The organism is Chryseolinea soli (genome assembly GCF_003589925.1).
GTDB classification, from domain to species: domain Bacteria; phylum Bacteroidota; class Bacteroidia; order Cytophagales; family Cyclobacteriaceae; genus Chryseolinea; species Chryseolinea soli.
On record NZ_CP032382.1, the window covers coordinates 634,386 to 691,076 of the forward strand.

56 protein-coding genes and 1 riboswitch (2 of these 57 running past the window's edge) are annotated in these 56,691 nt (G+C 52.5%); of the genes, 32 read left to right on the top strand and 24 right to left on the bottom strand.

The genetic code is table 11. The annotated features are described in order from the left end of the window. Positions 1-559, top strand: partial view of a class I SAM-dependent methyltransferase gene (locus D4L85_RS02470; RefSeq protein WP_119752833.1) — the 3' portion only. 131 nt of this gene lie to the left of the window's left edge; only the last 559 of its 690 coding nucleotides appear in the window; its start codon lies beyond the left edge, outside the window; its stop codon occupies positions 557-559. A 50-nt stretch (positions 560-609) separates the two neighbouring features. Here the strand turns inward: D4L85_RS02470 and D4L85_RS02475 are convergent, their stop codons facing one another. From D4L85_RS02475 to D4L85_RS02490, 4 genes are all read right to left on the bottom strand, one after another. Beyond that, positions 610-1,815, bottom strand: coding sequence for an alpha/beta hydrolase family protein (locus D4L85_RS02475; protein ID WP_119752834.1), 1,206 nt, complete (start codon positions 1,813-1,815; stop codon positions 610-612). 166 nt (positions 1,816-1,981) lie between these two features. Then, entirely contained in the window at positions 1,982-4,705 is a 2,724-nt protein-coding gene (locus D4L85_RS02480; protein ID WP_119752835.1) for a glycoside hydrolase family 78 protein, read from the bottom strand. A gap of 153 nt (positions 4,706-4,858) precedes the next feature. After that, the gene (gene nudK / locus D4L85_RS02485) at positions 4,859-5,428 is read right to left on the bottom strand and encodes a GDP-mannose pyrophosphatase NudK (protein ID WP_119752836.1); all 570 of its coding nucleotides are present in this window, start codon (positions 5,426-5,428) and stop codon (positions 4,859-4,861) included. 22 nt (positions 5,429-5,450) lie between these two features. Beyond that, complete coding sequence (locus D4L85_RS02490; RefSeq protein WP_119752837.1) at positions 5,451-6,086, bottom strand: 3'-5' exonuclease; 636 nt, start codon at positions 6,084-6,086, stop codon at positions 5,451-5,453. Between the two features lie 102 nt (positions 6,087-6,188). Between D4L85_RS02490 and D4L85_RS02495 the strand changes: the two genes are divergently transcribed. Further along, complete coding sequence (locus D4L85_RS02495; protein ID WP_119752838.1) at positions 6,189-7,856, top strand: amino acid permease; 1,668 nt, start codon at positions 6,189-6,191, stop codon at positions 7,854-7,856. 15 nt (positions 7,857-7,871) lie between these two features. On the opposite strand, the gene D4L85_RS02500 is transcribed toward D4L85_RS02495, so the two are convergent. The 3 genes from D4L85_RS02500 to D4L85_RS02510 form a co-directional block, all read right to left on the bottom strand. Then, on the bottom strand, positions 7,872-8,996 hold the full coding sequence (locus D4L85_RS02500) for a saccharopine dehydrogenase family protein (protein WP_119752839.1): 1,125 nt from the start codon (positions 8,994-8,996) through the stop codon (positions 7,872-7,874). A 203-nt stretch (positions 8,997-9,199) separates the two neighbouring features. Beyond that, positions 9,200-9,613, bottom strand: coding sequence for a globin family protein (locus tag D4L85_RS02505; RefSeq protein WP_119752840.1), 414 nt, complete (start codon positions 9,611-9,613; stop codon positions 9,200-9,202). Between the two features lie 129 nt (positions 9,614-9,742). Beyond that, complete coding sequence (locus tag D4L85_RS02510) at positions 9,743-11,419, bottom strand: tetratricopeptide repeat protein (RefSeq protein WP_119752841.1); 1,677 nt, start codon at positions 11,417-11,419, stop codon at positions 9,743-9,745. Positions 11,420-11,484: 65 nt separating this feature from the next. On the opposite strand from D4L85_RS02510, the gene D4L85_RS02515 reads away from it, so the two are divergent. The 4 genes from D4L85_RS02515 (at position 11,485) to D4L85_RS02530 (ending at position 14,431) form a co-directional block, all read left to right on the top strand. Then, positions 11,485-11,997, top strand: coding sequence for a DUF4442 domain-containing protein (locus D4L85_RS02515; protein WP_119752842.1), 513 nt, complete (start codon positions 11,485-11,487; stop codon positions 11,995-11,997). 62 nt (positions 11,998-12,059) lie between these two features. Then, positions 12,060-12,539, top strand: a complete 480-nt coding sequence (locus tag D4L85_RS02520; protein WP_119752843.1) for an Mpo1 family 2-hydroxy fatty acid dioxygenase — start codon at positions 12,060-12,062, stop codon at positions 12,537-12,539. After that, the gene (locus tag D4L85_RS02525; RefSeq protein ID WP_119752844.1) at positions 12,540-13,478 is read left to right on the top strand and encodes a GNAT family N-acetyltransferase; all 939 of its coding nucleotides are present in this window, start codon (positions 12,540-12,542) and stop codon (positions 13,476-13,478) included. After that, entirely contained in the window at positions 13,478-14,431 is a 954-nt protein-coding gene (locus D4L85_RS02530) for a glycosyltransferase family 2 protein (protein WP_119752845.1), read from the top strand. Before D4L85_RS02525 ends, D4L85_RS02530 begins: the two co-directional genes overlap by 1 nt. On the opposite strand, the gene D4L85_RS02535 is transcribed toward D4L85_RS02530, so the two are convergent. From D4L85_RS02535 to D4L85_RS02545, 3 genes are read right to left on the bottom strand one after another with little or no spacing between them, the layout of a single operon-like run. Next, positions 14,428-15,234 carry a phytanoyl-CoA dioxygenase family protein gene (locus D4L85_RS02535; protein WP_119752846.1) on the bottom strand — a complete coding sequence of 269 codons (807 nt, stop codon included), beginning with the start codon at positions 15,232-15,234 and terminating at the stop codon, positions 14,428-14,430. The genes D4L85_RS02530 and D4L85_RS02535 overlap by 4 nt on opposite strands. A 32-nt stretch (positions 15,235-15,266) precedes the next feature. After that, positions 15,267-16,184 carry a ribosome small subunit-dependent GTPase A gene (gene rsgA, locus D4L85_RS02540; protein ID WP_119752847.1) on the bottom strand — a complete coding sequence of 306 codons (918 nt, stop codon included), beginning with the start codon at positions 16,182-16,184 and terminating at the stop codon, positions 15,267-15,269. Next, entirely contained in the window at positions 16,181-17,416 is a 1,236-nt protein-coding gene (locus tag D4L85_RS02545) for a 3-deoxy-D-manno-octulosonic acid transferase (RefSeq protein ID WP_119752848.1), read from the bottom strand. Before D4L85_RS02545 ends, rsgA begins: the two co-directional genes overlap by 4 nt. A 125-nt stretch (positions 17,417-17,541) precedes the next feature. On the opposite strand from D4L85_RS02545, the gene D4L85_RS02550 reads away from it, so the two are divergent. Beyond that, positions 17,542-18,570: a DUF6588 family protein gene (locus tag D4L85_RS02550; RefSeq protein ID WP_119752849.1), complete on the top strand. Its 1,029-nt coding sequence runs from the start codon at positions 17,542-17,544 to the stop codon at positions 18,568-18,570. A gap of 6 nt (positions 18,571-18,576) precedes the next feature. Here D4L85_RS02550 and D4L85_RS02555 read toward each other — a convergent pair whose 3' ends face one another. Further along, positions 18,577-19,350: an enoyl-CoA hydratase-related protein gene (locus tag D4L85_RS02555; RefSeq protein ID WP_119752850.1), complete on the bottom strand. Its 774-nt coding sequence runs from the start codon at positions 19,348-19,350 to the stop codon at positions 18,577-18,579. A gap of 212 nt (positions 19,351-19,562) precedes the next feature. Here D4L85_RS02555 and D4L85_RS02560 point away from each other — a divergent pair, with 212 nt between their 5' ends. Beyond that, positions 19,563-20,045, top strand: coding sequence for a low molecular weight protein-tyrosine-phosphatase (locus tag D4L85_RS02560; protein WP_119752851.1), 483 nt, complete (start codon positions 19,563-19,565; stop codon positions 20,043-20,045). Here the strand turns inward: D4L85_RS02560 and D4L85_RS02565 are convergent. Then, a complete protein-coding gene (locus D4L85_RS02565) occupies positions 20,042-20,641 on the bottom strand; it encodes a DUF4202 domain-containing protein (protein ID WP_119752852.1) in 600 nt (199 codons plus the stop codon). The two genes, D4L85_RS02560 and D4L85_RS02565, sit on opposite strands and share 4 nt — an antisense overlap. 225 nt (positions 20,642-20,866) lie before the next feature. Here D4L85_RS02565 and D4L85_RS02570 point away from each other — a divergent pair, with 225 nt between their 5' ends. The 4 genes from D4L85_RS02570 (at position 20,867) to D4L85_RS02585 (ending at position 23,872) form a co-directional block, all read left to right on the top strand. Beyond that, positions 20,867-21,652, top strand: coding sequence for a LiaF transmembrane domain-containing protein (locus tag D4L85_RS02570; RefSeq protein ID WP_160143498.1), 786 nt, complete (start codon positions 20,867-20,869; stop codon positions 21,650-21,652). Positions 21,653-21,730: 78 nt separating this feature from the next. After that, the gene (locus D4L85_RS02575; RefSeq protein WP_160143499.1) at positions 21,731-22,075 is read left to right on the top strand and encodes a DUF4288 domain-containing protein; all 345 of its coding nucleotides are present in this window, start codon (positions 21,731-21,733) and stop codon (positions 22,073-22,075) included. A gap of 13 nt (positions 22,076-22,088) precedes the next feature. Next, the gene (locus D4L85_RS02580; protein WP_228450748.1) at positions 22,089-23,132 is read left to right on the top strand and encodes a sensor histidine kinase; all 1,044 of its coding nucleotides are present in this window, start codon (positions 22,089-22,091) and stop codon (positions 23,130-23,132) included. Further along, positions 23,129-23,872 (top strand): LytR/AlgR family response regulator transcription factor, encoded by a 744-nt coding sequence (locus D4L85_RS02585; protein ID WP_119752855.1) that lies wholly within the window; start codon positions 23,129-23,131, stop codon positions 23,870-23,872. The genes D4L85_RS02580 and D4L85_RS02585 overlap by 4 nt, the downstream gene beginning before the upstream one ends. A 307-nt stretch (positions 23,873-24,179) precedes the next feature. On the opposite strand, the gene D4L85_RS02590 is transcribed toward D4L85_RS02585, so the two are convergent. Beyond that, positions 24,180-25,469, bottom strand: coding sequence for a TCR/Tet family MFS transporter (locus D4L85_RS02590; RefSeq protein WP_119752856.1), 1,290 nt, complete (start codon positions 25,467-25,469; stop codon positions 24,180-24,182). Between the two features lie 360 nt (positions 25,470-25,829). Here D4L85_RS02590 and D4L85_RS02595 point away from each other — a divergent pair, with 360 nt between their 5' ends. The 5 genes from D4L85_RS02595 to D4L85_RS02615 all read left to right on the top strand — a co-directional run bounded on the left by D4L85_RS02595 (position 25,830) and on the right by D4L85_RS02615 (position 28,270). Continuing rightward, positions 25,830-26,033 (top strand): hypothetical protein, encoded by a 204-nt coding sequence (locus D4L85_RS02595; RefSeq protein WP_119752857.1) that lies wholly within the window; start codon positions 25,830-25,832, stop codon positions 26,031-26,033. A gap of 173 nt (positions 26,034-26,206) precedes the next feature. Beyond that, positions 26,207-26,632, top strand: a complete 426-nt coding sequence (locus D4L85_RS02600; RefSeq protein ID WP_119752858.1) for an EVE domain-containing protein — start codon at positions 26,207-26,209, stop codon at positions 26,630-26,632. Beyond that, positions 26,629-27,102: a MarR family winged helix-turn-helix transcriptional regulator gene (locus tag D4L85_RS02605; protein WP_119752859.1), complete on the top strand. Its 474-nt coding sequence runs from the start codon at positions 26,629-26,631 to the stop codon at positions 27,100-27,102. Before D4L85_RS02600 ends, D4L85_RS02605 begins: the two co-directional genes overlap by 4 nt. A 90-nt stretch (positions 27,103-27,192) precedes the next feature. Then, positions 27,193-27,780, top strand: a complete 588-nt coding sequence (locus tag D4L85_RS02610; protein ID WP_228450749.1) for a Crp/Fnr family transcriptional regulator — start codon at positions 27,193-27,195, stop codon at positions 27,778-27,780. A gap of 136 nt (positions 27,781-27,916) precedes the next feature. Further along, on the top strand, positions 27,917-28,270 hold the full coding sequence (locus D4L85_RS02615) for a nuclear transport factor 2 family protein (RefSeq protein WP_119752860.1): 354 nt from the start codon (positions 27,917-27,919) through the stop codon (positions 28,268-28,270). A gap of 48 nt (positions 28,271-28,318) precedes the next feature. Here D4L85_RS02615 and D4L85_RS02620 read toward each other — a convergent pair whose 3' ends face one another. After that, positions 28,319-31,579, bottom strand: a complete 3,261-nt coding sequence (locus D4L85_RS02620) for a PAS domain S-box protein (protein ID WP_119752861.1) — start codon at positions 31,577-31,579, stop codon at positions 28,319-28,321. A gap of 275 nt (positions 31,580-31,854) precedes the next feature. Then, positions 31,855-32,060, top strand: a riboswitch (cobalamin riboswitch). Between the two features lie 172 nt (positions 32,061-32,232). Here D4L85_RS02620 and metE point away from each other — a divergent pair. Both metE and D4L85_RS02630 read left to right on the top strand, forming a co-directional pair. Further along, complete coding sequence (gene metE / locus D4L85_RS02625; RefSeq protein WP_119752862.1) at positions 32,233-34,548, top strand: 5-methyltetrahydropteroyltriglutamate--homocysteine S-methyltransferase; 2,316 nt, start codon at positions 32,233-32,235, stop codon at positions 34,546-34,548. A gap of 49 nt (positions 34,549-34,597) precedes the next feature. Then, the gene (locus D4L85_RS02630) at positions 34,598-34,831 is read left to right on the top strand and encodes a cysteine-rich CWC family protein (RefSeq protein WP_119752863.1); all 234 of its coding nucleotides are present in this window, start codon (positions 34,598-34,600) and stop codon (positions 34,829-34,831) included. A gap of 14 nt (positions 34,832-34,845) precedes the next feature. Here D4L85_RS02630 and D4L85_RS02635 read toward each other — a convergent pair whose 3' ends face one another. Then, a complete protein-coding gene (locus tag D4L85_RS02635) occupies positions 34,846-35,463 on the bottom strand; it encodes a GTP cyclohydrolase (protein ID WP_119752864.1) in 618 nt (205 codons plus the stop codon). A gap of 89 nt (positions 35,464-35,552) precedes the next feature. Between D4L85_RS02635 and D4L85_RS34305 the strand changes: the two genes are divergently transcribed. Continuing rightward, positions 35,553-35,876, top strand: a complete 324-nt coding sequence (locus D4L85_RS34305) for a hypothetical protein (protein ID WP_160143500.1) — start codon at positions 35,553-35,555, stop codon at positions 35,874-35,876. Between the two features lie 256 nt (positions 35,877-36,132). On the opposite strand, the gene arfB is transcribed toward D4L85_RS34305, so the two are convergent. Then, positions 36,133-36,549 carry an alternative ribosome rescue aminoacyl-tRNA hydrolase ArfB gene (arfB, locus tag D4L85_RS02645; RefSeq protein ID WP_119752866.1) on the bottom strand — a complete coding sequence of 139 codons (417 nt, stop codon included), beginning with the start codon at positions 36,547-36,549 and terminating at the stop codon, positions 36,133-36,135. A 137-nt stretch (positions 36,550-36,686) separates the two neighbouring features. Here arfB and D4L85_RS02650 point away from each other — a divergent pair, with 137 nt between their 5' ends. The 8 genes from D4L85_RS02650 (at position 36,687) to D4L85_RS02685 (ending at position 45,216) form a co-directional block, all read left to right on the top strand. Beyond that, on the top strand, positions 36,687-37,187 hold the full coding sequence (locus tag D4L85_RS02650; protein ID WP_119752867.1) for an ExbD/TolR family protein: 501 nt from the start codon (positions 36,687-36,689) through the stop codon (positions 37,185-37,187). A 505-nt stretch (positions 37,188-37,692) separates the two neighbouring features. Then, entirely contained in the window at positions 37,693-38,901 is a 1,209-nt protein-coding gene (locus D4L85_RS02655; RefSeq protein ID WP_119752868.1) for a DegT/DnrJ/EryC1/StrS family aminotransferase, read from the top strand. Next, a complete protein-coding gene (locus D4L85_RS02660; protein ID WP_119752869.1) occupies positions 38,894-39,973 on the top strand; it encodes an iron-containing alcohol dehydrogenase family protein in 1,080 nt (359 codons plus the stop codon). The genes D4L85_RS02655 and D4L85_RS02660 overlap by 8 nt, the downstream gene beginning before the upstream one ends. Before the next feature lie 26 nt (positions 39,974-39,999). Beyond that, a complete protein-coding gene (kdsA, locus tag D4L85_RS02665) occupies positions 40,000-40,851 on the top strand; it encodes a 3-deoxy-8-phosphooctulonate synthase (RefSeq protein ID WP_073136880.1) in 852 nt (283 codons plus the stop codon). Positions 40,852-40,885: 34 nt separating this feature from the next. Continuing rightward, on the top strand, positions 40,886-41,908 hold the full coding sequence (locus D4L85_RS02670; protein WP_119752870.1) for a transaldolase family protein: 1,023 nt from the start codon (positions 40,886-40,888) through the stop codon (positions 41,906-41,908). 94 nt (positions 41,909-42,002) lie between these two features. Then, positions 42,003-42,713, top strand: coding sequence for a phosphatase (locus D4L85_RS02675; RefSeq protein WP_119758626.1), 711 nt, complete (start codon positions 42,003-42,005; stop codon positions 42,711-42,713). A gap of 231 nt (positions 42,714-42,944) precedes the next feature. Then, entirely contained in the window at positions 42,945-44,624 is a 1,680-nt protein-coding gene (locus D4L85_RS02680; RefSeq protein ID WP_119752871.1) for a GMC oxidoreductase, read from the top strand. Positions 44,625-44,637: 13 nt separating this feature from the next. Continuing rightward, the gene (locus D4L85_RS02685; RefSeq protein WP_119752872.1) at positions 44,638-45,216 is read left to right on the top strand and encodes a gluconate 2-dehydrogenase subunit 3 family protein; all 579 of its coding nucleotides are present in this window, start codon (positions 44,638-44,640) and stop codon (positions 45,214-45,216) included. A 55-nt stretch (positions 45,217-45,271) separates the two neighbouring features. Here the strand turns inward: D4L85_RS02685 and D4L85_RS02690 are convergent, their stop codons facing one another. The 4 genes from D4L85_RS02690 to D4L85_RS02705 form a co-directional block, all read right to left on the bottom strand. Next, positions 45,272-47,245: an ABC transporter ATP-binding protein gene (locus D4L85_RS02690; protein ID WP_119752873.1), complete on the bottom strand. Its 1,974-nt coding sequence runs from the start codon at positions 47,243-47,245 to the stop codon at positions 45,272-45,274. Between the two features lie 26 nt (positions 47,246-47,271). Further along, entirely contained in the window at positions 47,272-48,072 is an 801-nt protein-coding gene (locus tag D4L85_RS02695; RefSeq protein ID WP_160143501.1) for a tetratricopeptide repeat protein, read from the bottom strand. A 126-nt stretch (positions 48,073-48,198) separates the two neighbouring features. Next, positions 48,199-49,683 (bottom strand): pyridoxal phosphate-dependent decarboxylase family protein, encoded by a 1,485-nt coding sequence (locus tag D4L85_RS02700; protein WP_228450750.1) that lies wholly within the window; start codon positions 49,681-49,683, stop codon positions 48,199-48,201. Between the two features lie 51 nt (positions 49,684-49,734). Continuing rightward, positions 49,735-50,157 (bottom strand): DoxX family protein, encoded by a 423-nt coding sequence (locus D4L85_RS02705; RefSeq protein WP_119752875.1) that lies wholly within the window; start codon positions 50,155-50,157, stop codon positions 49,735-49,737. An 84-nt stretch (positions 50,158-50,241) separates the two neighbouring features. Between D4L85_RS02705 and pdxR the strand changes: the two genes are divergently transcribed. Further along, entirely contained in the window at positions 50,242-51,738 is a 1,497-nt protein-coding gene (gene pdxR, locus D4L85_RS02710; RefSeq protein ID WP_119752876.1) for a MocR-like pyridoxine biosynthesis transcription factor PdxR, read from the top strand. 178 nt (positions 51,739-51,916) lie between these two features. Here the strand turns inward: pdxR and D4L85_RS02715 are convergent, their stop codons facing one another. Then, a complete protein-coding gene (locus D4L85_RS02715; protein ID WP_119752877.1) occupies positions 51,917-52,327 on the bottom strand; it encodes a VOC family protein in 411 nt (136 codons plus the stop codon). A 96-nt stretch (positions 52,328-52,423) separates the two neighbouring features. Next, positions 52,424-52,879 (bottom strand): helix-turn-helix domain-containing protein, encoded by a 456-nt coding sequence (locus D4L85_RS02720; RefSeq protein ID WP_119752878.1) that lies wholly within the window; start codon positions 52,877-52,879, stop codon positions 52,424-52,426. Positions 52,880-53,062: 183 nt separating this feature from the next. Here D4L85_RS02720 and D4L85_RS02725 point away from each other — a divergent pair, with 183 nt between their 5' ends. Together D4L85_RS02725 and D4L85_RS02730 are read left to right on the top strand one after the other, a co-directional pair. Beyond that, on the top strand, positions 53,063-53,758 hold the full coding sequence (locus D4L85_RS02725; RefSeq protein ID WP_119758628.1) for a 3-keto-disaccharide hydrolase: 696 nt from the start codon (positions 53,063-53,065) through the stop codon (positions 53,756-53,758). A 210-nt stretch (positions 53,759-53,968) separates the two neighbouring features. Then, positions 53,969-54,343, top strand: a complete 375-nt coding sequence (locus tag D4L85_RS02730; protein ID WP_119752879.1) for a helix-turn-helix domain-containing protein — start codon at positions 53,969-53,971, stop codon at positions 54,341-54,343. Positions 54,344-54,367: 24 nt separating this feature from the next. On the opposite strand, the gene D4L85_RS02735 is transcribed toward D4L85_RS02730, so the two are convergent. Next, on the bottom strand, positions 54,368-54,823 hold the full coding sequence (locus D4L85_RS02735) for an SRPBCC family protein (RefSeq protein ID WP_160143502.1): 456 nt from the start codon (positions 54,821-54,823) through the stop codon (positions 54,368-54,370). Between the two features lie 146 nt (positions 54,824-54,969). After that, a complete protein-coding gene (locus tag D4L85_RS02740; RefSeq protein WP_119752881.1) occupies positions 54,970-56,241 on the bottom strand; it encodes an NAD(P)/FAD-dependent oxidoreductase in 1,272 nt (423 codons plus the stop codon). Positions 56,242-56,573: 332 nt separating this feature from the next. On the opposite strand from D4L85_RS02740, the gene pgeF reads away from it, so the two are divergent. Continuing rightward, a protein-coding gene (pgeF, locus tag D4L85_RS02745; RefSeq protein WP_119752882.1) for a peptidoglycan editing factor PgeF crosses the window boundary here: on the top strand, positions 56,574-56,691 show its beginning. The gene runs 656 nt beyond the window's last position; the window shows 118 of its 774 coding nt (coding positions 1-118); the start codon lies at positions 56,574-56,576; its stop codon lies off the right edge, out of view.

The following is a 56,691-nucleotide window of genomic DNA, read 5'->3' on the forward strand; positions in this document are numbered from 1 at the left end:
GACTGAACGCTCTAAAAAACTGAGTTCCGTGGGATGGATGGATATCTGTTGCGGTAGAGCCAGGGCACTCATTCAAACCGCGCAGCATCTAAAAACTCGATTTCCTGATCATCACTTTCACTTGGCAGGTATCGACCTGGTAGATACCTATGACCCGATACCCGCCGACTGTAACTCAATTACACTTTTTACAGGGTCTTTTTTAAGTCTTGATACGAATTTAAAATTTGATCTGGTAACCTGTGTACATGGCCTACACTATATAGGTGATAAGCTAAGCGGCATTCAAAAAGCATGTAGTTTACTAACGCCCGATGGAACATTTATTGCCAATCTGGATCTCCACAATTTCAAAAGTCCGTCGCAGAAAAATTTTTACAAGGACATATCGGCTTGGCTTCGCGACAATGAATTAGATTATAACAACAAGCGACACCTGCTCACTGTAAGAGGACATCGTTCCTTAAATATTCCATTCAGATACGTCGGCGCGGATGATCAGGCTGGCCCCAACTATACAGGTCAGGAGGTAGTTGATTCCCATTATGAACATCAATAAGTTATGGCGCTATTGCGGTTAAATTTGTGGGATGCCACAACCACGTCTTCTCATTGCAACGCCATCAGTCTTGGCACAAGATCCTCGACATACGGTTTTATAGCTGATCCATGATCTCCCTGAAGCGAGATCAAATGAAGTTGTTCTGTGGAAGCCCCGTTGGCGATCAGCTTTTGATAAGTGGATTCAGAATTATTGTACGGCACCGTTGTGTCATCAAGCCCGTGATACACATACATCAGACTCTTAGGATACCATTGATTGACCAGCGAATTTTTATTAAGCAAAGTAACGATATAATTAAAACGCGGTTCGGTGCCAATCCCCGTGAGCAGATCACCCGAAACAAGATCCTTCATTGACGTTGTAAGCTGCGCATCGATTGTACTTGGCGCATGTTCTCCATCGAAAAGACCCGGGATAGCAGAGGCATACGGTTCTTTAAAAAAATCTTTCAGCAGATTGTTCTCTTTATAGTACAATTGATAACTGTTCACCAAGTAGGCCAGGTAATACGGGTCGGCGTATTCGTTCTGCGAAAACAGATATTCCTGAATCCCCTTCAAATCGAATCCTCCCGCTGCAGGAAATGAAGCGACAAGGGTCATGCCCGCGATGGGTTCGGATTCAATGGCCTTGTGTGCGGCCATGGTGGCGTAGCCTCCCTGGGAATAGCCGGCCAGAAACAGTTTTCCGTCAAAGGCAAGTTTCTTTTGGTCGGCCAATTCTTGGGCGGCAACGATCAGGTCTGAAACGGCGCGGGCTGTGGGTTCCTCCACGTAGTAAGGATGAAAAGTATTGCTACTGCTGCCAAAGCCGATCATGTCGGGGATCACCGCCACAAAACCAGCCGAGGATATGGCGCTGTACAACAGCACATCGAAACTCCCCGTCGATTGCACCGAGGGCGCGTCGCTGGCCAACGTAGTGGTTCCATGTTGAAAACTCAGCATGCTGATCGACGCATCGGTTTGCGGCAAAATGATCAGGCCGGAAGCGGTAATGTCTTCCCCTTGAAACGTGGTGTGGTACTTGACTTGGAATACTTCAACGTCGTGTTTGAAAATGGAAGCGTCGATCTTATAACCGGAGACGGTCACCAGGAGTTTAAGTGACGCCGCCGTTGTCGTGCCGGCACTAATGGATTCGATCAGCTTGCCGCTGGAAACATCGACCTTCGGCTGATCGTCATCCGAACAACGCGTTGAGACCAACAGGATGACCAGGAGACAGCCTACTCCCCGGAGTAATTTCATTTGAAGTGACTTTTATTCAAAAGAAACGAAAAAAGCCGGTAACCCAATATATAGCCGACAACGAATAACCGTGGCCTTTGGGTCACGGCCAAGGCAATACATCAACCCCGTCCGCCAGCTGGCGGACGGGGTTATTTCATTCAGTTGTAGCGTGGGAAGATCAGGGCTACTGTTTCATGCCATAGGTGAACGTATACGTTCCCGACCCCAGCGTTAACCGCACACTCGTACCCTCCTTCGTCATGGCCGTAACGGATTTTACTTTGCCGACGTCAACTCCGCCTTCGGTCACCGAAGCATCCGCTGCATCGGGCAGGACGATTTGTGCGGTGGTGTTGGCGGGGATCACGGCCGTGAGCGTAAACACTCCATTCTCGAGCTTCCATGCCGACTTGGCGGGGCCATAGGATGTCTCCAGTTCGGCCGTGGCGTTTTTCAAATTGCCGCCGGGTTGGGGTGCGATGATCAGCTCTTTGTAGCCCGGCGCCGTTTCGCGCAAGCCGGCCACGCGGCGGTACATCCAATCGCCGATGGCGCCATAGGCATAGTGGTTGAACGAGTTCATGCCCGGCGTTTGAAACGTGCTGTCGGTCTTGATGCCATCCCAGCGCTCCCAGATGGTGGTGGCACCCATCTTTACCGGGTACAACCACGAAGGATAGGTCTCCTGGAGCAACAGGCTATACGCCACATCGGTATAACCAAAGCGCGTCAGCACTTCGCAGAGATAGGGCGTTCCCAGGAAACCGGTGGTTAAGTGATTGTCATAGTCTTTCACGTTTTGCGCGAGGCGCTCGGCGGCTTGGGCGCGCAGGTTTTCTGGTAGCATGTCGAAGTTCAGCGCTAACACATAGGCCGTTTGTGTGCCAGCCACAAGGCGTCCGCTGGGGGCCATGTATTCTTTGAGGAAGGCATCTTTGACGCGTTTTAGCCATTCGGTATAGTGCTTCACATCATCTTCCTTGCCCAACACTTTCGCGGTGTTGAGCATGATCTGTGTGGAGTTTGCCCAGAAACATTGTGCGATCAAATATTTGTCGGTCACGGCGGAGCGGCCATCCGTGTCGTCGTTGGGGCGGTAGAAGAGCCAGTCGCCAAAGTGGAAGCCCCGGTTCCAAAGATCATTCCGGCTGCGGGCTTCCATGTAGCCAACCCAGGCCTTCATGCTTTCGTATTGTTGTTCGAGAATGCGCTTGTCGCCATACGCATAATAGACATTCCAAGGAATGATGGTCGCCGCATCGGCCCAACCCGTGGACGCCGAGGCGCTATCGCCCAGCACATTGGGGATCACAAACGGAACGCGTCCGTTCTTCACCTGGTCGGCCGCAACGTCTTTCAGCCACTTATTGAAAAAGGTCGCCACGTTCATGTTGAAGGTTGCCGTGCGCGAGAAAGCTTGCGCGTCGCCCGTCCATCCCAGGCGCTCGTCGCGTTGGGGGCAATCGGTGGGCACGTCTACGAAGTTTCCTTTTTGTCCCCACTGGATGTTGTGTTGAAGTTGGTTGATCAGTGGATTGGAGGAGGTGAAGTTACCCGTGGGCGCCATGTCTGAATACACAGCCACGGCTGTAACCTGGTCGGCCGTGAGTTTGCTGGGAGACGTGATCTTCACATAGCGAAAGCCAAAGAAACTAAAATGAGGTTCGAAGATCTCTTCGCCTCCACCTTTCAGGGTATACACGATCTCAGCCTGGGCTGCGCGATAATTGTCGGTGTAGAAATTTCCTTTCTTATCCAATACCTCGGCATGATGGACAACGATCTTGTCGCCAGCCTTGCCATTCACTTTGAAACGCACCCAACCCACCAGGTTTTGTCCGAAGTCCACAATCTGTTCCCCTTGCACCGTCGCTTGCAATGACTTTGGTTTGAAGGTCTCGTGTTTTTTTACCGGGGGCGCATACGATGCAACCAGGTTGTCGTTCGATACATTGACCGCGCGCACACCATGCCAATCGCTTGCCGCATAACCCGACATCGCCCAATCTTTTTTCTCCAGCCGTGCATCATAAGCTTCGCCGTAGTAGATCCCCGCACGGGTCACCGGACCGGTGGAGCTTTTCCATTGTTCGTTGGAGGTGATGATCTCTTTGCTGCCATCGGAATACGTCGCCTCCAATTGAAACAGGAGGCCTAACGTTTTGCCATAAATATTGCGATTGTTTTCCCAGGCCAGATTGCCTCTGTACCATCCGTCGCTGAGGATAACGCCGGCGGCATTCGCACCATTTGTTACCAGGCTGGTAACATCATAGACCTGGTATTGAAGGCGTTTGTTATAGCTGGTCCAACCTGGGGTGAGGTATTGATCGCCTACGCGTTGACCATTGATGTAGCATTCGTAAAGACCATGCGAGGTGATATACAGCCTAGCCGATTTCACCATTTTCTTGAGCGTAAAATTGTTTCTCAACATCGGCGCCGGGCTGTTCACGGTGTCGCCGGGAAGATCGGATTCGATCCAGCGCGCGGTCCAATCGGAAGATTTCAGCAAACCCATTTCCCAATACTTCACTTCGCTCCACGCGGAGGAGTTCCCTTTATTGTCGGCAACTTTCACCTGCCAGTAGTAACGTTGGCGTGAGGTGAGTGCCGGACCGGCATAGGCCACAAGCACCGATTGATCGGAAGCTACGGGCCCGCTTTGCCAGAGGATTTTTTGTCCTCTCACAAGCGCTTTGTCGTCCGTGCCGACGCGCAGCTCGTAGGATTTTTGCATCGTGCCGCGTTGCCCCGAGACGAGCTTCCATCCAAATCTTGGGACGGCTACGTCGAGGCCGAGCGGATTATTCTGATGTTCGCAAGTGAGGTCGCGAATCGTGAGGGTCTGGGCCTGCAGGCTTAGCGTTGCGGCCAGCAGCAGAAAGAGTAAGGAGATGCTTCGCATGGTGGGTTGTCGGTTATATGCGAACCAAGATAATAATATTCGCGAATCGACCTAACCTGTACTCTCCTGTTGACAGTCAGTAGCCAGTAGTCAGTAGTCAGTACAAAGACCACGAACTCAAGATTATTTCCGTTGCGGTGATGTTGAGTTGAGCTAAACGAGGTTGTTCAGTTTGGCGTATTGGAGGAGCATGATGGTTTTGGCGTCTTTGATTTCGCCGGTGGCGATCATGTTGTAGGCTTTGTCGAAATCCAGTTCGAGTACTTCGATGTTTTCGTCTTCATCTACGCCGCCGCCTTCGGCTACTTTTTGATCGGCCGTGTATTCTCCCACAAAAAAGTAGAGGATCTCTGTCACGGAGCCGGGCGACATGTAGACGTCGAAGATCTTGCGGACGTGGGCTACGCGATAGCCGGTTTCTTCTTCGGTTTCGCGGCGGATGCAGTCTTCGGGATTGTCGAGGTCCAACAAACCGGCGCAGGCTTCGATGAGCATGCCGTCGTCGTTGCCGTTGACAAAGGTGGGCAGACGGAATTGGCGTGTCAGCACCACGGTGTGTTGTGCTTTGTTATAGAGTAGGATGGTGGCGCCGTTTCCACGATCGTAGGCCTCGCGGCTTTGGATGAGCTCGTTGCCGTGTTTATCGGTAAAAGAATAGGTGTATTTGTAGAGCTTGTACCAGTTGGCGGAGAGCGTTTGTTTTTCGAGGATTTTGGCGATCATGCAAAAGCGGTTAAGCTCTTGTTTACGCTTTCACGTGAAAGTAGTTGCGCAGGAGGTGATGATATATTTCCAGGCACACCCAGGCGTCGGTGGCGGCATAGTCGATCTGCTTTTCGGTGAGCGTGGGAGCTTCCCAGTTGGAGGTTTGCGCGCTCTTGGAGATACGGAATCCCAGCAGCAAGCCGGCCAGTTTTTTTACACTTTCCACCTGCAGGCCCGAAGCCTTGGCCATGGTCGACAGTTCTATAAACGATATGGGTTGAAAGCGATTCAGTTTTTGCAGGGCCTTGATGTCGTCGTGGATGGCTACGCCGGCTTTGATGATGTTGGTGTTCTCAAAAATGGACACGATCTCTTCGGGCAAGCCGGTCTGGTGGAGGCGGATGAGGAAGACCTTGCCTGGGATGGCCAGTTGAAGCAGGGCTACCTTGTAGGTCTGGCCGCGCTTGAAGCTGGGGCGTGTTTCGGTGTCGAAGCCCAGCACATCATGCTTCTCGATTTCCTTTTGCATGGCTGAAAGCTTGGAGGGCTCGGTGATGACGCTTACTTTCCCCTCAAAAGCGCGCAAGGGAAGCTGGTTAACCTCCTCCGATGTGATGGTGACCTTGGGTCCCTGGTGACCCGATACATCCGGGTGCTCTTCTTTCGGTAAATGCATCAAAAAATCGTGATAAAACCGGTGCCAAAAAAATACCCGCCATGGGTGCCCTAAGTTAAGTCAAAAAAATCAACTATTTTGAGGCCGCCTAACTCAAATTGAATGTCGAATTCCCTTTTTAGAAAAAAATCTCTAACCTCCATCCTAAACGATACTTCCGGACCCGTTGACGGCCATAGCGCACCGGAATTGAAGAAGATCCTGGGGGTGAGAGACCTCACTTCGATGGGCATTGCGGCGGTCATTGGCGCGGGCATCTTTTCCACCATCGGCCAGGCGGCCTTCGACGGCGGGCCTGGGGTGATCTTCCTCTTCCTCATCACGGCCGTCACCTGCGGGTTCACGGCCCTTTGCTATGCCGAGTTCGCCTCGCGCGTGCCCGTGGCCGGCAGCGCCTACACCTATTCATATGTAACGTTTGGTGAGATCACGGCCTGGGTCATTGGCTGGGCATTGATCTTGGAATATGGCATTGGCAACGTGGTGGTATCCATTTCCTGGAGCAGCTATTTTGTGAACCTGCTGGAAGGCGTGGGAATGCACCTACCCACCTGGCTGGCCACCGATCCGTTCACCGCCGAAACTATGTATGATGCAGCGGTGAAAGCCGGTAGCCCCACCGATGGATTGGCGTGGACTACGGCGCCGTTGTTTGCCGGCTACCGGATCATCTGCAACATCCCCGCGTTTGTGATCATCATCCTCATCACCATCCTCGCGTTTATCGGCATCCGCGAAAGCCGCAGCAGCGCCAATTTTATGGTGGGTCTTAAATTGGTGGTGTTGGCCTTCATCGTCGGCATCGGGATTTTTTATATCGACACAGATAACTGGACACCTTTCCTTCCCAATGGATTTACCGGCGTATTGAAAGGCGTGTCCGCGGTATTCTTTGCTTACATCGGTTTTGATGCCGTGTCGACTACGGCCGAAGAATGTGCCAATCCCCAACGCGATCTGCCGCGGGGCATGATCTACTCGCTCATCATTTGCACGATCATCTACGTGGTGGTGACCCTGGTCATTACCGGCATGGTGAACTACTCGGAATTCGATGCGGTAGCCGATCCGTTGGCTTATGTATTTGAACACATCAACCAAGGCAAGATCGGCTTCTTCATTTCGGTGAGCGCCGTGGTGGCCGCCACCAGCGTGCTCCTGGTTTTCCAAATCGGACAGCCCCGCATCTGGATGAGCATGAGCCGCGACGGGCTGATGCCAAAACGCTTTGGCAATATCCATCCTAAATTTCAAACCCCGGGGTTCTCCACCATCATCACGGGTGTTATTGTAGCGATTCCTTCCCTGTTCGTAGGCAGTGCATTGATGACCGACCTCACCAGCATTGGCACCTTGTTCGCCTTTGCCATTGTGTGTGGCGGCGTTTTGATGTTGCCCCGGCGTGAAAAAACAAATGGATTCAACCTCCCCTACATCAACGGTCAATGGGTGGTGCCTGTACTGTTCATTATTTTTATCTACGGCTTTCGCGAGCGCGTGATGGGCTCGGTGACCAACCTAACCCATGAGGCGCACCAGGAAATCTTGTTCCTTATTTTCATTCTGATCGCTGCCGCGATCACCCTCTTTTCGTTTCTGCGCAAGCTTTCCCTCATCCCCGTGTTGGGGTTGCTGTGCTGCTGCTATCTCATGATCGAGATCCCCGTCTTCAGCTGGAAAGTTTTCTTCGGGTGGATGGCCTTTGGACTGGCGATCTATTTCAGCTACGGCTATTGGAAGAGCAAACTCGCGAACAAAGCGAAGGCCTGATCTTCTCCCCTATGCTTATTGCTGCTGAATGCCGTAGTGCACGCCACGGTCCTTCAGGTAGTTCACCACAAACTGGAAGTTCTCTTCCTTCTCGCCCACATATTCCGGGGGGCAAATGCCCTTGCGATCGAACGTGCCGTTGGCAATGAGGTTCAATGCTGCCGTGCAGGTGTATCCGGTGGTGCGTGCCATCGACAAGGTGTTGGTGGCCTTATCGGTGCGGTCGAGCAAATTATATTGATAGGTCTTCGGTTTTCCGTTCTCCTCGCCCACAATGCGGATGCGCATCACGGTGAACTCCTCCTCGCCGGGTTTTAATTTCCATTTGGGGAAAAGTAATTTCGCCGTCACGTCGATCGGGCGGACTTTCACGCCTTTGATGTCTACGGCTTCATAGGAGAAAAATCCGGATTCGCGCAACACGCGCAGGTATTCGATGCAACCGGGATAGCGCAGCGTTTTCTCGATCATGTTGGGAATACCCGGCATGGTCTTGATCAGCGACCGCAGTCCATCCGAGTTCCATGACTCCAGCGTACCCACGCCGTCAAAATGGATGAGTTCAGGATCCGACAAAGCTTCCTTCACGATCACGGCGCCTTGCTGCACATAGCGGGCCGGCCGGATATATTCTTCAATGACATCGATGGGCGAAAAAACAGCCTTGTATTCATACGGCCATTCCCGCACGACCGGTAGACCTCCCACCAGGCATTCGTAGTCGGTGATCTTCATCCGGTGATAGTGATAACCCAGGATGATGTTTCCCATGCCGGGCGCCACGCCACAGTCTGTGATGACGGTCACGTTTTTCTTTTTTGCCAGTTCATCCAGTTGAAAGGGATCTTCCGGAAAGAAAGAAATGTCGGCGATGTTTTTGCCGGCTTCAATCACCGTGCGCACCGTTTGCAGCCCCATGAATCCGGGAACGGCACCCACCACCAGATCGAACGGCTGCAACGCGGCGGCCAGTTGGCTTAGGTTGGTGAAATCCACTTTTTGGGTTTTAATGCCGTGTTGCGCGACAAAGCCGAGGGCCTCTTCGTTGATGTCGGCCGAGGTAACGTCAAAGGTTTTAGAAAGGTCAATGGCCATGGCCTTTCCAACGAGGCCGGCACCGAGTACAATTACTTTTTTCATGCCTTAGTGAATTGAAATGATGCCGTAAATTAATGCGATTAAGGCAGGAAGCATCAATACGAGGTCGAGGAAGTTAAATTTCTTTTTCATGGGTAAAAAAAAGCCTGTACAGGAAAATTCCCGTGCAGGCTTAGGAGGGTTATTTAGAGAGGTTTTTTTCGAGAGATTCTTTTTTTCAGACAGGCTGACCGTGACGAACCCGGTCAGGCCGCGGCCAACTGTCCTTTGATCATGGCCGCCGACAAGGTGATGTAGACGGTTGTCCAGGCTTCTTGCAATTCATCGTTCCATTTATCGCCGAGGCCCTGCTCGAGCGTCCACAACAGGCATTCGCCCACTACCTTGTAGTGCTGGGGTTGGGCGCCATATTTTCCGTGACGCTGGGCCAGCTGCTTTATTTCATTCATGATGTCGTCCAGCTTTTGAAGCTTGGTCACAATGAGGGTCACCATGTTCATGAGCTTGCGGGCTTGCTCTTTTTGATCGTGTTTAAACATGGACCTCACGGCAGGTGCCACTTCAAAGAGGCGGTTGTAGAAGAGCTCGCCGGCTTCCTGGGAGTTGATCACCACATAGCTCCACGAGTTCTTCACGAGAAGGATTTGTCTTTCGGTCATAATAAATAAGGATGGTTGAAAGGGATTTAGTTTCTGCATCCTTCTACTGGATGACGCTAAAGAAAGTTGGGCTTACCAAAAGAAAAGGTCGTATACAATTGGTTTACAGATCTCACAAGTAATTGATATTCAACTACTTTTAAACGAAGCCACAAAATCTGCCAGGTTCTCTTCGGTGGGAATATTCAGCTTTTTGCGCAACCGGTGTCGCGCCATTTTCACGCTCTCGGGCGAAATGCCCATCAACTCGGCCATCTCCTTCATGCTCAGGTTGAGGCTGATGAGCGAACAAAGTTTCAGGTCGCTCTGGCTTAGGTCGGGGTATTGCTGTTTGAGCCGTTCGAAAAAAGAAGAATGCACTTTTTCGAAATACATCTTGAATTCATCCCAATCCTTCTCCGTTTCCAGGCTGTAGTCGATCACCTTGATGAGTTTGGAGATCTTGGCTTTGGAATTCTTGTCGCTGGTGCTCAGCAGCTCGTGGATGCCCTCTCGAAGATTTTCCATGATGGTGTTCTTCTGCACGAGATTGAGCGTGTAGGTGAGCAGTTCTTTATGGCGAAACTCCAGGTCACGTTGCAGCTGGCCTTCCTGCAGCTTTTTATTTTCCAGTTCCAGCGTGAGTAAGGCTTGTCGCGCGGCATGCACCTGGTCGTTTTTCTTGAGCAGCTCTTTTTTGGTGCGGATCGTGTTGCGTTGATAATAGATGATGATGCCCCCTATAAATAACGCCAACGCCAGGCCCGCATAGGCGATCTTTTGCCGGAACAGGGTCCAGGCGCGTTCTTGTTTCAGGAAGTCGATCTCCTGCTCTTTGCGCTCGGTCTCGATGAGCGCTTTCAATTGCGCATAGCGGATATGGCTTCGCGCGCCGGCGAGGGAGTCCTTCAAGATTTCGCTGCGTTGCAGGTAGTCGAATGCTTTTTCGTAGTCATGGCGGGCCGAATAAATGTCGGTGTGCAATTGATAAGACTCCAGCAACGCCATGCGGTTGTCGGTTTGCTCGGCGATGGGCAGGCCCAGGCTGGCCAGTTGCAAAGCCCGTGCTACGTTGCCTTGCGCCAGATACACGCGGGCTTGATTGTGATAGGCTGCCGGCAACCGGTTCAGGTTGTTTGTCTCGCGAAACAGCGCCAGCGACGATTCGTAGTGTTGCAACGCCTTGCCGTATTCGCCCATTTCATAATAGACAACACCAATATTGTTGAGCAAATTGGCGATGCCCTCGGCGTTGTGACCTTCGCGTTCCAGTTTCAGGGCAAGCTCGAACGCTTCCAGACCCTGGGCATAATTTTTCATGTCCGTTTCCAGGACACCGATCTTGCGAAGCGTGAGCGCGATGCCTTCCGTGTTGCGAAAAGCTCGTTGCATGTCGAGGGCTTTCATGTATTGATCGCGGGCGGCTTTGAAGTCCCCTTCCTGGTGATGGGCCGCGCCCATGTCGGTATAGGTTTGCGCGATGCTGAGCGAATCGTTGAGTGATTGGAACAATTGCAAGGCATGCAGCAAGGTTTCCAGCTCGCGCGTATTCTCTCCCTTTAAACGAAACAGCAGGCTTTGGTTTTTATAGGCCTCCGCCAAACCCCGTGTATAGTGAAGCGAATCGGCCAGCTTCAGGGCGCGTTCTGCATAATAGCGGGTGCGTTCCGGGGCGGTGTTGTAGTGCAACCGGGCCAGGCGGTTTAACAAATTCACCCGCTGCGTGTCGCGGGGCATGTCCTTCAACTTTTGTTCCCATACCTCCACCTGCGCACAGAGCGACATGGCCAGGGCCAGCAGCAGGAACAAAAGAAAGGGCTTCTTCATGATAGAAAGGGTTATTAAAGGAATATATTTTTCAGCTAACTTCCGAGGTCAATTTTTTTTCACCTATGAACATCAGCAAATATCTGGAGCGTGCAAAACGATCTTCGTTTCACCTGTGGGTGCTCAACCAAGGCCTGCTCCGCATGATCCCCTTCAACAAACCCCACGCTTTCACGGTCACGCACCTCGAAGATTATCGCGTGCGGATCAGCATACCGTACAAGCGGAAAAATTTTAATCACATTCGCGGGCTTCATGCCTGCGCGCTGGCCACACTGTCGGAATACGCCACCGGCTTTCTGCTCATTTCACGCCTGGGCTTCGACACCTATCGCGTCATCATGCAGCGCCTGGAGATGGAGTATCACTACCAGGGCAAGATGGATGCGGTGGCCGACTTCGCTTTGACGCCCGAGTGGATCGCCCAGAACATCACCGCCCCTCTCAACGGACAGGAGGCCGTTGTCGTTACCTGCGAAGTAAAAATTCACGATCTGGAGGGAAAACACCTCACCACGGGCAGGATCCACTGGCAAATCAAGAAGTGGGCGAGCGTGAAAACGAAGGTCGTCGCCTAGCCTGCAATCGTTTGAAAAAACCTGGTAATCGCGTAAATTGCCTATAACCAAACCTGAAAGTTATGCGCAAGATCGACCTGCTTTTCAACGAATACGGCGAAAGCCACCAGGATGCCACCAACAAGGCCATTCACTGGATCTGCGTACCCCTGATCTTTTTTAGCGTGGTGGGGCTCATTGCCTCCATCCCTTCCCAGGCCGTGCAGTCGGTGCTGGGACAGGGCAACCCGTATGCGAATTGGGCTGGGGTGAGCCTGGTGCTGGTGCTTCTGTATTATGTGACGCTTTCCATACCTTTGACCATTGGCATGGCCCTGTTTGGGTTGCTGTGCCTGTTCATGATCCGGTTAATTGTGAGCGTCGACATTGCGCCGCTGTGGATGGTGAGCCTGGTCACCTTCTTTGTGGCCTGGGTAGGTCAGTTCTACGGGCACAAGGTGGAAGGCAAAAAGCCCTCCTTTTTGAAAGACATACAATTCCTGCTCATCGGACCGGCGTGGCTCATGCATTTTATTTATAAACGCCTAGGAATACCGTACTAATTGGGAGACTACATTTTTCACAACGGACCGCTACCCGCAAACATCCGCCTCGATTTCGACGAATCGTTATTCAACACCGCACCCTACCGGCTGCTGCAATCGCCGTCGGGCTGGCATTCCTTTTTTGTCATCCACGCAAAAGAAAAAACGGCGGTAGCGGGTATTCATTTTTACGTGGATGAAAATGTTGCACAAAGCCCGTTGCGCGCACCCTTTGGTTCGGTGGACTGTGCAGACGATCTGCCCTCCCAAGTTTTATTTGAATTTCTTCTGTTTGTCGAAGGGGAGATCAAGAAAGCAGGCGTTCAAAAGGTGGTGATCAAACATTCGCCCGCCGCCTATGCGCCCCGCCGCGAAGCCCTGCTTCAAACATTCCTCCTAAACCTTGGCTATCGCGCGGCCAACGCAGAGACGGGTGCGGTCATTCCCGTGGATGGAAAATTTGAAGAACACCTCGACCCTTGGGAAAAGCGGAAACTCAAACAAGCCCTGGCCTCCGCCCTGCAATGCCGCCAGTTGACACCCGACAACCTGGACACGCTCTACCACTTCATACTGGCCAGCCGAAAACAAAAAGGCTATTCACTTTCCATGCCCCTGGAAGAGATCCGACGCGTGGCCGAAAGATTCCCCGAACGCTACCTTTTGTTTGGCGTGTACCAGGACGATCAACTCGTAGCAGCAGGAATTTCCATCGTGGTCAACGATCGCGTGTTGTATAATTTCTATTCGGCTCACGACAGCGCCTATGACCATCTCAGCCCGGTGGTATTCCTGATCGAAGGCCTGTATTCGTATTGTACGCTGTACAACCTCACGCTATTGGACCTGGGAACATCAGCTGTGGAAGGCAAGCCCAATTTCGGTTTGCTGGATTTTAAAATGCGGTTGGGTGGCATCCCCACGCCAAAGCTTACCTTCGAGAAAACTTTCTCCTGATGGAACGGCCATTGGTTTCCATTGTCTGTCTTTGCTACAACCACGCTGCCTATGTGGAAGAAGCCCTGAAGTCGGTCTTCGACCAAACCTACCCGAATGTTCAAATCATTGTTGTAGACGACGCCAGCACCGACAACAGCGTTGACGTGATCCGCCGCACCATCGCCCCACATCCCAACGTCCAACTGCTGGCCCTCCCTCAAAACCTGGGCAACTGCAAAGCCTTCAACCAAGGCCTGCGCCTGGCCACCGGCGAATACATCGTCGATTTTGCCACCGACGATGTGATGCTCCCCGGGCGCGTCGAAAAACAAGTACAACTTTTCTCCCAACTCGATCCGTCCTACGGCGTGATCTTCACCGACGCGAATTATATCGACCCCCGGGGCCAGGTGTTTCGCCAGCACTACGACTATCTTTTCGCCAAAAAATTGCTGACGAATATTCCGCAAGGCGATGTCTATCGCGATGTGCTGAGCACCTATTTCATCGCATCTCCCACGATGCTGGTCCGCAAAAAAGTGTTTGACGAACTGCAGGGCTATGACGAAACACTGGCCTATGAAGATTTTGATTTTTGGGTGCGTTCGGCGCGTCACTATAAATACGCATTCCTCCCCGACCGGCTCACCCACATCCGGCGCAAACACCAGTCGCTTTCTTCGGGATGGTACCGGCGGGGCGATCCGCAATTGCACTCGACCTACCTCGTCTGCCGGAAAGCGCAACACCTGAACCGCGATGCCGGTGACCAACAGGCATTGTTAAAACGGGTACGATACGAGCTGCGGCAATCGGTATTTTCGGAGAACCATAAAGAGGCTAAACTTTTCTACGACCTGCTCGCGGCCCTCGAACCGCCCTCGAAAGGCGACCGGCTCCTGCTGGGGCTGATGAAATCCAAATTACCGCTCGCGCAATTGCGCCTCTTCTATCAACGGTGGCGCTACTAGCGTTTCCACAAACGCATTTCGATGGAGATCCGGGTTTGATCCAGGTTTAGGTTGATGGCCCCGCCATGGATGAGATAGGGCGAAAAGACAAGCACTTCATTCACCCCGGGATCGGGGCGCTTCACCTGGTAGGGACCGCGGATGTCGGTCACCCCCGGCACGTTAAACCGCACGCCATTGATCACCGCTCCTTCGACTGTCTTTTCAATGCGAGACTCCGGCCAACGGTGGCTTCCCGGGACGAGAATGAGCGACGACTGCGCGTTGCTGCCGGCGATCGGGATATAGAGGTTGATGCAATCATCATAATCTTCCAGCCAAACATCGCGGTGCAGGGGATTGTTGTCGGCTTGCTGGGGACGGATCACACGAAAGTGAAAAATGGATTGGCCGTCAAACGGATTTTTTGCTTCTAACGACACCTGGCAAAGTTCCGAGATGCGATCCTCCACCATGCGCACCGGCACCGGGAAATCTTTTGTGGAGAGCAGCTTGGTCCTTTCTATGGCTTTTAAATGCGCGTCAAAATCGCTGACCTGGGTGTGATATTTTTCCAAATCAAAATCATCGTCCAAAGCCAGCCCGCCTTCACGCCAGCTTTTCAGCAACAACATGCGCGTGTTGTAGGTGAACGTAGAATAGGTTGCCGCGTCAAAAAGTGGTTCAATCGAAAAACCTGTGGCGCTCCACGGTGTTGCTGCTGTCAGGTTGACCGCTTCATTCAATAAGACGCGTTCTTCGCCCCAGGCGCGTGGACCGGTGATTTCATAGGAAAGGTCTGTGTTGTTTACGGTGTATTTCATTTTGCCTGCTGTTCTTGAGAAACAATCACGGCTTACCTCCGGTTATCTTGTCCCATCACCATGCTCAGATAATTTTCATAGCGGCTCAACGCGATCTTCCCCGCCCGTATCGCGTCGACCACAGCACATTGCGGTTCGTTCACGTGGATGCAGCGCGCACCGAATTTACACTCCAGCCGAACCTCGCGCATCTCCGGGAAATAATCAGAGATCTCCTGGGCATTCATATCCACCAAACCCCATTCTTTTATGCCGGGGGTATCGATCACATACGTCTTCTCATCGAGCGGGAACATTTCGGCAAACGTGGTGGTGTGGGTTCCTTTGGATGAAAAGTCGGACACGTCGCCGACGGTTTGTTTGATATGCGGGGCGATCTTGTTGAGCAAGGTTGACTTCCCCACGCCGGAGTGGCCGGCGATCAACGTCACTTTATCGCGAAGAATATCCCGGAGCACGTCCTGGTCTTCATGTAATGCCGAGATCGAAAAACAGGCGACACCAATGCCCATATACAATTCCATAAGTTCCTGCACGTTTTGCTTCCCCTCTTCATCCAGCATGTCTTTCTTGTTGAACAAGATCACTTGTGGAATACGAAACGATTCGGCGCTCACCAGGAAGCGGTCGATAAAGCCGAGCGATGTTCTGGGAAACGTCAACGTCACGACCAGCAGTGCCTGGTCCACGTTGGCCGCCAGCACGTGCGAGTGTCCCGTCTTCTTTACGGATTGCCGAAGGATGTGATTTTTGCGTTCGAGAATGGCGGTGATGGAGCCGATGTTGTGTTCCAGGTCCACCGACACGCGGTCGCCCACAGCCACGGGGTTGGTTTCTTTGATGCCCTCCAACCGGATCTTGCCCCGCACCCTGCAGGTGTGTATTTTTCCATCGGGGGCAAGCACCTCGTAGAATGAACCGGTGGAGCGTAGGACCAGGCCTTCCATCATGCCAGTAAAGTTCGGCAATAGTGCATGATCTTTTCCGTAGCGCCCAGGTTTTCTTCCACGTAGAGCCGCGTCACCTCACACGCCAGCAAAAAAGTCTCAGGCGAGTTCAGCATCTCGTATTTGGCTTTCAGGTCCGTATAGTCGCGTACTTCGAACGCACCACCGCGGTTGATCAGGTCCACGGCCTCCTGGTATTTCTCATAGTCTTTGTTCCCAAAGAAGATGGGCACACCGTAGCAGGCGGCCTCCAGGATGTTGTGCAGTCCCTTGCCGTAGGCACCACCAATAAAGGCGAATTCTCCATAGCGATACAATCGCGAAAGCATGCCGATGTTGTCGATGATGAGCACCTGATAGTCTTCCAACGGCTTACCGGCCGCTTGCGAAAAACGAACGGACTTCACCTGTAAGGAGCTTTCCATCGCCGCCATAAAGGTTTCGGTGATCTCGTGCGGGGCGATGATGAACTTGATCCGGTTTTCATTGATGAGGGGTGTGAGCACTTCGAAATCTTCCGGCCAGCAACTTCCCACCACGAAGGTTTTCTGATCGCTTTTGAACTGCCGGGCGACCGGAATTTCACCGCCTTGCTTCACGATGGCATAGACCCGGTCGAACCGCGTGTCGCCCGCCACCGCGCAGGCATCAATACCAATGGATTTCAGCAAGTGCAACGACGTTTCGTTTTGTACAAAGAAGTAAGAGAAGTTCTTTAAGATGCCGCGATAAAATCCGCCGTAAGGCTTAAAGAACATTTGTTCTTCGCGAAAGATCGACGATACGGATAGCAGCGGAATCTGGTGTTGTTTCAACGCCTTGGCATAATGATGCCAGAATTCATACTTTACAAATACGGCCAGCGTTGGCTTTACGATGGAAATGAATCGCTCCGCGTTTGCGGCCGAATCCCAGGGCAGATAACCGATAAAGTCGGCCTGGTCATAATTCTTGCGCACCTCATAGCCCGATGGTGAAAAGAAGGTGAGCAATATTTTTGTTTGCGGATATTCTTTTTTTATCGACTCGATGAGAGGCCGGCCCTGCTCGAATTCGCCCAGCGATGCACAGTGCACCCAAACCACCTTGGCGTGGTTTTGACGAAAGTAGTCGCCGAGTTTGGTAAAGACGTCTTTTCTTCCGGTTACAAATGCCCGGGCTTTGTTATGAAAAAGGGCGGCTATGTTATAGCCGGCGCGCATCACTAAAAGGACGAGATTATACAGTATGATCATGCAGCATCAAAAATAGACAACTTGGGGAGAACCCAGACCATGGCGCGGCCAGAAGACACTTAAATTTCAACCCCAGGGCCCTCACTATCTATAAAATCTTTATTTTTAAATTTAAAAACCATCCTATGAAGTTAATTGCACGCAAGAGCTTTCTTCTCGTACTGTCCATAAGCGTTTCTGTTTCCCTCTATGCCCAAAGCGAAACCGATATCGGCGACTATCTGAAGGCCGGCCCCGAAGATGCGGGCAAGCTCATGGGTGCCTATCTCTCGCCCATGATCACGGCTGCCTCCTATGGCTTCAACGGCGGCTGGTTCACCACTGCCAAAGCACACAAAACCTTGGGCTTCGACTTGGGGGTTTCGGTGAATGGCGTGTTCATTCCCTCTTCCAACAACTACTTCCGGCCCTCCGAGCTGGGACTAAAAACCACGACCCTCGTCTCTCCCACCAGCGGCAACGCCCCGACCCTGGTAGGTCCCAAAGATGCCACGACCTATGCCTCGACCTACGGAGGACAATCCGTCACCTTCAGTGGTCCCAAAGGCTTGGACTTCAAAGATAATTTCAAGATCAGCGGCGCCCTGGCCCCCACCGTTCAATTGGGTATCGGCATCGTGAAGAGCACCGACCTGAAGATCCGGTGGATGCCGGAAGTGAGTGCCGGCGACACCAAAGTGAAATACCTCGGCTTCGGCGTGTTGCACGACATCAAACAACACATCCCCGGGATCAAACATCTCCCCTTTGACCTTTCGGTGATGGTGGGCTACACCAACCTCAAAGGCAAAACCAACATTGCCGGCTATGTGGCTTCGGGCGATGCCACCAAACCACAGGAGCTGCACTACAACATGAACGCCTGGCTGATGCAAGCCTTGATCTCGAAGAAGATCGCGATGGTTACTTTTTATGGTGGATTGGGCTACAACGCCGTGAAGACCACGGCCGATGTGAAAGGCTCCTATGCATTCGTCCCCGTCACCCCGGTTACCCCGGCCAGTGTAGACCCGGTGGCCATGAGTTTCAAGAACAACAGCTTCCGCGCCACGGCCGGCATGCGTCTGAATCTTGGTCCCATCTATCTCTCGGGCGACTATACCTTGCAAAAGTTTAGCACCGTTTCGGTAGGGCTAGGCGTCACGGTTCGCTAAGCGTTTTTATTTTCCTGTGTAGTTCGGTTTCCGTTTTTCGATGAACGCCTTCATGCCCTCTTTTTGGTCGGCAGAGGCAAACGACAAGTAGAAGTTCTTGCGTTCGAACGCCAGGCCTTCATCCAGCAACGTTTCGAACGAACGGTTCACGGCTTCTTTCGCCAACTGCACGGCCACCGGCGACATGCGGGCAATTTCCTGGGCCAATGCCACCGCTTCTTTTAAATACATTTCAACCGGGACGATCTTGTTGATCAGCCCGTGGGCCAGTGCTTCTTCTGCCGGCATAAAGCGCCCGGTCAAAATCAACTCCATGGCTTTGGCTTTGCCTACTGCCCGCGTGAGGCGTTGCGTGCCACCTGCTCCGGGCAGCGTGCCGATCTTGATCTCGGGCTGGCCAAAGGTGGCCGTTTCGGAAGCGACGATCATGTCGCAAGTCATGGCAAATTCACATCCTCCCCCCAGGGCAAAGCCAGACACTGCGGCGATGACCGGCTTCTTCGTTTTCCGGATCTGGTCCCACGTACTAAACTGGTCGATCAGCAACATATCGATGGCCGACATATCGGCCATTTGTTTGATGTCGGCGCCGGCCGCGAAGGCCTGTTCGTTGCCCGTGATGATGATGGTTCTCACGTTCGCGTTGGCATCCAACAACTTCAACGCATCGCGCACTTCTTCCATGAGCTGGCGGTTGAGGGCGTTGAGTTCTTTGGGACGATTGAGTTGAATGAGGGCGACGGCGGGAGCGTATTGCTCGGTGACGATAATGAATTCCATAGCGGGTTGTGTTTCAGACAAAGCTAAAAAGAATCCAGGCCCTAAAAATAGAAAAGCCTCCTCCTGAGCGAGAGGGGCTTTTCAAATCAAAAGGTTACTTAAAAAGTATACTAATGCACCGATTAATAGCGCAGCCGTTTCTTTCGTAACCACCCGGGTGTTTATTTTGGGATGATTTACTGAAATAACCGGTTTTTGTGCTGATTTTGACTATGAATAAAGTAAAAGTACTTTTTGTTTGCCTGGGCAATATTTGCCGCTCGCCCCTGGCGGAAGCCATTTTCAAGGATAAGGTCCGCCGCCGGAACCTGGATCAGCATTTCCTGGTGGAATCGTGTGGCACGGCCAACTATCACATTGGCGATACGCCCGATCCCCGCACCATCGCCAACGCCAAAAAGAACGGCATTGCCATCGACCACCTGGGCCGGCAGTTCACCTCCAAAGACTTCCTGGATTTTGATCACATCTTCGTGATGGACAGCAGCAACCATCAAAATGTGCTGCGCCTCTTGCAGGACCCGGCCCATCGCGACAAGGTGGCGATGATGCGCAACTTTGACCCTACTGCTCCGGGCGAGGATGTGCCGGACCCGTACTACGGGACCGAACGGCAGTTCCAGGAAGTATTCGAGATCCTGGACCGCTCCACCGAAAACCTGCTGACGCACCTGGAGAAAAACCTGCCGGCCTAGAGGCTGTTGGCTACGGCCTGCCCGATGAGGGCGGCCACCCGTTCGGAAACCGGGATCTTCCCCGCGGCTTCGATGGCTTTTGCCGACATTTTGCGCAGCGTCTTTCGCAAGATCTCCACCAGTTTCACGTCGTCGTGTTTGGTGGCAAATTCTTCGAGGTAAAATTCAATAAAGACGAGACAGATCACGTCCTCCAAAGCCTGGATGTCGGGGCGGTGGTGGAAAAGTTGTTCTTTCGCGAGCAATGACTTCACCTTTTGGATGGTCTCGTCGTCATAGCCATAGCTGCGCATGATGCGGTCGGCGATGTTGCTGTGGTGCACTTTGAGTTGGTTGCGCCATTGGAGGTAGCCCTTCCGATCCATCGCATAGGTGTTCCGTGGGATCTCCCACCGCCCGATGTGTTGGCAGCGGGCGGCCAGCACCAGGTATTCGGGCGCATCGGGCAGATAGCTTTTCAACCGTTCGCTCATGCGTTGGGCATACAACAGTTCCTTCGGAATCTGCTGCCCCTGCCACGATTCCAGATGAGGGTCCTTCTGATTGTAGTCATCGAACATGGCGATAACTTTCGTAAAGCGTTCCTCGTTGGTCATACGACGTTTGAAATTTCGATTAAGGTAACGCATTTCGGGTCAATCTGGCAAGTTCACCGCCGGGTTCGCCGACCCCACCCTCCCCGGGCAAAATTGACCTGGAATTTTCACCGACGCCCATCCGTCATTCACCTACCCCCGCCCGGAACCGGCCTTTTTACGATGGCCGCAGGGCCAAATCGTGCCGTTATTTGAATCAGAAATCAAATACAAATGGAAAACAAAATGGAAACTGAAGAAGATAAAAAAGTTACAGACAACCGCCCCGAGTGGGGAGGTCACCGTTCGGGCCGGATTTTCGGTGGCATCGTGGTGATGGTTGTCGGTGGTTTGTTACTGGCCCGCCAGGTCGGTGCCGATATTCCTGAATGGATCTTTACCTGGCCCTCGCTCCTGATCGTCCTGGGCTTGTATGTAGGCGCCCGTCATTCGTTCAAAAGCTTTGGCTGGCTCATTCCGATCGCTATCGGTGCATTCCTGCTCAGCCGCGAGCATATCGACCTTGATGTGTGGCGATTTTTCTGGCCCACCGTGATCATCCTGATCGGTATCGGCATCATGTTCAAGCCCCGCCGTCGCTTCCGCCACCAACGGTGGAACGAGGAGCGTTGGAAAAGAAAGTGGGAACGTCAATATAACTACTACCACGAAGGCAAGCCCGTAGAAGGCGACACCATCGATTCAGTATCCATCTTCGGTGGAACAAAAAAAAACGTGATCAGCAAGGACTTTAAAGGCGGCGAAAGCGTGTGCATGTTCGGCGGCCTGGAACTCAACATGAGTCAAGCCGACATCAACGGCCGCGTGAACCTGGAAGTGGTGCAAGTCTTTGGCGGCACCAAACTGGTGGTACCCCCGCACTGGAAGATCCAAGCCGACGAACTGGTGACCGTGTTCGGCTCTATAGAAGATAAGCGTCATATCCAGCCCGGCATGGTCTATGACGAAACCAAGGTCCTGGTCCTGGAAGGCACGTGTGTGTTCGGTGGTATTGAGATCAGGAGTTTTTAACCGGATTCCTGTCCAATTCCAAACCCCTCGATCGTTATTCCTATGCAAACCATTTTAATCATCCTACAAGTAATCCTTATGAACTGGTACATCACAAAAATCGTCTTCAACATTTCAGCCGAACAAAGCTCGAAAGCACAGTTCGACGAACAACTCCGGCTGGTAGCCGCCGAAACCAAAGAAGAAGCCTTCCTCAAAGCCCGCATGATCGGCCTGCACGAGGAAGACACCTTCTACAACGACAACATGAAAAAGGTGAAGTGGGAATTCATCAATGTGTCGGAAGTTATCTGCCTGAAGAACCTCGAAGATGGCACGGAAGTATATTCCCGCATCCACGAGATGGAAGAAGGCGCTCCGTACATTAACTTTATCCACCAAAAGGCCATCGCGCTCCGTTTGAACGCGATGCCTTTATTCTAAAAGTTCTATACGTATGCACGTTACTGTATCTGTAAAAAAAGTATTCATGGTCGTGTCCACCTGGTGGAGCATGCTGGCCTTGTTCGAGACCTACGCTTTGGTCAGTACCTTCGGCTTTGCATGGAACGTGGCCTTGGCAGATGCAGTGAATTTCAACTTATTGGTAGCCACAGCGGGCTTCATCATGTTCAACTCGCTGAAATTTTACCAGGCCGGTCCCAAAACGGCGATCTATCTCGTCATCTGGAGCATTGCCCTGGCCAGCCTCTGTGCTGTTTTGCATCGCTACCTGATGTCCTCCTACTTTTTTCACGACAACATCCCTTACCAGGAATACCTCGCCGGATCGCACGTGATCCGCGGATTGTTTGCCTGGCTCATGATCGCCCTCATCGGCATGCAGAGCTGGATCTGGTTTTATATGCAGGAACAAAGCGCCAACGAAAAGCGCGAACAGGAAACCCTGAAATTTTCGCGTGAAGCAGAGCTCGCCTCCTTACGGCAACAGCTTCAACCCCACTTCTTATTCAACAGCCTCAATTCCATCAGCGCCCTGGCCGGCTCCAAACCCGAACAAGCCCGCCTGATGATCCAACAACTGAGTGACTTTCTGCGCGGCACGATCAAAAAAGACGACCTGCAGTTTGTCACCCTCGACGAAGAACTCAACCATTTACAACTATATCTGGAGATCGAAAAAGTGCGCTTCGGTCACCGCCTCAAAACCGAGATCGTCCGCGACGAAGAAACCGCCGGCCTCACCCTGCCCTCGTTGCTGTTGCAGCCCGTGGTGGAAAACGCCATTAAATTCGGTTTGTACGACACCGTGGGCGAGATCACCATCCGCATCGAGGCCCAAGCGGCCGATAAACAACTGGTGATCACGGTAGAAAACCCCTTCGACCCCGAAACCTCGCGCCCGCGACAGGGCACCGGCTTCGGGCTCAACTCCGTGCAACGGAGGCTCTACCTGCTCTATGCGCGCCAGGACCTCTTGTCTACAAAAATGACAGGCCCTTTATTCAAAACCGAAATCAAAATTCCTCAACCCGCATGATGAACGTTATACTGATCGACGACGAACCGCTCGCCCGCAGCATCGTGGCCGAATACCTTCGCGATTTCACCGACCTCGCCGTAGTGCAGGAATGCAACGACGGCTTCGAGGGCGTGAAGGCCATCGCCCAGCACAAGCCCGACCTCATCTTTCTCGACATCCAGATGCCCAAGATCAACGGCTTCGAAATGCTGGAACTGATCGAACAACCCCCGGCCGTGATCTTCACCACGGCCTTCGACGAATATGCCATCAAAGCCTTCGAGGCCCACGCCATCGATTATTTGCTGAAACCCTTTAGCAAAGACCGATTTGCAAAAGCCGTTCAAAAGTGGCTGGCTCACCATCAAACATCCGGCACCAAATCAGCCACCAACGCCCTTATTCACGAGGAAGTGCGTCAGCCCGAGGAACGCAATCGCATCGTGGTGAAAGAAGGAAGCAACATCCGCATCATTCCCGTGCACGAGATCGTGTACCTGGAGGCGTATGATGATTATGTGAAAATTTTTACGGCCAAGGAGATGCTGTTGAAGAAGAAGACGATGAGTTTTTATGAGCAGAGTTTGGATACCGATCAGTTCGTGCGGGTGCATCGGTCGTATATTGTTGCCGTCTCACAGATCACGCGGATCGAGCCGTTGGAAAAGGATACGCATTTGGCGTTGTTGAAGAATGGGGCGAAGATTCCGCTGAGTAAGACGGGGTATGTGAAGTTGAAGACGGTGTTGGGACTTTAGTCAGGAGCCAGGAGCCAGAATCCAGGAGCCAGGAGCCGGAAGCTTGTGCTCGGCGTTCAGTAGCCAGTAGTCAGTAGCCAGGAGCCAGAAGCTTGGGCTCGGCATTCAGTAGCCAGTAGTCGGTAGCCAGGAGCAGAATCACAGATGCTCGGCATTCAGTAGTCAGTAGCCGGAATCACAGGTGTTCGGCATTCAGTAGCCAGCCGTTGGCAGCGCGTCTTGTTGGGAACACCACTGTGACACATCTTTTTTTTTGAGTGCAAGCAGAATCAACTGTGCCGAATCTGATTTTTGGTCTGGCAGTATGTTAGGAGCCGGGGGTTAGGATGGAGGAGTCGTCGGGTAGGGAGTGTGAGGTGGGGTCGGGTTTGGGGGTTGGGGGTTGGTGGGGCATGTTTTTTTTGAGGGAGGCGCGTGCCATCAGGGTTGCGGTGATAGTTAATACTGCTCCGAGTAGCATGGGTGCTCCGGGTAAGTAGATGGGGGCGTGGCTGTTGGTGAAATAGGCGAATGTGTTTGACATCAATACCGGACCGATGCAGGCGGTGGCACTCATGAGACTTGTTAAGGCGCCTTGCAGTTCGCCTTGTTCATTGGCGGGAACTTGCGTGGATATAATGCCCTGCAGCGCGGGACCTGCAATGCCTCCCATACAATACACGACGGTGAAGGCGAACATCATCCAGCTTTGCGTGGCAAGGGCAAAGAGCACAAAGCCCAGCGCGTTGAATCCCAGACCGACGTAAACGCTGCGGGCTTGCCCCAGCTTGGGGATGATGATGCGAATAAGTCCTCCCTGCACAACAGCGAATACAAGCCCCACAACGGCTAACGAAATGCCGATCATTCCAGGGCCCCATTTAAATTTTTCGATGGCATAAAAAGACCAATTACTTTGCACGGCGTGAGAGGAAATATAGACGAGGACCAGCGAAGCCACCAATCCGAGGATGACGGGGTAACGTCTCAAATTCAATAGCGAACTTACCGGGTTGGCCCGCGACCATTCGAACTTTCTCCGGTTTTCGGGCTTTAAAGACTCTGGCAAAATAAAAAAGCCATACAGCCAATTCGCCATGGAGAGGCCTGCGGCAACCATGAACGGCATACGGGAACCAAACACGGCGAGCGCCCCACCGAGCATGGGGCCGATGATAAATCCCAATCCAAAAGCTGCCCCGATGATGCCAAAATTCTGAGCGCGTTTTTCCGGAGGGCTCACGTCGGCAATGTAGGCTCCCGCTGTCGTGAAACTTGCTCCCATCATGCCCGCCACAATTCTTCCAATAAAAAGCCAGCCGATGGTCGGTGCGAACGCTAGAAAAGTATAGTCCACCCCGAACCCGAACAACGAGGCCAGCAACACGGGCCTGCGGCCATACCGGTCGCTCAATCCGCCGACGATCGGGGCACACAAAAATTGCATGGAGGCATAAGCGAGATAGAGCCAACCACTGATGGCAGCCGCCTCGCTGTTGGTGCTGCCCGAAAGTTCATCGATCAATTGGGGCATCACCGGGATGATGATCCCCAGACCGATAATATCGATCAGCAGCGTGGCAAAAATGAATCCTAGGGCGGGGCGTTTACTGGACATGGCAAATAAAAAAATGGAATGTCAAAGTAAATCCATTTTTCGGAACCGTGAGACACCGAAGCGGTGCCACAGCCTAATTTAATAGTCGTCTAAATAGACACCATTCCGGTTGATTTTATGGCTGAAGCGGGCATCGCCGGCACATTACCCCCCGAAACGGGTAGGTCGATCCACGGAGCAGGTCTCAGCCTAAGCCTACGCGGAATAATCAGCCTCATCCTACCGTTTCGAGATTTTTCTATCCCCTTTTGGGAAGCCTGCGGAAATAAAAGTGCGTTTTCAGGCTCCTTTCAACGGTCGGGCCGGTGGCATGTGGTTTGGAATTACCCCATCAACAAACCAACTCAAACAACCCATTTTATGAAACCCATTTCCCTCATCTTCTTCTTTATCATCATCGCGGCCACCCTGGTATTTGCAGCCATCTACATCTTCTCTCCTGAACTTGTGGAAAGCAATCCTTCGGTATTCGCTATCGGCCTGGTATCGATCATGGTGGTGGGCATGTTCGGCATGATGCACTTCATTCCTTCTACCGTGGTAGAGGAAAACAGACAATACTAACAAACAAACAAACAAACCAGCCGGCCCATCGTGGCACGCGGTGGCCGGTAAAAAATCTTGTTGTGTGCGCTTTAATCTAGAGCTGCCCGGGGGAAACCCCGGGCTTCTTCTTTTGTGTTGCATTTAATATGTTAACATATTATATTTATACATATTAAATACAAACACCCCTTATGACAACAGAAAAATATTGGGTCGTCGTGGCCTCGAAAGACCACGCCAACCGCGGTGTGCAAGGTGGTTTCATCCAGGCGAACCATGGGAAGGAAGGCCCGCTAAAACGCATCCGTCCAAACGATTGGATCATGGTCTACTCTCCCAAAGAGACCTTCGAGGGCAGCACCAAGCTCCAGGCTTTCACGGCTATCGGCCAGGCCGTAGACGACAAGGTCTACGCCGTGAGCATGACCAGCGATTTTCATCCCTTCCGGCGGAACGTGCACTTCTATCCCTGCCAGGAAGCCCCCATCGTACCGTTGGTGGACGACCTGAAATTTATTACCAACAAAAAGTCCTGGGGATTTCCTTTCCGATTTGGTTTCTTTGAGATCAAAGAAGAAGACTTTATCCGGATCCGATCAACCCTCCTTCCCAAATGAAAACAGCCGACAACACATTCAGTTTCGACAAGGCGGAAGACAGCCCCGGCTTTTTGCTGTGGCAAGTCACCCTCCTCTGGCAGCGCGAGCTAAAAAAAGCGCTCGAAAAACACGACCTCACCCACGCCCAATATGTGTTGATGGCCAGCATTCACTGGCTCGCCCTGCACCATGAACAGGTGACGCAGATCGTGTTGTCGGCACATACCAAGATCGATCCCATGACCACGTCCACCGTGTTGCGCACGCTCCAGGCCAAGGGCTTTCTCTTCCGCCAGGAACATGCCACCGACACCCGCGCCAAAACCGTGGGCCTCACCGAAAGCGGAAAGAAAGTCATCAAGCAAGCCGTGCGCACGGTTGAAAAATTCGACGCGACCTTCTTTGGTCCGTTGGGTGAAAAGACGCACGACTTCAACAAGAAATTACTTTTGTTATTAAAACAAAAAGAAAACGGCCCGGAGCTATAATGCCATGGCGCCGGTTGACGCAAGGCTAGCTATGCTTGCGGACTAATCCTGCCTTTTTTAATTTGAACAGCAAACCATTCACCCCACGCTTTGAGCGATCCGCACGAATTCATCCTTCAACACATTTCGCGGCACATCATGTTGTCGGAGCCGGACATTCAGCGCTTCAAGAGCGTGCTTCGCTACCGGAAATTGCGAAAGCGTCAATACCTTTTGCAGGCGGGTGACGTGAGCCTTTATGAGAATTTTGTTTTGAAGGGATGTCTCCGGGCCTACACCGTAGACCCTGATGGCACCGAGCATATTGTGATGTTTGCCGTGGAAGGATGGTGGGTTTCCGACCTGTACAGCTTTCTGGCCGGCACACCCGCTACACAAAACATCGACGCGTTGGAAGACACGGAAGTATTCTCCATCGAAAAAAACGACCTGGAGAAACTTTATCAACAGGTCCCCGAATTCAACCGGATGTTCCGGATCCTGTTGCAGAATGCCTTTGTAGCGCAACAACAAAGGATCATCGGCTCGATCAGTCAAACGGCAGAAGAACAATACACGTCTTTCATCACTAAATACCCGACACTGGAGCAACGCATTCCGCAGAACCAGGTCGCCTCCTATCTGGGTCTCACACCCGAAACCTTGAGCCGTATCCGAAAGCAACAGGCTAAAAAATAGTCCACCTTATTCGTTTTCATTTCTTACTCCAGAAATACTTGATCTAAATCAATCTTCTTTCTTGCGTCAGATCAATGCACAGCTCCCCGGCCTCGAGCAATTTTGTGTCAACAATTAAACACAAAACAAAAATTTTATGAACACGATCAAAGAAAAACTGGAAGACCTGAACCAACTCGTGATCTCCGGCAAGCTCATGGAAGCTTTCGAAAAGTATTATCACAACGATGTGCAGATGCAGGAAAATGCAAACGCACCCACATTCGGCAAGGAAGCCAACCGTCGTCGCGAACAGGAGTTCCTGGGAAACATCACCGAGTTCAGGGACGCCTCTGTTCACGGGGTTGCCGCTGACAACGACATTTCCTTTGTGGTCTGGCGATATGACTACACGCACAAAGAGTGGGGCGTGCGCAATTATATACAAGTGTCGGTGCAACACTGGAAAGATGGCCTTATCGCCAAGGAGCATTTCTTTTATGGAAATTGATCGCCTCCACAAAGGCGTCATGAACACGGCGATTCTCCCGGTGCGTTTTTAAACCGGGAAATGGATGGTGAACGTCGTGCCGACGCCAGGCGTACTTTTTATATCGATGGAGCCGTTGAGGGAATTGACCTGGGTCTTTACCATGTGAAGGCCCATGCCCTTGCCTTCCACTTCCAGGTGGAAGCGTTGGTAGAGCATAAAGATCTTGTCGCCAAACTGGTCCAGGTCAATACCCATACCGTTGTCTCTCACCCGGACGCCAGTGGTGGTGGGTGTTTTAAACGTGCTGATCTCGATGACGGGGTTGCGCCGGGGCGACCGGTATTTTATGGCGTTGGAGATCAGGTTATAGAGGATGCTGTAGAAATAGCTTCGGATCGTGTAGAAGACTTGAGTCTCTTTCGCGTCGATCGCAATGCGGGCGTGGCTTTCGTCGATCTGGGTTTGAAGTGCCTGGCAGATGCTGTCGGTGATCTCGTGGATGGGTACGTCTTCTTTGGCATGCACTTCGTGGCTTCGCATTTCCAGGATGGCGGAGAGGTCTTTGATCACTTCGTCGAGGCGGTTGGCAGAGTGACGCACCATGCTCAACATGCTGCGCGTATCGTCCGGCATTTCTTCCATGCCCATGAGGTTGATCAAACCCAGCATGGATGCCACGGGGCCGCGCAGGTTGTGGGAGGCAATGAAGGAAAATTGGAGCAGATCGTTGTTGCGCTCGATGAGTTGCGACAACAAAAGGCTGCGTTCCTCTTCCGACTTGCGCCGGCCGGTGACGTCGCGAAAATTAGTGACAATGCTTTGGATGCCTTCCACGTCGAGGAGGTTGATGGCCGTGCCCTCCATCCACTGCCAGTGCCCGTTCTTATGCCGCGACCGGAAGCTGGTGCTGATGAGCTTGTGCGGGTTGTGGCGAACATCGTCGAAGAAGCGCTGGTATTCGTTCTTGCTTTCCGGATTGATGATGGTTTCCAGGTTCATGACCAGGAAGTCTTCCGGCGAATAGCCCGTCACGCGCTCCACGCCGGGGTTCACATAGATCATGCGACCGGCAGGTTCCATCATGCCCACCACGTCCTCGCTGTTTTCGATCAGCGCGCGAAAACGTTCTTCGCTCTCGCGCAAGGTGATGGCCGCGCGTTTGATATCGGTGTAGTCGTGGGCGGTGATGCAATAGCCCGTCAGGCGGTTATCGGTGTAGATGGTTTCCATCGTCACACGATACCAGGTGATGGCCGGCGCCATGCCGTATTCCATTTCATATTCGATAAACTCGCCCCCGGCGGTGCGTTGCAGCGAAAGCAGGAAGACACCGCGATGTTCTTCGGGCAGGAGGTCGATGATGTTCGCGCCCACCTGGAAATATTCGGTGAAGGCGGTTTTATTCGCCTGGTTGAACATGACGATGTTGTATTGCTCGTCGAGCAACGTAAAAATATCGTTCGTGTGGTTGAAGATCGCCTGGAGGTTGGCTTCGGACCGGAGCACGGTTTGCTCCTGTCTTTTCTTTTCGGTGATGTCGATGGAAATGATGGTGACGTACTTCACCTGGCCGTCGATCACGACCGGGCTATAGCGCAACTCATGCACCAGGTCTTCGGTGGCCAGGTGGATGGGCGCCTCGACGGTGACATCCTCCCCTCCGCGCACGCGGAAGAAAAGTTCTTTGGCAATGTCGTGGCGTTCGGCCACGGTCATGTCCCACACATACATCCCCACCTCGGGTTTCTTGCCCGTGCTGTAGGCAATGAACTTTTCGAGCGCCTCATTGAACATCACGATGCGCCCCTCATAGTCGAGCAACAAGATCTCTTCCAGGGTGTTGCTGAAAATGATCTGCAGGTTTTCCTTGTATTGCCGGATGGCTTCCTCCTGTTGTCTTTTGAGCGTTGCATCCATGGCCACCCCTTCGCGGCGCTGGGGTTTTCCATACTCATCGCGCAACAGGCGGTTTCGCACCTCGAGCCAGCGGAGGTTGCCATCCTTGTCGCGGATGCGGTAGGAAACTTCGGAGGTGGGTTGGGTCTCTAATTCCTTTATCGACGCTTCACGAAGGTGGCGATCTTCCGGGACCACCCAATTCGTAAAACTCCGGCCATTGTTTTGCAGCAGTTCATCTCCCTTCACGCCCAGGATTTGCTCGATGGTGCGGCTCATAAAATGTTTTTGCTTATCGGTGAGGTCGATGGACCACACCATCACGTCCATGGCGTCGAGTGTGCGATTGAGTTGCTCATCTTTTTGTTGAAGGATGACCTCTGCTTGTTCGCGAATGGTTTCGGATGCCAGGCTCAGCTGTTCGTTCAGCAGGGTGAGCTCTTCATTTGCGGCGGTCACCTCCTCGAGGGTAGCGGAGATCTCTTCATTGGAGGCATTCAACTCCTCGTTCAAGGCAGCGATCTCGTCGTTCCTTTCTTTCAGATCCATGTTCAATTCCCAGAGTTCCATTTCTATCTCCTCGCGCTGCTCGTCGCGGACGTTGATCATCTTCACGCATAACCAGGTGATGAACGTTAAAAAGAACGTGATGCTCGACACCAGAATGGCCACGCCGAATTCGGTAGAAAAATGGTAATGCGCCTGTGCCTGAAGGCGGAGATATCCTATCGCCAGGGGCAGCAGGAAGATCGTGGGTAGCAGCGCCCGGGCCAGCGTGCCGCCAGGTCCTTTGCGGTGTACCTCTTTCATAAAGCCTTCGTCCGGGCGAAGCATGAGCCACGCCAGCGAGGTCAGCAAGAAGCATGCGGCCGTGTGAATGGCCATGGGGTTGAAGGGAAGGTCACCATAAAATTCGGGCACGCTAAAAACGTAGCCCAACACCGAGAACCAGGCCGCCAGGCCGATCCAACTCACGGCCGCCTGGGTCACGTAAGCATTCCGGATGGCGCGGAACGGCATCAGCAGGATGCCAAATCCCATAAAATTGAGACCCGATGCCACGGCCATGCGCACGGAACCTTTGTCTGGAAAATCGTTTTGAAGCTGGCCGGAAAACAAAAGTGTATCCACCGGGATGATGCTGTGCGACAGCTCGGACAACACGCGCCAGACGCCGACGAGAAAACAAAATGCAGCCAAGCCATAGGCCACATATCGCCGCGTTCTATGGGACGACTGCACAAGCCACAAGGCTGTATTGGCGCATAAAAAGCAGAGGGCCGTCATGGGGTTCATGGCAGCCAGTCCAGCCATCGGTCGCTTAAAAATTTCAACGTCAAATTGCCATCCCACCAACACCAACGTGGCTAATAGAAGGCACGTTCCTGAAAAATAGTGCGACCATCTCTTTACGTTTTGAGACAGTACCATAACTTAATCGGGTATATCAGCTATCTAGGTTCTACTATTATATCTCTAAACCGCAATCGACTAGGATAAGTTAAGGGTTTTCGGGGATTTAAAAAAACAACGCGTTCCAACCTGTACTGACCATCCTAGCCCTGCATGGCCGGCGTATATCGCCGTCGTTCTTCGTGATCAGGCGCCGTTCAAGAGATCCACCCGCGGGCACCGTTGTCTTCCTTTTTTCAATCACCGATCTTTTACACTACCTTTACCGCATCAGTCTGTTCTTTGCATTTTAAACAATCATCGCCGTTGCTGGTTTCCCGTACGCGGGAATTAATAAGGAATCGTGTGTAAATCACGAGCTGTCGCGCAACTGTAATCCCGCCTTCATGAACGTGAAGGTCAGCGCTTGTTCAAGCATGCCATTGTCCCGATCCGTCGGAACGAGAAGGCGAACAAGGGTCGGGAAAGCCAGGAGACTTGCCTGTAACGCATTGACTTTGCTTTCGCGCACTGAAGCATTTTGTCAGGCATTGAATCCTCCCCAGCCCCTCCGTGAAGGCGGCTGTGTCTGTATTTTATTCCTGTAGATCTTTCATTTCGCACAAGCATCCGTTTAGCTGCCGAAGGGCTTGCTGGTTTAACTATTTGTTCAACCTTAAAAAAGCAAACTCATGCTTACCAACAATCTTGGCTACCCGCGCATTGGTAGCCAGCGCGAATTGAAAAAGGCTTGCGAGCTCTACTGGGCCGGCAAGACTACGTTGAAAAACCTCTACCAGGTAGGCCGCAACCTGCGGCAGGAAAACTGGCAACTGCAGAAAGAAGCCGGCATCGACCTCATTCCCTCGAACGACTTTTCGTTCTACGACCAGGTGCTCGACATGTCGCTCACGGTGAGTGCCATTCCCGAACGCTATCATGAAGTGATCCTGAACAAAAACAACGCCGAGCTGGACCTCTACTTCGCCATGGCCCGCGGATTTCAAAAGGATGGCCTCGACATCACCGCGATGGAAATGACCAAGTGGTTCGACACCAACTATCACTACATCGTTCCGGAATTTCACAAGGACCAACCGTTCAAACTCTTCTCGACCAAAGTGATCGACGAATTTTACGAAGCGCGTCAACTGGGCATTCTCACGAAGCCCGTGCTGATCGGCCCCGTTTCGTACTTGCTCCTGGGCAAAGAAAAGGAAGCCGGCTTCGACCGGATCGACCTCATCCGAAACCTGCTGCCCGTATACATCGAGTTGTTAAAGCGACTCGACAAGCTGGACGTACAGTGGGTCCAATTCGACGAGCCCTTCTTGTCGCTGGACCTGACCGAAAAGGAGAAGAAAGCTTTCCTCTACGCTTATGGTGAGATCCGGAAAGAGTTCCCCGCCTTGAAGACCATCGTGACCACCTACTTCGAAGGGCTGCGCGACAATGTAGTGTTGGCCACCTCCCTTCCCGTCTGTGCCCTGCACCTGGACCTGGTGCGCGCCCCGGAACAACTGGAAGCCGTGTTGAATCATGTTCCCGACAAGATGACGCTTTCGCTCGGGGTTGTGGATGGCCGCAACATCTGGATCAACGACTTTGCCAAATCGCTCGCGCTGATCGAGAAAGCACTGGCGAGTCTGCCGCACAACCGCATCATGATCGCGCCCTCGAGTTCATTGCTGCATTCTCCCTGCGACCTGGTGTTGGAAACCAACGACAAGGTGCTGCTGCCGGAGATCAAAAGCTGGATGGCCTTTGCCCGGCAAAAACTGCATGAAGTGTCCATCCTAAAGCAACTGGCTACGCTCGGAAAAGGCTCCTCACAGGCATTCGTCGAAAACCAACGCAAGGTGGAGACCCGGAGAACGTCATCGCTCATTCACAATCCCGCGGTAAAAGCCCAGGTGGCTGCCATTGCGGACGCCGATGCGCAGCGTGCCCATCCTTTTGCCGTTCGCAAAAAGAAACAACAAGCCGCCTTGAAGTTGCCGCTCTACCCCACAACCACCATTGGCTCGTTTCCGCAAACCGCCGAAGTGCGAAACTGGCGCGCACAATGGAAGAAAGGCGAATTGACGCAGGCCGAATACGACGCTTTGCTGCGCACGGCCACGCAAAACGCCATCCATTGGCAAAATGAGATCGGCCTCGATGTGCTGGTGCACGGCGAGTTCGAGCGCAACGACATGGTGGAATATTTCGGTGAGCAACTGGCTGGCTATGTGTTTTCGAAGAACGGCTGGGTGCAAAGCTACGGCTCGCGTTGTGTGAAGCCTCCCATCATCTTTGGCGACGTGTCGCGGCCCCAACCCATGACGGTGGCGTGGGCTCAATATGCGCAATCGCTGAGCGATAAACCCGTGAAAGGCATGCTCACCGGTCCGGTCACCATTTTGCAATGGTCGTTTGTGCGCGATGACCAGCCCCGGTCCGAGACCGCGTTTCAAATTGCGCTGGCCATCCGCCAAGAAGTGGTGGACCTCGAGAAAGCCGGCATCCAGGTGATCCAGATCGACGAGCCCGCCATCCGCGAAGGCTTGCCACTGCGCAAAGTCGATTGGCAATCCTACCTGCAGTGGGCGGTGAAGGCGTTTCGCATCTCCGCGAGTGGTGTCCGTGATGAAACACAGATCCATACGCACATGTGCTACTCCGAATTCAACGACATCATCCAGAACATTGCCGATATGGATGCCGATGTGATCACCATCGAGTGCTCGCGATCGCAGATGGAGTTGCTGGACGCCTTTGCAGACTTCAACTATCCCAACGAGATCGGGCCCGGTGTCTACGACATTCACTCCCCGCGTGTGCCTTCGCGTGAGGAAATGGTGTCGCTCATGCGCAAGGCCAGCGCGGTGGTGCCCGCCGCTCAGCTTTGGGTGAATCCTGATTGTGGGTTGAAGACCCGCCATTGGGATGAAACCCGCAAAGCCCTGGTGGAAATGGTGGAAGCCGCTCGTGAGTTGAGAGCCGGCGTGAAAGAATTGAGTGTATAACTTAAAATAAAAAGCAGGCCGGACTGTACCGGCCTGCTTATTTTTAACGATGACGAAGCACGAAGAAAAACATTGCCCTCGCTGCCGCACGCCTTTCGAATGCAAGGTCGGCTCCATCACCCTATGTCAGTGCAGCGCCGTGAAACTGAACGACGACGAACGGCGCTTTCTGCAGGAGCGCTTTGCCGATTGCCTGTGCGCCGCCTGCATGAAAGAATTGAAATCGGAGTATCACCTTCAGCGTTTTAAACACCGGCTGAAGCGGTTGCTCCGGATGACCTGATGCCGCGACCGCGCTTACTTCACATTGATCGTGAACGTAACGTCCAGGTCGGTTTCCCCGGTGTTGGAATCGGAGGTGTCCGACTTCAGATCGGGTTGATGTTTTAGCAACACGCGAAAATCTCCGCTGGCCGTGGCGGCTCCCGCGGTCCACTGCGTGGTCAGACCGAGTGGACGATTGTTGGCGTCACGCGAATCGGTGCCGCCAGCATAGTTGAGCGGGTCGGTGCGATTGTCGATGTTGCCGTTTCCTTCCGGGTTGGAAAATACGTTGTTCGTCCACGAAAAAAAGAACTGGTGTTCGATGCCTTCGCGGCGCACTTCATCGGTGATGTTGTATTCCGCGTCCGTCGGCTGGGCCAGCTCATTGATGAGTTGAATGGTGAGCACGTAGCTTTTGTTCAGGCTTAGGTTGATAGGACCGTCCATGGTAATGTCTTTGGAACCTTCGCCGTCGGGATCGGTGGCCGTGGCCACTACCGCTGCCGTGCCATCCGTGGGCGTAAAGGTGAGCGTGGCTTTCGTGATCAGCTCTGGCGTATCTTCTTTTTGAGGATCGTCGCTGTGGCATCCGCTAACGATCACCAAGAGGGCAAGGGCATAAAAGGGAATAGAAAAGAAATGAAATTTCATGATGGTTTTTCAGGTTAATAAGAAGAAGAATAGAATGAGACGGCGCGCGATCGCAGACGGCCAAAAGGCTACACGCATTTCGTTGACGGATGAAAAAAAATAAGGAAATACCTTCTGTAAACCTTGGTATTTCATTTCTTCAGAAACGCGCCGCGATGCTTATCCGCGCACGGGCGGTGCGCGCGAAGATCCGGGAAGTGCGCACGGATGAAGATAACGTTGAACAACGCGGGTTTGGGGTGACGTCGCGTCAGGATGATGCTCCGAGGGCGAAGCAACACTCATCCATTGATCGGCATGAAAAGAAAATTGGCATAACGGGCATTTCTTCAAACTTGTCACGTGCGTCTTATGATCACACGCCTTATCGCGGTGGTAGAGGCTGCGGTGACAGGGATCTTTTTCAGCCTTAACGGTATGCACGACGGCCGGTGCATGGGCATGAAACATGCGATGCACAGCCTCCATGGGCAGCGAACCCAACGCATACAATACCAACAAGCAAAGCACAGCCCAGGTCTTTATTCCCGTGTGGTTAAGCTTATGGTTGGGGCGATGTTGCATTTTAAAAATCGGAACAATGAAATCAATGTTCCGGACAAAAATAGGGAGGCAGTCTCACAATTGCAACACTATTGCATTTAGTCTACATCAAAAACAGACCGTTCCTCATTCGATCTTGCGGCGCCATTGTTTCTTTTCGGATGCCTTTTTCTTTTTATTGATGCGGTTTTGGACGGCCCCCTTGCTGGGTTTGGTGGCTTTGCGCGCTTTCTTTTTTGCAAAGGCCTTGGTCATCCACTGTTCAAGTTTTGCCAACGCAGCTTCTTTGTTCTGAAGTTGTGAACGTTTGTCTTGCGCGGTAATGACCAATATACCCTCCGTGGTGATTTTGGAGGCGAGTTTGCGCAGGATGATCTCCTTTTCTTCGGGGGTGAGCACAAACGATTGGGCTACATCCAGCTTCAAGGTCACCTTGGTGTTCACCTTGTTCACGTTTTGTCCGCCGGGGCCGCTGCTGCGGGACATGGTAAACATAAGTTCGCTGCCCAGTAAGGCAGCGGTGATGGGGCGTTGCGTGGACATTTGAACGTTACTTTTTTTGCCGGAAGATAATCATTCCGCTGCGATTAAAATTTTACCAAAACTTTGTGACGCTTTTTCCTGTGACTATTCGGTGTGCCTGGAATTATACTTCTAAATCTCACCAAACACTTACGATTATGGCAATGATCAACACGTCCGAAGGGGCGCAAGGAAAAGTGCGCCGTGTCCGGGCCTCCACCCACATCGACATGACTCCCATGGTGGACCTTGCGTTTCTGCTCCTTACGTTTTTTATGCTCACCACTTCGTTCTTCAAACCCTATTCGCTGGATGTGACCCTGCCCGAAAAGGCAACCGACACCAACGCCGCACCTCCCATACAAGACGACAAAGCGCTGACGCTGGTTTTGGGTGAGTACAACAAAATTTACACGTATATGGGGCAGCCCAGTGCGGCCATGAAGGTGACGGATTACTCTGCACATGGCGTGCGCAAACTCTTGCTGGAAAAAAATGCATCGGTGAAAGGGCTCTTTGTGTTTATCAAGCCTTCCTCCAAGTCGCGCTATCAAAACGTCATCGACATCCTGGATGAAATCGACCTCGCCAATGTCCAGCACTTTGCGATCGTAAAGATCACGGCCGAGGACGCGAAGCTGATGAGTACAATACACTGATTAGTATTCCTCTGATCGAGATCTGCGCTAAAGCCCAATGCATTGGCGTCCACTTAACCTAGCCTAAGGGCTAGGTTATTCGTTTTCTCAAACCAATCCCTGCATTTTACTATTTAACCCGGCCTTTAGGCCGGGGCAGCCCTAAACCGTCGAAAGGGCTTTAGCTCTGACCTGGCAACAAGGGAACACTCGGCCTTCATAAAACCCGCATTCACAACTAAACCCAGCCTTTTAGAGCAGGTTAAAAGATCACCATCTCACAAGGCTTTAGCGCCGACTTTGTCGCGGCGTCGTCTATGGTCGCCGTCACCAGGCTTTAGTGCCCCCAAACCTCAAAATTTGGCCTTTTATGACAAGGGTGACCTGAAAGTTTAATATTATTGTGGAAAATTTGGAGGCCTTGATAAGGGGCCTCCTTCTCGTCTATAGTGAAGCCCTTGAGGGGTATGGCCATTCGTTCTAAATACTTGTCTGATTTCATAGTAAAACCTTATTAATCAACCATATGCCAGGAACTGAATTATTCGGTTACGAAGAGAAAAAAGAGATCAATGACGTGCTGGAAACCGGCATTTTGTTTCGCTACAATCACGAAAACCTCCGGAATAACATCTGGAAGGCGCGCGATTTCGAGGCCGAAGTGAAAAAGATCACCGGCGCCAAGTTTGCCCACGCAGTGTCCAGCGGTTCCACGGCTGTGGCCTGCGCGCTGGCAGCAGCCGGCGTGGGTGCAGGCGACGAAGTGATCGTGCCGCCTTTTACCTTTATCGCTTCCGTGGAAGCCGTGCTTTTTTGCGGCGCTCTTCCCGTGTTTGCCGAAATCGATGAAACCCTCTGCCTGAGCGCGGAGGGCATTAGCAAGGCCATCACCCCAAAAACGAAAGCCGTCCTGCTCGTGCACATGTGCGGTGGCATGGCGCGGATGGATGAGATCCTGAAAGTTTGCAAAGACCATAACCTCACCCTGGTGGAAGACGCCGGTCAGGCTTTTGCCGCATCCTACAAGGGAACCAGCGTGGGACTCTTTGGAAAGACCGGATGCTATTCGTTCGACTTCTTCAAGATCGCCACGGCCGGCGAAGGCGGTGTGCTGGTAACGAACGACGAGCAAGCGTATCATCACGCCGAGACGTATTCCGATCACGGCCACGACCACATCGGTTCGAATCGCGGCATGGAAAATCACCCCATCATCGGCTTCAATTTCCGCATCAGCGAATTGCACGCCGCCGTGGGAGCAGCCCAAACCCGCCGCGTGCCGTCGATCCGCGAGACCAATCGCAAGCACAAAAAATTCCTCACCGAAGCACTGCGCAAAACGCCCGGCATCGGGTTCGCTACACTGGCCGATCCCGACGGCGATTCAGCAACCTTCCTCAACTTGTTGTTGCCCGACACGGAAACCGCCAAGCGTACCGTTGACGCCCTGAACGCCAACGGCATCGGTGGTTTCAACTACTGGTTCACCAACATGTACCACTTCATCAATCAGTGGGATCACTTGAAAGACCTCCGCGTCGCCGCCAACCTTCCCATCAACGTGTTGGGTGCACCTCAAGATTACAAGAACCTGAAGTTGCCCGTATCTCAAAATGTAGTGGGCCGCCTCATCTCCTTCGGCATCCGCGTCACCTGGACGCCCGAACAATTGAGCGCCCTGGCCGATGGCATTTCAAAAAGTGTAACACAAGCTTTATCTACTGTGCATGCATAAGAATTTCAAAGGAATAGAAAAAACGGTTTTCGGCCGGGGTGCCTTTGCACAACTCGGCGACATTCTCAACGAACGACGCGGTGACAACGACAAATTCATGGTCTTCGTCGTGGATCAATATTTTAAAGGCAAACCCCTGGCCTCCCAGATCCCGCAAAAACCTGGCGACGTCGTCATGTTCATCGATGTGGACAAACACGAACCCACCACGGAACAGATAGACGCCATGCGCGATGAGGTGCTGGCGAAACATGGCTTGCCCGCGGGCATTGTAGGCATTGGCGGCGGAAGCATCATGGACATTGCCAAGGCAGCGTCGTTGATGTTTACCAACGAAGGTTCCTCCACCCTGTATCAAGGATTGAACCTGATCAAGAAACCCGGCATCTATCACGTGGGTGTTCCCACCATCTCCGGAACCGGCGCCGAAGTTTCGATGACGGCCGTATTGACCGGTCCCGTAAAAAAACTCGGTTTGAAATGCGAGTGGACCGTATTCAACCAGGTGGTGTTGGATCCCGATCTCATTGCCAGCGTGCCCCGCGATTGGTGGTTCTACACCGGCATGGATACCTACATCCATTGTGTTGAATCCGAGAATGGCATCTACAACAATGTGTACAGCCACGCCTTCGCGGAACAGTCGATGAAACTTTGTGAAGACGTTTACCTGAACGAAGGCAGCGGGCAAACTCCCGAGAACGACGAGAAGCTGATGATCGCTTCGCTGATGGGTGGCCTGAGCCTTACTTACTCCGAAGTCGGCGTATGTCACGCACTTTCCTATGGACTTTCAAAGATCCTGGGAACGCGCCATTGCTACGCCAATTGTCTTGCCTTCAATCACCTCCACGATTATTATCCGCAAGGGGTTGCCGACTTCAAGAAAATGCTGAAGAAGCATAACATCACGTTGCCACAAGGGCTGGCGAAGGAGTGGTCGGACGAGACGATCACGAAAATGGCAGAAGTGTCATACAACCTTCCGCACATGTGGAATCACGCCATCGGGTTGGATTGGAAAGACAAGATCACCCTGGATACGATCAAAGAATTGTTCAAACGTTTATAATCTTATAACCATAAAGCTCGCAGACCATGAGTAAGAAAATAGTTAAAGTAGGAAACATCGAGTGTGGCGCGGATGAGTTATTTCTCATCTCCGGCCCCTGCGTAATTGAAGACGAATCGATCATGATGAAAACTGCCGAGAAGCTGAAAGAAGTTTCCGAGCGGTTGAATATTAAGATTATCTACAAGTCGTCTTTTCAAAAAGACAACCGTAGCAGCGTGAAATATTATGATGGTCCCGGACTGGACAAGGGCGTGAAGCTCCTGGCCAAGGTGCGGGAGCAATTCGGATTTCCCATCCTCACCGACATTCACTATCCAGACCAAGCCAAAGCTGCTGGTGATGTAGTCGATGTATTGCAGATCCCTGCCTACCTGTGTATGCAAACTACCCTGATGGTAGCCGCAGCAAAGACGGGCAAAACCATCAACATCAAGCACGGCCAGTTCTTGTCGCCCGACAACATGAAGCACCCTGTGGGCAAGTGTTTGGAAGCCGGCAACGACAACATCATTTTGACCGAGCGCGGATACACTTTCGGTTACAACGATCTTATCGTTGATCCGCGCAGCTTCTATCATATGAACAAGATCGGTTACCCGGTGGTGTTCGACGTGACGCACTCCATCCGCAAGTATGGCATTCCCAGTGCCGATGCAAAAGGTGGTGCGCGCGAGTTCCTGCCGGTGCTCTCCCGTGCCGGCGTGGCTTCGGGTGTTGACGGTGTCTTTATCGAAACGCACCCCGAGCCGGAAAAGGCTTTGTGCGATGCCGCCAGCCAGCTGTGTGTTTACGACCTGGAAGAGTTCATGAAACCCATCCTGGAGATGCACGCCGTGGAAGTTAAATATCGCAGTCGCGAGGTTGTACTCGCTTAACCATTAAACCATCTATCTTTAACAACATACAAGTATGGAATTATACCTCGATTCAGCGGACATCGTAGAGATTGAAGAAGCGTTCAAGCTCGGCTTTCTCACCGGACTTACCACCACACCCACGTTCATGCACCGCGGTGGTGTGAAAGACGTCGATTCATTGATCGTAAAGCTCTCCAAGATCGTTCCCGTGCTTCAGATCGAAGCCCTCGGCGACACCGCTGAAGAAGTTCTGGCCGAAGCAAAGCGCCAGCTCGACCTCGGCCTCGACCCCAAGAAAACGGTGTTCAAAATTCCCGTTTCATTGGAAGGGGTGCGCGCCTGCAACATGCTGCGCCGCGAAGGATTGCTGGTGAACGTTCACCTGGTCTACACGCTGCAACAAGCCTACATGGCCATGCAAGCCGGAGCATCCTATGTTTGCCCGCTCGTGGGCCGTCTGCAAGATCAAGGTCACGATGCCTTGTCGCTGGTGGAACAATGCGTGTTTGCCGTAGACCACTATGGATATGACACGAAAGTGATGTTCTCGTCGGTGCGCACCGCCGAGCACGTGCGCAACGCCCTCAACCTGGGTGTGCACACCATCACAGCGCCCTGGAAGATCATGAAGGCACTCACCGAGAACAACTTCACCACGGTCGGAACAGAACAATTTGTGGAACACACCCGTCTCATGACCGTGAAGGTGAAGAACGTGGTGGATACCGTGAACCCTACCGTGACCGACGACACCCCGCTGGTAGACGCCATCGTGAAGATGACCGAATTCGGCTTTGGTGCAGTCACCGTCGTGAAGAAGGACGGCACGCTGGTGGGTGTATTCACCGACGGCGACCTCCGCAGAAAGATCCAGCAAGAAGGCCGTGACGTGTTGAAGAAGAACTTGAAGGACTTCGAATACGGCAAGCCCGTGTCCATCGAAGGCGATGCGTTGCTGAACGATGCCAACGCACTGTTCAAGAAATTCAACGTAGACACTTTATTGGTGACCGACAACGGTAAGCCCGTGGGCATGCTTGATATTCAAGATATGCGCGCAAACGCCGCCAAATAATTTTTTGCGGTTTTATCCCGGGCCTGTATCAAATGAGCATCCCATGCTTTTCGATACAGGCCCTTTTTATTTTATTTGTTTGATCCAACCCATCATGAAGAACATCGAAAAAATTTTCACCGCCCCCGGAGGCCAGTTTGTTACGCCGATCGAGACCCTGGCGGAGAAATTAAAACACATCAGGGCCTTTGTGTTCGATTGGGACGGCGTGTTCAACGACGGATCAAAAAATGAACACGGCAGCAGCACCTTCAGCGAAACCGACGCCATGGGCACCAACCTGTTGCGGCTGAGCAGTTGGATGGCCACCGGCAAAATGCCTTACTGCGCCGTGCTGTCGGGGGAAGAGAACCGGATCTCGTTTCGGTATGGGGCACGCGAGCATTTTCACCGGGTCTACTACCAGGTGAAAGACAAGACCATCGCACTGAAACATTTTGAGGAAACCTTCGGGTTGAAGAACGAGAACATCCTGTTTGTGTTCGACGACGTGCTGGACCTGTCCTTGGCCCGCATCTGCGGGGTGCGGATGCTCATCAGCCGCAAGGCCAACCCCATGTTCCGGAACTATGTGGTGGAAAATAATCTGGCCGACTACGCTACAGCGCACGACGGCTCCCAATTTGGGGTACGCGAAGTATGCGAGCTGTTCATGGCCCTGACGGGGAACTACAATGAGGCACTGGAGAACCGCATTACCTTTTCGCCGGAGTACACCGACTACTTCAAAGCGCGCCAGGAAATCCCCACGTCGTTCTATTCGGTGGTGAACAACGAGATCGTTCTCCGGGAAATCACGGTGTAGGGGTTTCCGCGGGCGAAATATCCATCCCAGGCCAAACATTTCCGTTTGTCCTCACCCCATATTTTATCAAGGTATACGTTGTGCAACGCTCACTTATTTAGAACGCTTATTATTTGGCGGTCGATTTCTTCCTTCAAGAATACCTTAAGTGTAAATCATACGCATTTACGGCTCGGTCAGGATGCAACAATGACAAACAATTCGTAATATGCCTCATTAAATGTCTAATCTATGAGTGAGAATGTTTATGATGCCATTGTTGTCGGCTCGGGAATTAGCGGAGGCTGGGCAGCAAAGGAGCTTTGTGAAAAAGGGTTGAAGGTAATCATGCTGGAACGTGGCCAGAATATAGAACACGTGAAGGACTACACCCAGACCAACAAGGCACCGTGGGAATTTCCGCATCGCGGCAAAGCACCGTTGAAACTGGTTGAGGAATACCCGGTGCTAAAGCGTGATTATCCGCTGAACGAAATCAATACCGACTGGTGGGCCAGCGACAAGGATTGTCCCTATACGGAAGTGAAGCGTTTCGACTGGTTCCGCGGTTATCACGTGGGCGGCCGTTCCCTGATGTGGGGCAAGCAAAGCTACCGCCTCAGTGACCTCGATTTCGAAGCCAACGCCAAAGAAGGCATCGCCGTAGATTGGCCGGTTCGCTACAAAGAACTTGCGCCGTGGTACGACTACGTAGAAAAATTTGCCGGCATCAGCGGCAACAAAGACGGCATCGAACACCTCCCCGACGGACAGTTCCTCCCGCCGATGGACATGACCGTCGTAGAAAAGGACGTCGCCGCCCGCATCAAAGAACATTATAAAGGCAAACGCCACATGATCATCGGCCGCGCCGCTCACGTGACAGGCCCGCTCGCCGGCCGTACACAGTGCCAATACCGCAACAAGTGTGGTTTGGGCTGCCCGTTTGGTGGATACTTCAGCACACAGTCATCCACTTTGCCCGCCGCCGTGAAGACGGGCAACCTGACCCTGCGTCCGTGGAGCATCGTGACCAAAGTGCTCTATGATAAAGACAAGAAGAAAGCTACGGGTGTAGAAGTATTGGATGCACAGACTAACCAAACCTACGAATACAAAGCCAAGATCATTTTCCTGAACGCCTCCACCCTGAACACCTCGTGGATCCTCATGAACTCGGCTACCGACATCTGGCCCGAGGGCTTGGGTAGCAGCAGCGGCGAGCTGGGCCACAACCTGATGGACCACCACCTGGGGGTTTATTCCTACGGACATGTGGACGGCTATGAAGACAAATATGTTTATGGCAATCGCCCCAATGGTATTTACATCCCCCGCTACCGCAACATGTTCGGCGAGAAACGCGACTACATCCGTGGCTTCGGCTACCAGGGTGGTGCCAGCCGCGAAGGATGGGGCCGCATCGTGCCTGAGTACAGTATCGGTGTAGAATACAAGGAAGCCCTGAGTGAACCCGGACCCTGGACGATGGGCATCGGCGGCTTCGGCGAGATCCTCCCCTACCACGACAACAAAGCCACGCTCGACAAGACCAAGAAAGACAAATGGGGTCTCAACGTACTGGCTATTGACTGTGAACTTAAGGAGAATGAGAACAAAATGCGCCAGGATATGTTGAACGACGGCGTCGAAATGCTGGAAGCCGCGGGCGTAAAGAACGTGAAAGGTCACATCGGCGACGGCACACCCGGCCGCGGTATCCACGAAATGGGAACAGCCCGCATGGGTAAAGATCCTAAAACGTCGGTGCTGAATAAGTTCAACCAGGTTTGGGATGCTCAGAACGTGTTCATCACGGATGGATCGTTTATGACCTCGGCTGCCTGTCAGAACCCGTCGCTTACGTATATGGCCTTTACGGCACGCGCCGCAGAGCACGCCGTGAGCGAATTAAAGAAAATGAACATCTAATTTGTAAAGCATTATGAATAGAAGAGATGCTATAGCACGCGTAGGCCTGATCCTGGGGGGAACCGTTGTTGGCTCCCAGGCTTTCCTGAGCGGATGCGCAAAAAAATCGGAAGTGGCCGCAACGGGTAACACCTTCACGCCGGAGACCATTTCCTTCCTCGACGAAGTAGGCGAAACCATTCTCCCCACGTCCGCGGCTTCGCCCGGCGCAAAAGAATCCAAGATCGGCGAGTTCATGAAGACCATCGTTTCCGACTGCTATGAAGAAAAAGATCAAAAGATCTTCATGGACGGCATCGGCAAACTGAACGAAGCTTCGAACAAAAAATTCTCCAAGGATTTCATGTCACTCTCCGCCACAGAAAAACACGATCTGTTGGTAGAGGTCGACAAGGACGCTAAGGATTACCATGACGCCAAAAAAGAAGAAGATCCCCAGCATTATTTCACGCTGATGAAACAGCTCACGTTGTGGGGCTACTTCACGTCGGAAGTTGGATCGACCAAGGCTTTGCGCTTTTTACCCGTGCCCGGAAGATACGATGGCGCCTATCCTTACAAGAAAGGCGATAGGGCCTGGGCAGCGACCTGATACGGATCTTTGTTTTTGTTTTGTGAAAAAGCCTGGCGGAATCCGCCAGGTTTTTTTATGACGCGTCGGTTCCCGTTTCTTCGTCTTCGGTCTCTTCGTCTTCCACTTCCTCATCTTCGGTTGCTTCCTCCGGTTCGGGGTCGTTTTGTGCCTGGGCAAAGCGGGCGAACCATCCTTTTTGGGCGATCAATTCATCGGGCGTGCCCGATTCGATCACCTGGCCGTCGGAGAGCACGAGCACTTGGTCGGCGTCGCGGATCATGGAGTAGCGGTGGGCGATGGCGATGACGGTGTTTTCTTTCCGGATCTCGTTGATCGTTCGCTTCACTTCGGCTTCCGTGGCGTAGTCGAGGTTTGCCGTGGCCTCATCCAAGACCAGGATGCGTGGCTTGGCCACCAACACGCGGGCGATTTGTACACGTTGACGTTCTCCCACCGACAATCCAAACCCGCTTTCTCCAACCTTGGTTTTTAATCCTTCGGGCAGACGCTGCAAGGTGCTTTGCATGCCGGCGGCTACAGCAGCAGCTTTCACTTCGTCGAGCGTGGCATCGTGCCGTTTGTAGCGGATGTTGTCGGCGAGGGTGCCGCGGAAAATGGCGCCATCGGCGGCCACCATGCCGATGTGGCGACGGACGGACGAAGGATCCAGGTCTGCCAGGGGGTGACCATCGATCAGGATCGCACCTCCCTGTGGTTCGTAGAGTTTCATGAGCAAGTCCACCGTGGTGGTCTTCCCGGCACCGGATGTTCCAACCAAGGCCGTCATTTTACCAGGTTCCAGCGTGAAGGAGATGCCTTTCAGCACTTCTTTTTCCGGCGTATAACCAAAGTGAACATCGCGAAACTCTACGCGGCCGTGTTCCATCATCAGGGGTTTTCCTTTTTTCTCGCCGTGTCCGTTGTCCAATAGATTGAATGCCCGGGCGATGGAGGCCACGTTTTGTTGGAGATTCACCCAGAGGCTAGACAACGTGTCGATGGGATCGTAGAGACGGTCCAGGTAGGCCACGAACATCACGACATCACCCGGGGTCAACTGATTTTCCAGGGTGAGGTAGCCGCCGTAGCCCAGCACCAGGGCGCTGGCAAATTTGGTGAGAATGTTTTCCCAAAACACATACTTGTTGGCCAGCTTGCTGCGCGTTACATAATCGCGGTAGGCCTTGTCTGAAATGGTATGGAAGGCTTTCACTTCGCGATCCTCTGCGCCTGAAAGCTTCACGGTCTTGATCCCACCCAAAGCATCCTGCATGCGGGAAGAGACTTCTTCCCACCGCTCATAGTAATTTGACAGACCGGTCTCCAGCCGATTGGCCGAGCGCCAGGCGATCAGCAGATAGAACGGTATGATCGATAACGCAATCAATGTAAGCTGCACATTTTGCCAAAACATAATGATCAAGATGCCCACGAGGCTGATCACTTCCGGCAAGATCTCCTGTGAAAATCCATTTACGATTGCCGACACTTCTTCCGACTGGTTGATCTGTTTGCTGAGGGCAGCGCTGGATCGCTTGCTGAAAAAGGACAACGGAAGCTTTAGCACATGCGCAAATGTGTTTTGAATAAACCCCTGCTCGATCTTGCACGACAACCGCACATTCATATTGTCGCCAATCAACCAAAGAATGTGTCCAATGAGGTTCACGGCAAAGATGATAGCGACGGCCCACAAGAGCGTTTCCAACGCCTGTTGCGGCGTGCGCGCAGCCACATAATTTTTGCCGTGCGATTCTTTTACAGCCGGGGCCGTTGCCTTCTCGATGAGTTTGCTGATCGGATCGTCGTCGTCGGTGTCGAGACTGTCGGTGGAAAACGTTTTGCGTGTCTCGTCTTTGGCGCGCTGCACAAACAAACCGGCCACATCGTTAATCGCCTCACGGTAAACGAGTGGTTCGATGAGGTTGGCACCGGTGCTGAGCAAGCCGATGACCACCACGATGAGAAATCTTTTACGATGGGGGATGATGATGCGGAAGATATTCTTCCATACCTGCCTTTTGGTAGCGTGTGTCGTGCCTGACATGTTGGACTGGCGTTAAAGTAAGTTACTTATTTATTGCCGGGAGGTTGTCGGGGGGATTGTGTTTCTTCGTTATGCTGCCGCGCATTGGCAAGTTCGCGCGCGATGTCGACGTCCTCGGGATCTTGCTGTTGCGCGCTTTCAAATTCTTTTACCGCTTCCGGCCACCGGTTCTGCTCGGCAAAGAGAAGCCCTGCGTTATAATGGGCCTGGATGTTGGTGGGTTGCAAGGCCAATGCCTTCCGGTAATATTTTTCCGCCTCCGCTTTCTCTTTCATTTGATCGAACAGGTTGCCCAGGTTGACGTAGGCCAGCACATCGTTTGGATCAAGTTGCAGGGCTTCTTCCAGGGCAGCGCGCGCGTCGGCCGTGCGGCCCACACCGGAGAGGTAGATGCCATAGCTGTTCAGGATGAAGACGCGCTGTCGCGGATCGGTCTTGTCTTTTTGGAGATGGAGAAGAAATTGAAAATCGATGTCCTGGATATCCTCCGGTGGTTTGGCGCCCCACTTCGGTTCGAGGCTCACCCGGTTGACCTTGGCGTTGAGTCGCTTCACCTCAATGTCGAGGCGTTTTTCTTCCGACATCTCGAATGCTTTCTCGTAAGCCTTTTCGGCCATGTCAAAACGTTCTTCATCAAAGAACTGATCGCCGAGGTGCTCGTATTGTTGGATGACTTCGCGCGATTGGTACCGATCCCATTGATCCTGGACCGACGGTATAAAAAATGCCAGCAGCATGACCATGGCGCTGCCCAGGCTCACCAAAAGCGGCCACAATTTCCCGATCGAATACCATTTCAATTCCGGCGACGCATCATCCTCATTCATGGGGAACAGGTATAGCGGTTTAGTAACGTAAGGTATGGCCGTCCTATTGCAGGAGTAGCCCGTCATTTAAAGCTACTAAACTTCAGACTCTTATTCCATCGCTGATGCGCCTTTAAAAACCCGCTACTATCGCGCCTTGCTTCCCGGCAAGGCTTTTATTTTTTCAAGATTTTCCTTCACCATGCCCAACGCAAGATCGATCTCCTGGCGATGGGTTCGAAAGCTCAGCACCGCACAACGGATCCACACCTGGCCGTTGATCTGGGTGGAGGAAAAGAAACAGCGGCCGTCGGCATGCAGGGCTTTTAATAATTGTTGATTGAAGGTATTGCTGTCCTTCGACGGATATCGAAAGAGGGTGATCGACAGGTCCGGGTCAGGGCCGGTCTCGAAACCCATCTCTTTTACCGCTTCGTGAAAATAGCGGCAGAGGAGAAGTTTTTCCTGCAGGTTGGCTTTGAATGCATCGACGCCGTGCAAGTGCAATGGAAGCCACATGCGTAAACCCCGAAAATGTCGCGACAACTCGGGACTGCAATCGGAGGGACTGATCTCGTCGAAACCATAGGCGTCTTGCATGTAGGCCGCCTGGTGGGCGTACGTACGGAGCAATGTCTGAGCATCCTTGACCAGCACCACGCCAGTGCCGTAGGGAAGAAACATACTTTTGTGTGGATCCATCACCAGGGAATCCGAGCGTTCGATGCCTTTGAATTTTACGGCCATGTCCCCGAGCAACTTGAAGAATCCACCATACGCCGCATCCACATGAAACCACGCATGGTGTTGCTCGCAGAGGTCGGCGATGGCGTTCAACGGATCGATAGCGCCTGTGTCGGTGGTGCCCGCCGTGCCGATGACAAGAAATGGCATCAGGCCGTTGTCTTTATCCTGACGCAGTGTTTCAGCGAGTGCCCCGACATCCATTTGATATCGCTCGTTCATGGGGATGATGCGTTGCTGCGCTTCGTGCAATCCCGTTATGTGTAACGCTTTGTGTAAACAATGATGTGCCTGCGCCGTGAAATAGACAACTGCCCTTCGGACGTTTGTCGAATCGATGCGGTGCGCCTCGCGTGCCGTCTGAATGGCAATGAGGCTGGCCATGGAACCACCCGAGCTTAGGTTGCCGTGGGCCGTGGCGGGATAGCCCATGACCGTGCAAAGCCAATGGATCAACTGGTTCTCGATGCGCACGGCGCCAGGGCTGGAATAAAAAATGCCGACATACCGGTTCGCGGCCGCCGCCAGCAGATCGCCCACGGCACTCGTCCACAATCCTCCCGCAGGAATATAGCCCATGTGGGTTCCGGCTGCTGAGTTAATGCCGGATTGGTCTACTTCGTCGCGCAAAAGGTGGAGCAGTTGATCGAACGGCTTCCCGTGATCGTCGATCGTCAACGCTTTAAGTGCATCGCAGGGCTTTTCTTTATAGCCGGGAGTATCGGGTAGAGCGATGATAAATTCATCGATGTAGCCGAAGGCCTGTTGAGCGATGGTTTGTCGCTGGGAAGAAGAAGGCTCCAGTTGGCGGGCCATCTTTTCCAGTGCAGCAAGCTGATCGGTCACATCTTCATTTGACTTCATGGGGTGAGCATTAAGCGTGTTCATCAATTTCCTTTTATTCCGGCAATAAATCTCCAGGTGTATCCGATTCTTTGCTCATGGACGATCCAATAGTTGATCGACACTCCAACGATACGCGGGCATCGTGGCCAACAAAAAAGCGGAGGTGCAATCCACAAACACCGCATAGTCCAGGGGACTTTTTATGCCAAAGGAGTACGTCATGGCCAAGGCGAAAATAAATGTTAGTCCAGCCGCGCCGAGTGCCGCCCAGCGCGTCATCCATCCCACCAGGAGCATCAGTGCCAGGATAGTTTCCAACGTCGTGGCGACGATCGCCAACAGCGGAACGATGGCGGGCGGCGCAAATGAATTCACTTCGCCGGTGTACACCACAAAGGCATCCCACCCACTCCCCTGCTCACCCCAAAACCCGAGCCGGCTCGCCACGGGTGACAAAAAATTTGCTGCGGTGGCCAGGCGCAGCAGCAGGATGGCCAAGTCTTGATATTTTTTCATGTTGAATCCGATTTAGTGCATCAAAAGTCTATCTTTATTGGACTATTATACTAGTCCAGAAATAAGAACAAAGGTAGTCCAGCTATGCATGTTTTACGGGACCTTATTCACCTCGACCGGAAAGCAGACGCGCCGGTTTATCTGCAGATCACCAACGCCATCATTCACCACATCCGCCGGGGCACGTTGCGCCGCGGGCTTAAATTACCCGGGTCGCGCGAAATGGCGGCGGTCATCGGGATCCATCGAAAAACCATGTTGGCAGCCTATGACGAATTGATGGCCCAGGGATGGATCGAAATGCTTCCGCGTAAGGGCACGTTCGTGGTGCGCGACCTGCCGGACATCAAACCAAAAAAGATCAAACCGGGCGAAGAGATCGGACAATATCCGGGGAAAACATTTTTTCACATCGACGAGAAAAAGATCATTCCCTTCCCCGCCGGACAATTCCGCGATCCGAACCTGCTCGCCATCAACGACGGTTTTCCCGACACACGCCTGGCGCCGACAGATTTGTTCTTGCGCGAATTCCGGACCCTGGCCCGGTCGAGAGGTTTCCGGAAATATTATCAATACGGCTCGCCGAAAGGCCCCGACTACCTGCGTGAAACACTCGCCCCATTCCTGAGCGACACGCGCGGGTTGCCCATCACGGCCAACAACGTGATGATCACCAAGGGCGCACAAATGGGCATCTACCTCACCGCCCAACTCCTCATCAAACCCGGCGACGCCGTGATCGTGGGAGAACCCAGCTACTTCGCCGCCACCCTCACGTTCCGCCAGGCCGGCGCCACAATCCAACGCGTGCCCGTGGACGATCAAGGCATCGACGTCGACGCGATCGAAGCCTTGTGTAAAAAGAAAAAAATCAAACTTATCTACGTCATCCCCCACCACCATCATCCCACCACGGTAACCTTAACCCCCGAACGGCGCATTCGCCTGCTGGATCTGGCCGCGCGCTACCGGTTCGCCATCATCGAAGACGACTACGATTATGATTTTCATTACGCGAGCAACCCCATACTGCCCATGGCCAGCCTGGACCAACACGGAAACGTGATCTACATCGGCACGCTCAGCAAAACGCTGGCCCCCTCCGTGCGCGTAGGATTTATCGTTGCGCCTGAAAATTTCATCGACGCCGTGGCACACCTCCGCCGCTCCATGGACTGGCAAGGCGACAGCATGATGGAAGCCGCCATCGCAGCCCTTTATCAAAACGGTGTCATGGGTCGCCACATCAAAAAAGTAGTCAAGCTCTATCACGAACGCCGCGATCACTTTGCCGCACTGCTAAAAGACCAGCTCCACGACCACATCACCTTCAGGCTACCCGACGGAGGCATGTCGATTTGGACGACGTTTCATGATGTCGAGCTCAAAAAGGTCTCGGCAGATGCTGCGAAAAAGGGATTGCTTATTGGTGACGGGGCGCTTTATAATACACACACGAAAAATTATAACGCACTTCGGTTGGGATTTGCTTCGTTGCAGTTGAGGGAACAGGATCGGGCGGTGGAGATCTTGAGGGAGGTAGTCAGGAGCCAGAAGCCAGTAGCCAGAATTCAGTAGCCAGTAGTCAGTAGCCAGTAGCCAGTAGTCAGTAGCCAAAAATTTGATGGTCAGTGGATAGTAGCCAGCCGTTGGCATTTGGGAGTCGGCGCTGGGGCATGAAGAAAAAAGGAAGCAAGACTCTGGCTGCAGAATACCGAGAGCAAGCTACTGACTACTGGCTACTGATTCCCGGTTGCTATTTCTTCTCCCCCAACGAAAACCAATTTCCTGAATCATCTTTAAACAACGCTTCAAAAGCATAAAATTCTTTCGTCGGTGCTTTTGTAAATTCCACTCCCCGGGCTTTCAATTCTTCATAGGTTGCCAGAAGGTTTTTGCATTCGAAGACTCCGAAACCGAAGGTGCCTTGTTTGACGAGTTCGCGCATGTGTTTGGCGGTGCCGTTCTTGAACATCATGCCTTCTTCGATGGGCATCAGGGAAATTTCCAGGTCGGGTTGTTCGGGGGGGCAGACGGTGAGCCAGCGTGCTCCCGGACCCATGGGTGCGTCGGTGTGGACTTTGAAGCCGAGTTTGTTTACGTAGAAGTCATACGCACTGTCTTGGTTCAGCACAAAGATGCTGACGTGGTTCATTTTGGTGATCATATTTTTTTGCGTTTGTTGTGTTGTAAAGGTGGGGCAATGCGTGGAAAGAGGGCTCTTGAAAATTGCTATTTTCAGACCTCGGGCTTCGGCCGTGTGTTAAGGATTGGGATGGGGTGAGGTCCAGCCTTTCTTTTCGGCGAAGCAATTGGGGATAAAGTGGAGCGGCGTTTGGCGGAGGGCCGCAAGGCGGTGGTGTTGCTGCTCCTGATAGGCCGAAGGCGTGAGGCCGGTGACGCGTTTGAATAGTCCGATGAAAGATGTGATGCTATTGAAGCCCACGCGCTCGCAGGTTTCGGTTACGGTGATGTCGGTTTGTAGAAGTTGTTTCGCGTTCTCAATGCGGACGCTGGTCAGGTATTGGTGTGGCGACTTGCCGTAGGTGGTTTTGAAGAGCCGGATAAAGTGAAATTTGGAGAAGGTGGCTTCGTCGGCCATGTTGTCGATGTCGATCGCTTCGGCGTAATGATCGTCGATGAAAAGCTTGGCTTGTACGAGGCGGCGGTACAGGTATATTTTTGGATAAGGGTCCAGGGCGGGTGGTTTCCGTATCATAGCTTAAAATTGTTCAATCGCGACGACTTAAAAAAATCAAATCGGCCGGTTTCCATTCTTCACCGGAAATGTTTCACCGGCATATCCCTACCGGTGATTTATTCACAAAATGCTATCTTCACCTGCCTGATCAAACAAAAAAAATCTTATCCCTCAACGTTTCAACCTGAAATCAGACCCCATATGAAATTCCTTCCTGTTTCCCTGTTTGCCCTGTTATGTTTTTCAACCTTTGCCGCCGACGCCCAAACGCACTCGCTTTTTAACGGGAAAGATTTTACGGGGTGGCACATCGATGTGCCCGACATGGACAATAATTCTTCCGTGCCTACGCCTTTCATTATTCGCCAGGGCATGCTGGTGAGCCTGGCCAACCCGGAAGGACACATTATTACCGACTCGATCTATCAGAATTACCGGCTGCAGGTGGAGTACCGCTTTCCCGGCAAGCCCGGCAATTGCGGGGTGCTCTTGCATGCTTCAACACCGCGCTCGTTATACAAGATGTTTCCAAAATCTATCGAGGCGCAGATGATGCATGAAAACGCCGGCGACTTCTGGTGTATCGTCGAAGACATTTCCGTACCGGATATGGAGAAGCGTAGAGGCCCCAAAAAAGACTGGGGCATCACGGAGGGCAAAGAACGCCGCATCAAGAATCTCACCGACAACTCCGAGAAACCTTTGGGCCAATGGAACACCATGGTGGTTGAATGCCTGGGAAGCGCTATCAAAGTGTGGGTGAACGGCGACCTGGTCAACCACGGCACCAACTGCACGGCCAGCAAAGGACAGATCGCCCTGCAGGCGGAGGGCGCCGAGGTAGAATTCCGGAAAGTGGAGCTGACGCCAATAACAAAGCTCACCGGCGGAAAATAAAACCCGGACGCCTGCGTCTTTAACTTAGGATGGGCTTTGAACCCGGATTTTCAGGGGAAAGCCCAAAAATACTGAAGCAGTCACCATATAACGGACGGCCCTCCTCCCGAAAATTTGACGGCGACTTTCCTTGCCTCAATTTTACCCAGGCACGAAAGGCCCGCGAGCGGTGTTGGAATTTTTAACGATATATTTTAAACCCCAAACGGTATGCAACGCAGCGAAGAGATCTTCAAAGACTACTTGCGCCTCCTGGACCGGCATCTCGAGGACGTGTTGAACGGTTCCGCGGAGGAAATGATGGAATTACGCGACTTTGCGGCCCTTCTTTTTATCCACCCCACGCACTTGAGCAATGTGATCAAAGACCTCACGGGAAAACATCCCTGTTTTTTCTACGAACACAAGATCCTGGATATCGCCAAAGATCTTTTGCAGGATCCCAACAACAGCATCAACGAAGTGGCGCGCAGGCTCACCTACGATCCATCCAATTTTACAAAATGGTTCAAGACATATGCCGGCATCAGCCCGTCGCAATATCGCAAGCAACTCAAGCTCGCTGCCCTCGAGATTTTAGTATAGTCTGTTTTTGATTGAAGTTGCCGATTAGCTGACAAACGTTTCCGACACATCCCAGGCGTGCTGATTTGGATAGGGATGGCCGTTGCCGGTCTCCACGTATTTTTTTAGACTCCTCAGGAACATGGCCCAATCGTAGTTGCATTGGTAAAACAGGCGGGTAAAGGGTGGCCATTTATCATGATTGAATAACAACTGGCATGCATCCTCTGAGCGTTTGATGACCTCGAACGTGATCACCGTATCGATCCATTCAGGTACTCCCTCCGTGCAGCGCCATTCCAACATTTTTGGGGGTTCAACTTTCACGACCTGCATTTCCTTATAATAATTGTCGAAGTAGAACCGGAGGGTGCCGCCTTCACCGGGGTCGCCGTTTATGCGGGGTGTCCACCAACGCGACAAGCCTTCTACCGTGGTCAGGGCCGAGTAGACCGACCAATCCGTTTGGTGAATTGTGAGCAGGTGTCTGATACAGCTCATAGGAACTTCTGTAAAGATTCGCGATCCTAAAAACCGAGTCCGAAGATACAACATTTACGGAACAACCTTGCTCATGGATTGTTCACCTTCACCTGCATTTTCGCTTAGGTGGAATCCTGCCGTTCATTAAATGCAGGTTTGAACGCTTACTCTTTGCGGCTGGGCCGTATGATCATCCGCAAGGACTGGTCTCGGGTGAGGTAAGCGGCGGTCCAGTTATAAAGGGTCTTGATCCGGTTCCGGTAATTGATGAGCGACAACAAGTGGATGAAAAGCCACATCGCCCAGGCAATGAAACCGCGGAAGAACAAGCCTTTCGGAAGGTCACATACGGCCTTGTTACGGCGGATGATGGCCATGGACCCTTTATCGTAGTAAGCAAAAGGCTTCATCGGTTTTTGTGTTTCTTGCGCCACCAGGTTTTTCGCCAACAGCTTGCCTTGCTGGATGGCAACTTGCGCCAACTGCGGATGACCTTCCGGGAAATTTTTGTCTGTCGTCTGGAGACAGGTGTCGCCAATAGCATAGATGGCGTCCACACCTTTTACCTTGTTATGTTCATCGACCAGCAACCGGCGGCCGCGACCATAACTTTCTTTGGGTATTCCCTCAAAGAGCCTCGCCGTAACACCGGCGGCCCAAATAAGAATTTTTGTTTCGATCTTTTCGCCATTGCTTAAGATCACCGTATCGTCCACATAGTCCTTCACCGATACATCCAGCTTCACGGTCACGCCGCTTTCGGTGAGCGTGTCATGCGTATAACGCTGCGACTTCGCGCTCATCGGCGACAGCAGTGTGGGGGATGCATCCACGAGGAAGATCTTTATTTGAGAAATGTTAAGCTCGGGATAGTCCTTGGCAAAAACATACTTTTTCATTTCGGCCAACATGCCCGAGATCTCCACACCGGTGGGACCGCCGCCGGCAATGACGATCGATCCGAATTTTCTCCGTTCGCCGGGATCGGAGATCACCGTAGCTTTCTCCGCCGTTTGCAAGAGATAGTTGCGCATTTCGATGGCGTCATTCACCGTCTTCATCGGCAGTGCATGTTTCTTCACGTTCTCGAGGCCAAAGAAATTCGTCTCTGTGCCCGTTGCCAACACGAGGTAGTCGTAGCCCAGGTCGCCGGTGGAGAGGACGATCTTTTTTTCTTCGGGAACAATTTTCTGTAGTTCACCCAGTCTGAAACTGGTGTTGCTTTTACCCTGGAAAAGCTTTCGAAAAGGGAAGCTGATATTCGATGTCTCCAGGAAACCCGTGGCCACCTGGTAGAGCAAGGGAGGAAAAAAATTGTAGTTGTTCTGATCGACGACGGTTACGCGAAAGTGAGGATTGTTGTAGAGTTGTTGGGCCAGGTTGATGCCGGCAAAACCGCCGCCGACCACTACAACATGCTTGCTATTTTCTTTCATATATCACGGAATGAAGTCCATAACCTGCTGCGAAAATCGCGTCAGGCAAAATAAAATCTGGTGATGCTCGTGCGTTCCATAGACGTTGCGTTAGCACCCGACATATAAACGTTTCCGTCGACGATAAGATTTCGAAAATGTGATAAATTCAGAGGCAAAAATGACGACAACAGCATAGATTTTTCCTCTGCATTTCCATCGTTGCCAATGCTAAGATACGTCCATTCCTGTGCCCCGTGCTTCCGAACGCTCACTCGTATGAGCGCAATCGTTTCCGTTTTTATGGATATATTTGGAACCAGGTTTTGGATACGCTGTTTATTTGAACAAGCATGAAAAGAACACAGATCAACGATCTTCATCTATGGCAATTTGATGACCTTGCTGCGACGCCCGGCATAAGACATTTCGTTACCGACCGCAGCACACACGAGGCAGGCGAAGAATTTA

Excerpts from the sequence above, each read along its gene's own strand:
- D4L85_RS02475 (WP_119752834.1), bottom strand. The coding sequence starts at position 1,815 with ATGAAATTACTCCGGGGAGTAGGCTGTCTCCTGGTCATCCTGTTGGTC.
- D4L85_RS02480 (WP_119752835.1), bottom strand. The coding sequence starts at position 4,705 with ATGCGAAGCATCTCCTTACTCTTTCTGCTGCTGGCCGCAACGCTAAGC.
- nudK (WP_119752836.1), bottom strand. The coding sequence starts at position 5,428 with ATGATCGCCAAAATCCTCGAAAAACAAACGCTCTCCGCCAACTGGTAC.
- D4L85_RS02490 (WP_119752837.1), bottom strand. The coding sequence starts at position 6,086 with ATGCATTTACCGAAAGAAGAGCACCCGGATGTATCGGGTCACCAGGGA.
- D4L85_RS02495 (WP_119752838.1), top strand. The coding sequence starts at position 6,189 with ATGTCGAATTCCCTTTTTAGAAAAAAATCTCTAACCTCCATCCTAAAC.
- D4L85_RS02500 (WP_119752839.1), bottom strand. The coding sequence starts at position 8,996 with ATGAAAAAAGTAATTGTACTCGGTGCCGGCCTCGTTGGAAAGGCCATG.
- D4L85_RS02505 (WP_119752840.1), bottom strand. The coding sequence starts at position 9,613 with ATGACCGAAAGACAAATCCTTCTCGTGAAGAACTCGTGGAGCTATGTG.
- D4L85_RS02510 (WP_119752841.1), bottom strand. The coding sequence starts at position 11,419 with ATGAAGAAGCCCTTTCTTTTGTTCCTGCTGCTGGCCCTGGCCATGTCG.
- D4L85_RS02515 (WP_119752842.1), top strand. The coding sequence starts at position 11,485 with ATGAACATCAGCAAATATCTGGAGCGTGCAAAACGATCTTCGTTTCAC.
- D4L85_RS02520 (WP_119752843.1), top strand. The coding sequence starts at position 12,060 with ATGCGCAAGATCGACCTGCTTTTCAACGAATACGGCGAAAGCCACCAG.
- D4L85_RS02530 (WP_119752845.1), top strand. The coding sequence starts at position 13,478 with ATGGAACGGCCATTGGTTTCCATTGTCTGTCTTTGCTACAACCACGCT.
- D4L85_RS02535 (WP_119752846.1), bottom strand. The coding sequence starts at position 15,234 with ATGAAATACACCGTAAACAACACAGACCTTTCCTATGAAATCACCGGT.
- rsgA (WP_119752847.1), bottom strand. The coding sequence starts at position 16,184 with ATGATGGAAGGCCTGGTCCTACGCTCCACCGGTTCATTCTACGAGGTG.
- D4L85_RS02545 (WP_119752848.1), bottom strand. The coding sequence starts at position 17,416 with ATGATCATACTGTATAATCTCGTCCTTTTAGTGATGCGCGCCGGCTAT.
- D4L85_RS02550 (WP_119752849.1), top strand. The coding sequence starts at position 17,542 with ATGAAGTTAATTGCACGCAAGAGCTTTCTTCTCGTACTGTCCATAAGC.
- D4L85_RS02555 (WP_119752850.1), bottom strand. The coding sequence starts at position 19,350 with ATGGAATTCATTATCGTCACCGAGCAATACGCTCCCGCCGTCGCCCTC.
- D4L85_RS02560 (WP_119752851.1), top strand. The coding sequence starts at position 19,563 with ATGAATAAAGTAAAAGTACTTTTTGTTTGCCTGGGCAATATTTGCCGC.
- D4L85_RS02565 (WP_119752852.1), bottom strand. The coding sequence starts at position 20,641 with ATGACCAACGAGGAACGCTTTACGAAAGTTATCGCCATGTTCGATGAC.
- D4L85_RS02570 (WP_160143498.1), top strand. The coding sequence starts at position 20,867 with ATGGAAACTGAAGAAGATAAAAAAGTTACAGACAACCGCCCCGAGTGG.
- D4L85_RS02575 (WP_160143499.1), top strand. The coding sequence starts at position 21,731 with ATGAACTGGTACATCACAAAAATCGTCTTCAACATTTCAGCCGAACAA.
- D4L85_RS02580 (WP_228450748.1), top strand. The coding sequence starts at position 22,089 with ATGCACGTTACTGTATCTGTAAAAAAAGTATTCATGGTCGTGTCCACC.
- D4L85_RS02585 (WP_119752855.1), top strand. The coding sequence starts at position 23,129 with ATGATGAACGTTATACTGATCGACGACGAACCGCTCGCCCGCAGCATC.
- D4L85_RS02590 (WP_119752856.1), bottom strand. The coding sequence starts at position 25,469 with ATGTCCAGTAAACGCCCCGCCCTAGGATTCATTTTTGCCACGCTGCTG.
- D4L85_RS02595 (WP_119752857.1), top strand. The coding sequence starts at position 25,830 with ATGAAACCCATTTCCCTCATCTTCTTCTTTATCATCATCGCGGCCACC.
- D4L85_RS02600 (WP_119752858.1), top strand. The coding sequence starts at position 26,207 with ATGACAACAGAAAAATATTGGGTCGTCGTGGCCTCGAAAGACCACGCC.
- D4L85_RS02605 (WP_119752859.1), top strand. The coding sequence starts at position 26,629 with ATGAAAACAGCCGACAACACATTCAGTTTCGACAAGGCGGAAGACAGC.
- D4L85_RS02615 (WP_119752860.1), top strand. The coding sequence starts at position 27,917 with ATGAACACGATCAAAGAAAAACTGGAAGACCTGAACCAACTCGTGATC.
- D4L85_RS02620 (WP_119752861.1), bottom strand. The coding sequence starts at position 31,579 with ATGGTACTGTCTCAAAACGTAAAGAGATGGTCGCACTATTTTTCAGGA.
- metE (WP_119752862.1), top strand. The coding sequence starts at position 32,233 with ATGCTTACCAACAATCTTGGCTACCCGCGCATTGGTAGCCAGCGCGAA.
- D4L85_RS02630 (WP_119752863.1), top strand. The coding sequence starts at position 34,598 with ATGACGAAGCACGAAGAAAAACATTGCCCTCGCTGCCGCACGCCTTTC.
- D4L85_RS02635 (WP_119752864.1), bottom strand. The coding sequence starts at position 35,463 with ATGAAATTTCATTTCTTTTCTATTCCCTTTTATGCCCTTGCCCTCTTG.
- D4L85_RS34305 (WP_160143500.1), top strand. The coding sequence starts at position 35,553 with ATGAAAAAAAATAAGGAAATACCTTCTGTAAACCTTGGTATTTCATTT.
- arfB (WP_119752866.1), bottom strand. The coding sequence starts at position 36,549 with ATGTCCACGCAACGCCCCATCACCGCTGCCTTACTGGGCAGCGAACTT.
- D4L85_RS02650 (WP_119752867.1), top strand. The coding sequence starts at position 36,687 with ATGGCAATGATCAACACGTCCGAAGGGGCGCAAGGAAAAGTGCGCCGT.
- D4L85_RS02655 (WP_119752868.1), top strand. The coding sequence starts at position 37,693 with ATGCCAGGAACTGAATTATTCGGTTACGAAGAGAAAAAAGAGATCAAT.
- D4L85_RS02660 (WP_119752869.1), top strand. The coding sequence starts at position 38,894 with ATGCATAAGAATTTCAAAGGAATAGAAAAAACGGTTTTCGGCCGGGGT.
- kdsA (WP_073136880.1), top strand. The coding sequence starts at position 40,000 with ATGAGTAAGAAAATAGTTAAAGTAGGAAACATCGAGTGTGGCGCGGAT.
- D4L85_RS02670 (WP_119752870.1), top strand. The coding sequence starts at position 40,886 with ATGGAATTATACCTCGATTCAGCGGACATCGTAGAGATTGAAGAAGCG.
- D4L85_RS02675 (WP_119758626.1), top strand. The coding sequence starts at position 42,003 with ATGAAGAACATCGAAAAAATTTTCACCGCCCCCGGAGGCCAGTTTGTT.
- D4L85_RS02680 (WP_119752871.1), top strand. The coding sequence starts at position 42,945 with ATGAGTGAGAATGTTTATGATGCCATTGTTGTCGGCTCGGGAATTAGC.
- D4L85_RS02685 (WP_119752872.1), top strand. The coding sequence starts at position 44,638 with ATGAATAGAAGAGATGCTATAGCACGCGTAGGCCTGATCCTGGGGGGA.
- D4L85_RS02690 (WP_119752873.1), bottom strand. The coding sequence starts at position 47,245 with ATGTCAGGCACGACACACGCTACCAAAAGGCAGGTATGGAAGAATATC.
- D4L85_RS02695 (WP_160143501.1), bottom strand. The coding sequence starts at position 48,072 with ATGAATGAGGATGATGCGTCGCCGGAATTGAAATGGTATTCGATCGGG.
- D4L85_RS02700 (WP_228450750.1), bottom strand. The coding sequence starts at position 49,683 with ATGAACACGCTTAATGCTCACCCCATGAAGTCAAATGAAGATGTGACC.
- D4L85_RS02705 (WP_119752875.1), bottom strand. The coding sequence starts at position 50,157 with ATGAAAAAATATCAAGACTTGGCCATCCTGCTGCTGCGCCTGGCCACC.
- pdxR (WP_119752876.1), top strand. The coding sequence starts at position 50,242 with ATGCATGTTTTACGGGACCTTATTCACCTCGACCGGAAAGCAGACGCG.
- D4L85_RS02715 (WP_119752877.1), bottom strand. The coding sequence starts at position 52,327 with ATGATCACCAAAATGAACCACGTCAGCATCTTTGTGCTGAACCAAGAC.
- D4L85_RS02720 (WP_119752878.1), bottom strand. The coding sequence starts at position 52,879 with ATGATACGGAAACCACCCGCCCTGGACCCTTATCCAAAAATATACCTG.
- D4L85_RS02725 (WP_119758628.1), top strand. The coding sequence starts at position 53,063 with ATGAAATTCCTTCCTGTTTCCCTGTTTGCCCTGTTATGTTTTTCAACC.
- D4L85_RS02730 (WP_119752879.1), top strand. The coding sequence starts at position 53,969 with ATGCAACGCAGCGAAGAGATCTTCAAAGACTACTTGCGCCTCCTGGAC.
- D4L85_RS02735 (WP_160143502.1), bottom strand. The coding sequence starts at position 54,823 with ATGAGCTGTATCAGACACCTGCTCACAATTCACCAAACGGATTGGTCG.
- D4L85_RS02740 (WP_119752881.1), bottom strand. The coding sequence starts at position 56,241 with ATGAAAGAAAATAGCAAGCATGTTGTAGTGGTCGGCGGCGGTTTTGCC.